Genomic DNA, 56,267 nt, shown 5'->3' on the forward strand with positions numbered 1-56,267 from the left:
TCAGTGCCGCCGATCGCCCCATGGTCGAGAGCTCAGCGTCATTCGAGTATTAAGGGCGTGAGCGTCGGCGCAGCACCCACACGTAGGTCAACAAAAAGTGCGCCTACTTACCTCGAATCAATCGATCAGGAATCGATCACGATTCTTACCAATCCATACCGGCGCGCGACCACGTCCGCGGTGATGCGCTCGTCCGAATAGCTGCCCCGTACGTTCGGTGCGATGCGCGCTCCCATGCGTTCAAAGTCGCCCTGGCTTGGATAGAGCATCTCGAACGATTGCCCGATGATGGCGCCGCATGGATGGCCGAAGATGCGCGCAGCCTCCTCGTTGACGTCGAGCACCACGCGCTCCCGGGACATCACCATGCCCACCGGGGCACGCCGGAAGCGGGTCTGATAGTCGAAGGCTGGCATCGGCGTCTGTGCGGTCCAACTCAAGCGTGGAATGGCGCCGGCCCCAATTCCATTCAGCCATGGCAGAACACACTTGGGACCGGTCTGCTTAGTGGCCGCTGCGGCCACGTCGGCGCTGGCTTACGGGCAGTTGCCGATGACGTAGTAGCCGGCTGCAGTCTGCGCAAGCGTGTTCGTATAGAACACGTTGTCCAGACCCATGCTTTGGTTGGAGCCGTTGGCGTAGGCGATGCCGCCGCTGTCGTGCGCTCGACCAGCCTGCACGTGGGCGTAGTTGCTGGCCGTGGTGGCCGTACAGGCAAAGCTCGATTGCGTCTTGGCTGACACCGCGGACGACTGTGCGCTTTCACCCGCCGTCGGGTCGATCTCGGTTACGGTGTAGCTGTAGGTGGTGCCGGCAATCAGGCCGGTGTCGGTATAGGTCGTGGATGTGGATGACCCAACCTTGCTGCCGTTGCGGTAGACGTTGTAGCTGGTCGCGTTGGTTACCGCATTCCACGACAGCGAAACGCTTGTGGTGGTTGTGCCCGTCACCGTCAGGCCGGTGGGCGCGCTGCCCGACTGCACCGGCCCGCTGCCCGCGCGCAGGTTGTTCTTCACCCAGTAGTCCATGACGAAGGCCGGGTAGTTGACATGCGTGGCATCAACGTAGTTGGTGTTGTCGCCACCGGTACCCGCCGGCCAAGCGTGCGCCATACCCGAGACCGAAATCTCATGCGTGCGAAGCTTGCCGTTGCTATCGGTGTAGGGCGTGTTGGTGCCACCAGCCGAGATCGACACCTGTGCGCCCTGCGTGAAGTTGCCGCCGTAGATCTGGCGGAAGGCTGCGGTGTCCATCGGGCCATACGCCTGCGCCACGGTGTAGTCCGACGTCCCCCACACGGCGCCGGCGATCTGCGTATTGAAGCTGCTCGCGTTCGAGCCTGCCCATGCCTTGCAGTTGTTCGCCGCCGTCGTGGCGGTATAGCCGGCAGGCACATAGCCGATCTGCGAGGTGGTGGTTCCGGGCGGCGGGCCAGCGTTGATGCCGATGCCCGCAAAAATATCCGGCGCGATACAGCCCAGCACCATCGTCATGCCGCCGCCGGAGGACAGGCCGGCCACGTACACCTGGTTCGGGTCGATCGCGTATTGCGCGTTGGTGACGAAGCGGTTGACCAGATCCAGCAGTACGCCCACATGCCCGCTCGTGCGGCTGGGCGACGTGTTGGCGTAGTCCCAGCAGTGGTTGCTGTAGACGTTGCCGGTCGCATTGGGCGCCAGGACGACTGCGCCATATTGCTCGGCAATGATCTTCCAGTTGAAGCCGGCACCGTTGGCGTTGTCGATCACGTCACCGGACGCCGTTTGCAGGCAACCATGCAGCACCAGCACCAAGGCGCGTTTGCCGTTGGGTGTGGTCGGCTGGCTGGCGGGCCAATAGAAATAGCCGGTCAGGTTGCCGCCGTTGACCGTGTCTGCAGCCCAGGTTTGCTGGCTGCTCCACGCGCCGGGCCCGGCGGTGACCGCCGCGTGGGCCGATAACGTTGCCAGCGCGGTCATCAATGTGACGACCAGCGCGTAAAGCCAATGCCATCGATATCCGTATGGGTGTTTCATGGTGTCTCTCTCCTATTGAGGTGGGATTGCTTTGCTGCCTTCACTGCAACGACAACCGACGTGCGGCGGGGTACCACTCAACCGCGTCGCGGTAGCACGCTTTTGATATGACACATGATTCATGTTTCAGCATATGAGCGTGCGGGATACCGCATGGATCAGAGTTGAAAAATCGGTGGGGAAGTGCCCTAAGCGCAGGTGTATCCAGCGCTCAGGGCAGCATCAGGGCGGCCTCCGCAATGGAGCGCCCTGCGTCGGATCGGGATCAGTTGGGCACAGACACAGTTGCTACCCCACCCGAGACACTGACTGAGATACGGTCGGCTGCTGCGGGCGTATTCGTGAAGTTCGGCACATTGGTGGCCGCAATGGCCGGTGCCGAGCCCGCCGTACCTCCACGCGGCGTCGTACGCACCACCTGGGAGGGCGGCAGCGGTGCACCGTTCTTCAGGTTGGCGTACACCGCATCCAGCGCGCGTTGTTCATACAGCACCAGCGGCACGAACAGGGTGTCGTAGCCAGGCACGAGGTCGATAAAGCCATCGAAGTGCTGCGCGTTAGTCACCTCGATATACGACAGCTTGCTGCTCGTATCAACCTGCGCATTGAGGCCGAGGTAAGGCCGCGCGCCGTGATTGACCGGTAGCAGCGCGTCGTTGCGGCCCTGCACGATCAGGGTTGGCCTGCCGCCCAGGTTGCCGGTGCGCAATGTCTGCGAAATGCCAAGCTGCAGCGCCTGCGAAGCAGCATCTGCACCGGTCAGCAGCTTGCGCAAGCACAGCGCGCCGTCCAGGTTGGCCGCCTGCGTACCTGAGGAATCGACTGATTGTTTGCTCTGCGTGGCACCGCCCTGTGCAAGGTTGTTGATCAACTGGACACCGGTGGTGGGCGGAATGCCGTTGCCGGTGGCAGCAAGTTGCGCAAGAGCCGTGGCGTTGACCGTAGTCGGGTGAAACGAGGTATCCACCGCGGCAAAACTGAAGTTGCACAGGTTATCGAGCACGCTGGCGCGCGCCAACGCGTTGCCGAAGGTGGTCGCGACCGACGGATCAATCTCGAAATACGCCATCGAAGCGTGCACGAGATCCGATTCGGGTTCCCAACCGTAGGTGCGCATCTTCTGCAACGCTTCGTCTGCTTGCGCAGCCGTGGTGGTGGACGTCAGCAGGCCATTGGCGTGCAGCGCTGCACAGCGGTTGGCTTGCACGCTGGCCGGCCAGCCAATATTGCCCGCAAAGAACAACTGCGTGGGTGCGCCCGACACGCTGGACGACAACGCGGCGCACAGACGGAACGCGTTAGCGTAGCTCACGTAGTCGAACAGCGGCTTGCCAGTGACGGGCAGCGTCACACCGCCGCGTTGCACCTGTACGTTGGCCGATGCCGGCAGGTTCAGCCCGGGCTCGCCCACGGCCACGCCGTCGATCAGGTGCGTGGTGTCCTGCTCAGTTGCCGCAATGGCCGCGCCGCCGCCATTGGACACACTTGAGGCAATGACGATGGTGTTGTCGGGGCGCACCGCCAGCGCACTGCCATTGGGCGCGCTGCCGCCGCCGAGCTTGTCATTGATCGCCCAGAACGCAAACTGCACGGCTTGCAGCGTGAAGCGGCCCCAATCCTTCTCAGGGTTGCGCTGTGAATGTGCGTGCTTGAATGCCAGCCGGTTTGGCGTCGCAAGGTTGAATGCGGCAAGCTGGGTGTCGGTCAGCGGCGCGGCAAATTGCGCCTTGCTGCCAGCAGCCGCGCGCGTGGTGCGCGTGCCGTCCTGCAGCGGCACGGTATCGGTCGCCAGGTCGTGCGGGCCGGCACCGGTGCCCTTGTCGGTATAGGCGACGGCGCATTTGTGCTTGAGGCCCCATTCGCCAGTGGAGATCGCGCCGTAAGTGCCCCGCGAGCCCGATGACGTGGCGGTGATGATGCACGGGTTGGCTGCGTCGAAAGCGTCTGGAATCTGCACCAGCAACACCACGTTCTGCTGGCCGGAGCCGTCGTCGGAATAGGCGACGTATTCCACGCCCGGCACCATGCCGCTGCCCGAGGTGACGTTGCCGCTGGCATCCACGTTCGGGCCGTAGAGCGTGCCGTAACCGCCCTTGGCGTTAGTATCGACCAGCGCTCGGTAGTTGTTGTAGATGGCCAGGCGGCGCAGCTCGGTTGCTGTCGGCGCGGTGGCGTTGGCCACAGTGGGTGCCGTGGCCGACGCCAACCCGGACGCACCCAGCCCGGCCGTCAGCAGATCGTCGCTCACACCGTCGAAATGCGTGACCGTTACGGTGCCGACAAACGACGGTTTGACGTTACTCGGCGTCGGGTTGTTGTCATTGCTACCGCCGCAACTTGCCAAGCCGATCGCGCCGGACGCGGCCATCGTCACCAGCAGTGCGCCGCGCAATCGGCGGCCACTGTCCTTCCCTTGCATCGCTTTCATCGTGCCTCCCTGTTGTTGATGTTTCGCTTGAAGCATCCTTCTGCAACGAGACTGCTCACGTCGAGCTATGCGGCGATTTCGGTACGCTTGTCTTCGAGGTTGCGCACCAGCACCAGCGACTCGCCTTGCACCACGATCCGGCCGTCGGCGCCATGCACGTCGGCAGCAAGATTGACCAGTTCCTTGTCGGCACGCAGCCGCACGATGCGCACCGACGCGGTGAGCGGCTCGCCAACATGCGCGGCAGAACACAGGCGCAGCGCCTGCTTCATCCAGCCGGTCCCGCGCCCGGGCAAGCGCGTGCCGAGCAAGTCGGAAAACATGCCGCCCAGCAGTGGCAGCGGCACGAGCGCGCCGTCGAAGCCGCGCGAGCGTGCAAATGCGGTGTCGGTAAAGAACGGATTGCCGTCACCCGACAGCGCGGCGTACTCGTCAATGTCTGCCGTCGTAAAAGCGCGGGTTGTCCGCGCGGACTGACCCACGCGTAAGCGGTACAGCGCAGCATCGCCCGGAGGCTGCACGGCATCTGCGGCAAACATCGAAGCGCTCGCATCCGCCAACCCAGCGGCGGTTGCGTCGAGCAGCACGTGTGCCTGGCCGTGCGCCGTGACCTGCGCAGCGGGGTCGCTCAGCGCATCACCGGTGCGCGGCAGGCAGCGGACTTCGGTGTCGAGCGCGACGGCTCCCGGGCCCGGCGAGGGCTGCAGCGCCAGTGCTGCCACCACGCTGTCGGCGACAAACGTGGGGCGCGGAAACATCAACGTCTGCGTGATTGGCAACACGGGCTGCGCAAAGCTGCGCGTGATCTGTGCACCCAACAGCGAGAACAGGAACATGCCGTGCGCAACGGTCGCACCAAAGTGGGTGGTCTTGGCGAACGCGGGATCGCAATGGATCGGATTGTCGTCGTGCGAGAGCGCGGCAAAGCGGTTGAAGTCCAACTGCGTGAGCACGCGCACACTGGAGGGTGGCATGGATGACATTCCCGGATACGTTGAAGGCTCGCCGCCTCAATGCGCCGCGAACTGCGCACGCAGCTTGTGCTTTTCCACCTTGCCGGACGGCGTGCGTGGCAGCGCGTCGATAAAGCGCACGTGGTGCGGGACCTTGTAGCCTGCCAGCTGCGTCTTGCAGTGGGTGATGACGCTGTCTGCATCGAGCGAGGCGCCGGCGCGCACCACCACCATCGCTACCCCAACCTCGCCCCAACGCGTGTCCGGCGCGCCAATGACTGCGGCCTCGGCAATCGCAGGAAGCTGGAACAGCACGTTCTCCACTTCGGCGGGGTACACGTTCTCGCCGCCAGAGATGAACATGTCCTTCGCGCGATCGACGATGTAGTAATCGCCATCGCTGTCGGTGTAGGCGATGTCGCCGGAGTGCAGCCAGCCATCCCGGATGGCTGCGGCGGTGGCTTCGGGCATGTTCCAGTAGCCGGGGGTGATGCCTGGGCCCTTGATCAGCAACTCGCCTCGCTCACCGGGGGCAACGTCATGGCCCAATGGGTCGACCACACGCGTAAGCATCGAGCCGACCGGCTTGCCGATGGTGCCGATCTTGCGGCGCGCCGTGGCTTCATCGCAAACGAACACGGTGGGGCCGGTTTCTGTCATGCCAAAGCCGAAGCAGATGGTCACGCCCTTATCCAGGTACGCCTGCAGCAGCGGTTGCGGCACCGGCGAGCCACCGGCAGCCATACTGCGGACGGTTGAAAAATCCGCCCCCGCAAAACCGGGATGCTGGCTCAGGAACAAGTACACCGATGGCACGGCGAAGAACATCGTGATGCCCTCGCCCGATCGGCGGTCGAGCTTGTCGAGCGATACCTGCGCATCGAATTGCCGAAGGATGTGCACCGTGCCGCCCGCGTGCAGCACGGGATTGGCGTACAGGTTCAGCCCGCCCGTATGAAAAAACGGCAGCACGTTGAGGAACACGTCATCGCGCGTGATCTTGTTGGCGAGCATGGCATTGACGGCGTTGAAGAACACCATGCCATAGGTCTGGATCACGCCCTTGGGGCGGCCGGTCGTGCCGGAGGTGTAGAGCAGGTGCCAGACGTCGTGCTCGTCGCGGCATGGCATGTCGATGACGTTGCCGGATGCGCCGGCCAGCGCAGTCTCGAATTCGATCCAACCCCTCGGGACGTCGATGGGCTGCCCATCTGTGAGATACAGCACACGCACGGGCAGCGCGCGCTGCAAGTCTGCGGCCACGTCGACGAAACCGTCGCCTGCTACAAGCACGTCCGGCGTGCAGTCCTGCAGGATCGGCAGCAGCTCCGGCACCGGCAGGCGCCAGTTCAGGCACACCATCACCATGCCGGCTTTCGCGCAGCCGTACAGCATCTCGAAATACGCGGCGCTGTTGTGTGCCAGCACAGCCACCCGCGCACCGGGCGCCAGCTTCAGCTGCTGTATCAGTACCTCGGCAAACCGGCTCGCCCGTTCGTCGAACTGTCGATAGGTCACGCAGCGGCCAGCGTCGACGTCCACCAACGCCACCTTGTCGGGCGTGTGCTGGGCGTTCTTGTGCAGCCAATCGACGACGACCATATCGGGGGCTCCGTTATGACGCGATCTCGAGTGTGTCGTGGCGGCTCGAGTGACCACGCAGCCGCCCCACCACGCCCTGCGGAAAGTAGTACACGCTCAGGATGAACAGCAGGCCGAGCCACAGCAGCCAGCGATCCGGATGCAGCAGGTTCGATAGCAGCGGCACGGCTGCGGTCGCATCGCTGGCCAGCTTCATCACGTCCTGCAGATAGGTCTGCGCGAGCAGAAACAGCGTCGTGCCGATGACCGCGCCGTACAGCGTGCCCATGCCGCCAATCACCACGATCAGCAGGATGTCGACCATGATCTCGAACGACAGCGAGGTATCGGGCCCGTTGTAGCGCAGCCAGAGCGCCATCAGCACACCAGCCAGCGTCGCAAATACGGCGGACAGTACGGTCGACACAGTGCGGTAGACCACGGTGCGATAGCCGATGGCCTCGGCGCGGAAGTCGTTCTCGCGAATGGCCTGCAGCACACGCCCGAACGGCGAATTCACCAGTCGCAGCAGCATCAGGAACAGCACCACCGCGCACACCAGCACGAAGTAGTACGACAGCAACTTGCCGTTGAGCGGCACGCCAAACCATTCGGCGTCGCCCAATGAGAAGCCCGGCGTGAACACTTCGGGCACCTTGAAGGTCAGACCGTCCTCACCCCCCGTCCAGTCGGAGAGTTGCGAGACCAGCGTGGCAAACGCCGTGGCCACCGCCAGCGTAATCATGGCAAAGAAGATTGCCCGCACACGCAGCGAGAACAGCCCGATCACAAAAGCCAGCACCGCCGACACCACCACCGCGCCCAGCGTGCCCACTGCCAGCGCGCTCCACCCCGGCGCCATGTTGGACATGGCAATCGCCACACCATACCCGCCGATGCCGAAGAACATCGTGTGTGCGAACGAGACCACCCCGGTATAGCCGAGCAGCAAGTCGTAGCTGGCAACCAGCACGACGAAGATGCAGATCTTGGCTGCCATGTTGAGCGCCCTCGCGCCCGGAAACACAAACGGCGCGCACAGCAGCGCCAGCAGGATGACAGCCAGCAACGCGGTCAGCACGCGGCTGCGGGGCAAATCACCAGAAAGTATTCGGATCATGGTGCCACCCTCCTCAACGCTTGGCCACCGGATACAGCCCCTGCGGCCGCCACAGCAGGATCAGCATCATCAGCAGGATGTTCGAGAACAGCGCCACCTTCGGGAACAGGAACCCCGTGTAGTTGGCCATCAGCCCCACCAGCACCGCGCCGATGAAACAACCGGTGGTCGACCCCAGCCCGCCGATGATGATGACGATGAAGATCAACACATTGACCTGCGCGCCAATCGCCGCCGTGATGTTCTGCTGATACAGCCCCCACAGCACACCGCCCAGGCCCGCCAGCGCCGCCCCCACCACAAACACGCCAATGAACAGCCGGCGGATACGGTAGCCGAGCGACTCCACCATCTCGCGGTTTTCCACCCCGGCGCGGATCAGCAAGCCGACACGCGTGCGGTTGAGCACCAGCAACATCGCCACGAAGATCACCAGCCCCAGCACCACTGCGATGAGACGGAACTTCTCAATGGCCGCATCGCCCAGCAGCACGGCACCACGGAAGGTTGCGGGCACCTGCAGGGCGATCGTCTCGGGGCCCCAGATGGCCTTGATGAGCTGCTCGGCGACGATCATGCCGCCCATGGTGATGAGGATCTGCTTGAGGTGCTGGCCATAGACTGGGCGCACCACTACGCGTTCGAAGAACAGGCCGACCGCGCCAGCAGCCACCACGGCCGCCGCAATGGCCAATGCAAACACACCCAGGTTGAGCAGGAGGCTGTCGGCCTCCACCCACGCCTGCATCGGCAACAGCACCGAGGCGGCCACATACGCGCCCAGCGCAATGAACGCGCCGTGCCCGAAATTGAGTACATCCATCAGGCCAAACACGAGCGTCAGGCCCGACGACACCACGAAGACGATCATGCCCATCGCCAGCCCGGCCACCGTGAGCGTGAGCCATGTCGACGTACTGCCCACCATCGGTAGCGCCGCTAACATCAGCAGTGGCACCAGTACCAGTGGCATCCAGTCGAGCCGGACCTTGGGCAGGTTGGCCGGCGCGGCGGCAGTGCTCGGCAAGGCAGTGGAAGTCGTCATCGGTGTCGGCTCCGCAGAGCGCTGTGGTTCCATGGCAAGGCCGCTCATTGATGCGCCGCCAGTGACAGGCCGAGCAGCCGCTGCTGCAGCGCCTCGTCTTCAGCCAGTGCGGCCATGCGGCCGGCGTGCACGATCTTGCCGTTGTCCATCACGGCCACCGTGTCACCCACTGACTTCGCCATGTGAAAGTTCTGTTCCACCAGCAGGATGGAAACATCGGTCTGCTTCAGCTCTCTGAACACGGCGATCATGTTCTGGATGATGGCCGGCGCCAGCCCCTTGGTGGGCTCGTCAACGATCAGCAGCTTGCGCGGCTCGATGATGGCGCGCGCCACCGACAGCATCTGCTTCTGCCCGCCGGACAGCACGCCCGCGCGCTGGTGCCAGAAAATCTTGAGCGCCGGAAACATGCGAAAAACCCACTCGAGCCGTTGTGCGTCGACAGGGCCGCCGCGCGCGGCCAGGCGCATGTTTTCAGCGACGGTCAGATCGGCAAACACGCCCATGTTCTCCGGCACATACGCAATGCCAAGCTGGGCAATGGCAGGCGTGTGCCGCTTCGTGATGTCCACCCCATCGAATTCAAGCTTGCCCGCGCTGGCCTGCCACAAACCCATGATGGTGCGCAGCGTGGTGGTCTTGCCCGCGCCGTTACGGCCGAGCAGCATCGTCACGCCGCCGCGCGGCACCTCAAGATTCACGCCGTGCAAGATGTGATACGGCCCGATATGGGTCTGCACGTCAGCCAGGTGCAAGACCGGTTGGCGCTGGGTATCAGCCATGGGCCACCTCCGTCATGGCTTCCGTTATCACTTCGGCCGTACCCAGATACGCCTGCTGCACGATGGGCGATGCAATCACCTCGGCCGGGTCGCCATCGGCCATCAGCGTACCGTTGTGCAGCACGATGATGCGGTCGGCCAATGAGCGCACCACATCCATCTTGTGTTCCACCAGCAGCACGGTCTTGCTCTTGTCCTGCTTGATCTCGTGGATCAGATCGAGAATCACCGGCACTTCGTCCACGCTCATCCCTGCAGTCGGCTCGTCGAACATGAAGATGCGCGGCTTGAGCGCGAGCAGGATGGCCACCTCCAGTTTGCGCTGGTCCCCATGCGACAGCGAGGCCACCGGCTGATTGCGCTTGTCGGTCAAGGCCACGCGCTCCAGGCAGGCCAGCGCTTCTTCGCGAATGGCGCGGTGGCTGCTCCACACCGAGAACAGATCCAGCCCGCGATGCTGATGCGCCTGGACGGCCAGCCGCACGTTCTCCAGCACCGGCAGGTTCGGGAACAGGCTCGTGAGCTGGAATGCGCGGCCGATACCGCGACACGTCTTGGCCGATACGGGCATGCGCGTCACGTCCTCACCATTGAGCAGGATCTGCCCTGCCGTGGGCGGCAACTGTCCGGAGATCAGGTTGAAGTACGTGGTCTTGCCCGCGCCGTTGGGGCCGACGATGCACGTCAGCTCGCCCGGCTGGAACGCGCACGACACCGCGCTGACGGCCACATGACCGCCAAAGCGGATCGTCAGCCCACGCGTCTCCAGCGCGGGCGTGGGGTTGGCATGTTCGCGCATCAGCGGCGATTGCGGATCGGCACGTTCATCTCTTCGGGCTTGATCTCCCGCACCAGCTCGGGCACGCCCCACGCAAATGCCGGGTCCACCTTGATCTTGAAGTGGTACATCGACTGCATGGCCTGATGGTCTTCCTTGCGGAAGGTCATCTTGCCCTTGGGCGTGTCGAACGACATGCCCTCCATGGTGGAGATCAGCTTTTCGGTATTGGTGTCACCGCCCGTCTTCTTGAGCGCCTCTACCAATGCAATGCCGGCTGCCATGCCACCCGCCGTAAAGAAGTCGGGCGGAGTCTTGAACTTGGCGTAGTGCGTCGACACCAGCCACTCGTTGACCTTGTTCTTGGGAATGCCGAAGTAGTAGTACGTCGCGCCTTCCATGCCCGGCAGGTTCTTGTAGGCCGTCATGGCGGGCAGGATATTGCCGCCGCTGGCGATCTCGATGCCGTAGCGCTTCGGGTCCAGGTCGGCAATCTTGAACGGGTTGCCCGCACCAGCCCAGATGATGAAGATGATCTTGCGGCCCGGCTTGTCCTTGAGCGAATCGAACAAGCGCTGTGCGCCGGCGGTGAAGTCGGTGGTGTTGGTCGGCAGGTATTCCTCATGTACGACCTTGGCGTTCTTGAGGGCGCCCTTGAACGCCTTCACGCCATCGCGGCCGAAGGCGTAATCCTGTGCCAGCGTGGCGATCTGCACGCCCGGCTTGTCCAGCGCCACCGCGTTGGCAATCGCGTCCTGCGACGAGTTGCGGCCCGTGCGGAAGATGTAGCGGTTCCACTTGTCGCCGGTAATCGAATCGGCCACGGCCGGCTCCACCAGCAAGACCTTCTTGTACTCCTCTGCGACCGGCAGCATGGCCAGCGCCGTACCGGAAGAGGTGGGGCCGACGGCAATGTCGGCGCGATCGTCACTGTACGCAGCCGCCAACTGGGCCTTGGCCACGTCGGGCTTGCCCTGGGTGTCCTTCTCTACCACGACCAGCTTGTTACCGTTCACGGTCATCGTGCCGCCGGTGGCGTACTCCAACCCCATCATCAGGCCGGTCTGCGTCTGCTTGGCGTAGGCCTCCAGCGCGCCGGTCTTGTCATAGACGTGGGCAATCTTGATGTCTTTAGCCAATGCGCCGGCAGCTGCCAGCAGGCCGACTGCGAGTGCCAGTACACGGATGGCCGTGCGATTGCGTTGCATCGTTGTCTCCTTCCTTGAGTGGTTCGGCCCCGCTGCATTCTGGGTGGCGGTGGCCGTCTTTCGTTTACGTCGTCATCGCGCCGCGAGCCCGTGCGTGATCAAGTCGTGCGCGGCTGCAACCACCTTGTCCATTGATGCAGGCTTTTCCCACAACGCGTATTGCATGCCGAGAAAATTGCTGATGCCGATCAGGCACCAGGCACGGACCTCGGAGTCACCCGGCGCAAGCTCGCCCTGCGCCACCGCGTCGTCAAGGCGATGCTTGTACAGATCAGCAAACACCTGGAAGTAGCCGCGATAAATGCTCTCATCCACCGAATACGAATCCAGCACGATGCGGTACAGATTCTTATGGCGAGAGACGAATGACAGAAACGCCTTCAGGCCCAGTTGTTCCGCTTCCATCTGTGACGTGGCCGCAGCAACATGCTTGCGCAGGTGCGTGCGCACCAGTTGCAGCATGTGCGCCACCAGCGCACGAAACACGTCTTCCTTGTCCTTGAAGTACAGGTAGAACGTGCCCATGGCGACATCGGCCTCCTGCGTGATCTCGGAGATCGATGCGGTGTAGTAGCCCTTCTCGCCAAACACCTTTTCGGACGCGCGCAGCAATGCCTCGCGCGTCTTTTGGCCGCGTGCGGTCTTGGGTTGCGTTACGTCGGCTTCTACTTGGGACATCCCTACCTCGCTGCACGGGCATCACCACGAAACTGCGCCCGCAAAACATGATGACTGATTCATGTTTCATGATATAAACGCCAGAATCCGGATGTCAATAGATGACTTTCCCGCACGGCAACGCCGAACCCTGTCCTTTTCGAGGAACTGCCGGTGAATGTTCTGCCCTCGGTGCTCGCTTGCGGCACTCCGCCTGCCTTCGTAGAACACGCCGCTTGCGCGGGACTCCCTGGCTGGCGTGAGGCTGGCAGCGGACGACCAGTGCTGTTGCTGCATGGCTGGTCCGTATCAGGCGAGACGTTTGACGGGCAGCGCGCGCTGACAACGCAGGGCTACCGCCTCATCGCGCCAGACCATGCGGGCCACGGCTTGTCTGCAGCACTACGGCCTTCTGGCGCAACCATCGCCGGGCTTGCGATGGATGTGGCGGCGTTGATACGCCATCTCTCACTCGACGACGTGATTGTGATCGGCTGGTCGATGGGAGCCATGGTTGCGTGGGAGTTGATGCGCAGCCAACCCGATTTGCCCATCACCATGATCGGCAGCATCGACATGACGCCAAAGCTCGTCACCAGCCCGGATTGGCCACATGGACTGCACGGCCGCTATGACATGCTGCAAGCCAAGCAGATGACCGACCGGATTCAGCAACGTTGGGAAGGTTTGCACGCGCCTGTGGCCGCGGGCCTATGGGCGAAGGGAGCGCAACCAACGCTAGAGCAGTCATGCAACGTGATACGCATGATGCGCCAGTGCGCGCCGCACACCCTCGCTGCACTCTGGGAAGATATGGCCAAACAGGACTTCCGCGTGGTGTTGCAAGAGGCACGCTGGCCCCTGTTTCACGTGTACGGCCAGCACAGCCGCCTCTATACATCGTCCGTATCACGCGCCACGCAGGCACTGCATCCCGCAGCGCGGTTGGCGACGATTTCCGGTGCTGGACACGCGCCCCATCTGGAACATCCGGATCGCACCAACGCAGCGCTGCTGCAAATGCTACTCGCCGTGGATCACAGGAACGGCTCGACAGTGATGTAGACAGAATGCGGCCATGCCTGAAAGAGGCCAGCACCCGCACACCCGCAGTGATACCAAAGGCTCAGCGCGCCAAGGCTTGTGACACCCAGCCTCAACAGACCATTGCTAGATTTTGCACGGTCCATGGAGCTAAATTGAGGGGGCCCGACGGACATGTTGCCCTTTTTATTGGCACCGCGACCCTTTATCAATCAAAGGGTTATAAGCCTCCTTTTCAACGGACTTCTTTTTTCCGGATCACTGCGCGCACAGAACGCTCAATGCCGCTCAGCAACGGAACGCCAGCGGCGCGGTATCGCCCCGGTCAATCTCGCGCATGAAGAGCAATCGTCACCCGCGTGGGAGCAGGTACTGGGTCTGGACAGCGGCAGGGCGTTGACACCACGTCAACGCTTGGCCCTCGCCTGCACCTTGTGGCCGCTCTCCGCCGTCATGTACTCGGCAGCATCCGCCAGACGGCGGCGCATGCCTTCGGGCGCAGCGGGGCCTGAGGCAATGACAAAGCGCTCGAAGTCCAGCGGCTTGCCACTTTTGGCGTCAACAAGCAGAGGCTCCGCGCGCTTTCGTGTTTCTCTGTCCACAAGCTGGGCACTGATACCTTCGGGCGCAAAATGCTTATTCCCCCACGCCAGCAAGGACAGCAGAACAGGCTGGAAATCGTGGCCGCATTCGGTCAATACGTATTCGAAACGCGGCGGTTTCTCCGAATACTGGCGACGCTCCAGCAGCCCCTCTTCGACCAGCCCATTGAGGCGACGTGTCAGCATGTTCGGTGCGATATCCAGATTCTTCTGGAACGTATCGAAGCGCGTCGCCCCATAAAACGCTTCGCGCAGGATCAGAATGCTCCACCACTCGCCTACCCGCTCCAGGCTGCGTGCGATCGGGCATGGCATGTCGCGGAAGGTCTTTCTCTGCATGGCGTACTCTCTGGGTAGGTAACTATCGTTATGCTAGCCGAATAGAGACAACTCAAGTCATCAAAGGGTTTCAATCGCCAGCGCGATGCCTTGCCCACCGCCAATGCAGAGGGTCACGATGCCGCGTTGAATCCCGTCTGCGCGCATCGAATACAGAAGCCGCGTTGTCAAAACGGCTCCGGTCGCGCCGATGGGGTGACCATGTGCGATGGCTCCGCCGTCCACATTGATGATGTCCTGCGGCAACCCGAGTTCGGCAGCCACCGCCAGCGGAACGGCCGCGAACGCCTCATTGATTTCGATGCGCTCGACGTCACCCAGCGTCCACTGCGCACGCTGCAATGCCTGGCGTACCGCGGGCACGGGCCCCAGGCCAAACAGGCCCGGCTCGACGGCGCCCACACCATAAGCCGTCAGCCGCGCCATCGGTACCAAGCCATGGCGCTCGGCAAATGCACGTTCTGCCACCAGCACGGCTGCCGCACCACTGTTGATGCCCGGCGCATTGCCAGCGGTGATGGTGCCGTCCTTGCGAAATGCCGGCTTCAAGCGAGCGAGCCCTTCAAGCGTGGTGTCGGGCCGATTCGCCTCATCGATCTTGAATGCAGCCGAACCATTCTTCACCTTCACCGGCACCTCAACGATCTGCTCTACAAACCGCCCTTGTTGCTGCGCGCGGGCAAAGCGGCTTTGCGATCGTTCTGCCCAACGATCCTGCTCTTCTCGGCTCAGCTTGTAGCGGGTGACCAGGTCTTCCGTATGCCAACCGGAATGCTCTGCGGAGAATGCATCCAGCAAGCCGTCCAGCAGCACGCTGTCGTGGAGTGCGGCGTCCCCCATCCGATTGCCCCAACGACCGGATGGCAACAGGTAGGGCGCACGGTCCATGTTCTCCATGCCCCCGGCGATGGCCGCATCAAGGTAGCCGAGCCTGATTTCATCAGCGGCTGTCGCGATGGCCTGAGCACCGGATCCGCACACCCGATTGACGGTCATGGCGGGTACCGATACCGGCAAGCCCGCTCCGATGGCGGCCTGGCGCGCCGGATTCATCTTGTTGCCGGCTTGGATGACGTTACCGAATACGACACTGCCGATCAGGCCGGCATCAACACCTGAACGCCGCAACGATTCAGCGATCACCACAGCGCCCAGGTCTACCGCCGCCGTGCCTTTCAGTGCGCCATTGAATGCGCCGATGGCCGTACGGACCGGATGGCACAACACAACTTCTCTCGTGTTCATGATTTCTGTCCTCCTAGCTGAAGCCGTAAGAATTGCGTTTGGATGAACCCAGGTTCGCCCCACCGTCGATACATGAACGGGTCATGGTGAAAGCACCTCGGATTTCGATGGAATGGCGTCGACTTCCAGCAAGGCAATCGCCCGCTCCATCAAGCCTCCGAGGACCATCATTCGTCGGCGCCCCAAAGCCGTGGTCAGCACCGGCGGCAGGCCAGCCGTTCTGGATTCGATCGTTTGGTAAAGCGCGAAGCCCGCATCGCTGAGTTGCAGCAGCGCGTTGCGTCGGTCTTGAGAAGCCCTGTCGGTCATGACCAGCTTTCGAAGCCTGAGTTGGTGGATGACACGCGACAGCGAACCCGCGTCATAACCGAGCAACCGCGAGAAATGCGTCAGCGTCCCACCCTCGTTCTGCGCCAGTCCCGACAGAACCAGCCATTGCGGCACGCTCAGGCTTTCTCTTTCCAGTTCAAGCTCCTGCGTGCGCCACAAGGCTTTCTTCAAGCGATTCGTCAAGAGCAATATCTCGCGGTCTGCATGCGACGGTGTCGTCTGCACCGACGGATTGCGCCATGTCGTCGATTCGATCGTCATCATGATCTCCAGTGCGCTTGCAGCGCCTTGCCGGCACGGTCATCGCAACCGGCGGCCTGCTGGATCAAGACCATCCGCCACCAAGTGAACGGAAGGCGGCCACCGCGGCGCGGGCATTGTCGGTACGCACACGTGCTTGCTGATCGCGAGCAGCCAGTAACTGGCGATCCTGTTCCAGCACTTCATATAGGCTGACCGCCCCGCCCTTGTATGCCTCTTCAGAGGCGTTGCGAGCGCGTGCATGTGCGTCGATCTCGGTAGCGAGCTCGCGGCTTTGTACATCCAGCTGGGCGAGTGAGATCAACGCGTCTTCGACATCCTGGGTAGCGCGCAGCATGGACTTGCGATAGTCGGCCAAAGCTTCTGCGTAGGCTCCCTTGGCGTGCGCCACTTCGGCATCCACGCGCCCGAAGTCAAATAGCCTCCAACGCAAACCAGCCAAGCCTGTCGGCTGGAAGGCCTGTGCGGTGAACAGCTTGCCGGCGGACAAACTTTCGAAGCCGAGCAACGCGGAGAGCGACCACTTCGGGTAGTACTCAGCGGTCGCGACGCCGATTCTGGCGTTAGACGCGGCGAGCTTGCGCTCCGCGGCAATCACGTCTGGGCGACGCTGCAGCAGATTGGCTGGCCCCTGCGCCAAAGCAATCTGCGGGACAACGATGGAATTGGCGGGTTGATCAAGCTCGGCAGCGTACGTCCCCGGCTGGGCCCCCATCAGTACGTCGAGCCGGTTGAGCTGGGTTTCCAATTCGATCTGGAGCGGCGGGATGGTTACGCGCGTCTGGGCCAGTTGGGCCTCCGCCTCCGCTCGTTCACGTTCCGCGCCAATGCCATCTGCAAGGCGCAGACGGACCAATTCAAGAAGTTGCCGGCTGGTGGTTTCCTGCTGGCGTGCAATCGCGATCCTGTCCTGAGCGCCACGCACACGGAAATAGGCATCCGCAGCCTCGGCGGCAACCAGGATCCGCACGCCAACGTGGCCGGCTTCCGCCGCCTCCAGTTCCGCATCGGCAGCTTCTGCACCGCGCCTCAGTCCGCCGGCAATGTCGATCTCCCAACTTGCACTGCCCCCTACCGAATACGACGTCTTATCTCGGTCGTATCCCGGCAGCGCGCTTGCAAGACGGCCCAGCGCGCTTTGCGTGGACTGGCGCTGCTTGCTTACGTTGGCACCCACGCTGCCTTCGGGCAGCAACTGTGCCCCCGCGTGCGCTGCGGCGGCGCGTGCCTGGTCGACCCGTGCAATCGAGGCGGCGAGGTCGAGGTTCTGATCCAGAGCACGCTGGATGATCCTCGTGAGCGCCGGATCCTTGAAGCCATCCCACCACGTATCGAGCGAAATCGGTTGCCGCGAAGCGTTCAACGTTTCCAGCGCCGCGGCATGTGGATAAGCAACCGGCATCGCACTCTCCGGCTTGCGGTAATCCGGCCCCGCCGCGCAGGCGGCAAGACCGCTCGCAATGAACACCAGCGCCGCGAAAGAAACGGCACGCCGAGCGATAACGCGCGTGCCCCAGGTTGGAAACGATTCCTGATCCATGACGAGTCCTTTCGATGAAAGTGGCATCGCGCTTATTTACTTGCATGATGATAGTTACTACTCTAGACTAACTTTCATCGTGATAGCAACTTGTTTTTGGCTGGGACCGCCATATGCACCGGACATCACACAAAGGAACGCTTTGCCCCATCGCACGAGGCATGGGACACGTTGGTGACAGTTGGACCGTGCTGATCCTGAGAGAGGCCTTCTACGGCACAACGCGCTTTGACGACTTCCAAAAGCGGCTGGGCATTGCGCCCAACATGCTGGCTCAGCGTTTGCATAGGCTCGTGCACGACGGCATGCTCGCCCGCCGCCAATACAACAATCACCCGCCGCGCTCCGAATACATCCTCACCGACCTCGGTCGTGAATTCCGGCCTGTCCTGCTGATGCTGATTGCGTGGGGCAACCAGCATTTCTCGCCGGAGGGCGCGATGGTCCAACTCGTGGAGCGCGCATCCGGACGCGTTGTTCAGCCCCTCGTCGTCGATGCGCTCACCCGCGAGCCCATCACCATTGACGACCACCGTCTCGCACCCGGACCAGCCGCCAGCGAAGCACTCCGCATTCAGCTTGAACGGCATTCGGAAGATGCCCACCCAACCGAACTCGCCCTAACCGAACTCGCCCTTTCGGCGACCGAAGACCTTTGACTCAGGAGAGATGTCATGACCAGCACCGCAACCGCCGAACGCGTCACGTCCGAGCCCCCGGCCGTCAAACCGAAGCGCGCCAGGAAACCACTGCTCATCCGCGGAGGCATTGCCCTAGCGGCGCTTGTCGCTCTGGGTTATGGCTATCACTGGTGGACCGATGCGCGATTCGTCCAGAGCACTGACGACGCCTATGTGGGCGGCGACGTGACGTTGATCGCAGCGAAAGTACCCGGCTATATCACCGAGGTTGCCGTGACCGACAACCAGCAAGTCCATGCCGGCGATGTGTTGGTACGCATCGACAACCGCGACTATCGCGCCGCACTGGCGAAGGCAGAGGGGGCCGTGGCGGCCCAGCAGGCACTGCTCGCCAATCTGGACGCGCGCCAGAATCTGCAGCTAGCAACGATTGCGGAAGCCAAGGCTGCCGCAGCGGCGGTCAACGCAGATACGGTGCGAGCCCGCGACGATCAAGTGCGTTACGCCAACCTGGTCGCCAAATCGGCCGTGTCGATCCAGAGTTCGCAGAAGGCCGATGCTGACTACAAGCAATCGGTGGCCAATGGTGAAAGGGCCAAGGCTGGTGTGCTGGCTGCCGAGCGCCAACTGGACGTCATTGCCACGCAAAAACAGCAAGCCCAGGCCGCGCTGGCCCAGGCCATTGCCGAGCGGGATCTCGCCAGCATCAACCTCGGCCACACGGAACTCGTCGCTCCGGTTGACGGCACCATTGGGAACCGGCGGGCACGCGTTGGCGCATTTGCCGCAGGTGGCGGTCAACTGCTGTCGATCGTGCCCTCCAAAGGCCTCTGGATCGACGCGAACTTCAAGGAAGGCCAACTGGCAAAAATGAAGCCCGGGATGCGGGCCACCATCGTCGCCGACGTATTGCCGGGCAAGATCTTCCATGGTCGCGTTGACAGTCTTTCCCCCGCCACCGGCGCGCAGTTCAGCGTGCTGCCGCCGGAAAACGCCACCGGCAACTTCACCAAGATTGTTCAGCGCGTGCCAGTCCGCATCGTCCTCGATGCGGAAGACGCCAAGCTCGGCGTTCTTCGCCCCGGCCTGTCCGTAGAAGCTGAAATCGATACGCATGCGGTTGAACAGGTGAAATCATGAGTGCCGCCGCAGCTACCGTCCCGGCCTCTACCGCCACGGGTGCGCCCCCGTCGGCCCTTGTGTTGCCCAGTGAATTGCCAATGTCGACCAAGGTCTTCGCGTTCGCGACGATGTGCGTGGGGATGTTCATTGCCCTGCTCGACATACAGATCGTTTCGGCATCGCTGCGTGACATTGGCGGCGGCCTCTCTGCCGGGGCCGACGAAACGGTTTGGGTGCAGACCGCCTATCTCATCGCAGAGATCATCGTCATCCCGCTGTCCGGCTGGCTGGCTCGGGTCATGTCAACGCGCTGGCTGTTTGCGGTGTCGGCGGCGGGCTTTACGGCTACGAGCCTGCTCTGCGGCATCGCGTGGAACATTCAGAGCATGATTGCGTTCCGGGCCGCGCAGGGCTTTCTGGGCGGCTCCATGATCCCGATGGTGTTCACCACGGCGTTCGCCTTTTTCGCAGGGCGCCAGCGTGTATTGGCTGCGGCAATCATCGGCGGACTCGCCTCCCTCGCTCCGACCCTTGGCCCCACCATCGGCGGCTGGATCACCGACAACTTCTCGTGGCACTGGTTGTTCTTCATCAACCTTGTGCCTGGAATCTTCATCACGATCGCGGTGCCGATGCTGGTGAAGGTGGATAAACCCGACTGGTCTCTGCTGCGTGGCGCTGACTATGTGGGCATGGTGCTCATGGCGCTATTTCTCGGCTGCCTGGAGTACACGCTGGAAGAAGGCCCACGCTGGGATTGGTTTGGCGACGACACCATCCTGGCGACGGCATGGATTTCAGGCCTCGCAGGGATCGCTTTCCTCTGGCGATCGCTCACCTATGCCAATCCGGTCGTCGATCTGCACGCGCTCAAAGACCGCAATTTCGCCCTGGGATGCTTCTTCTCCTTCGTTACCGGCATCGGCATCTTTGCAACGATCTACCTGACGCCCCTCTTTCTGGGCCAGGTGCGCGGCTTGAGCGCCTTGCAAATCGGGCTTGCGATCTTTTCGACGGGCCTGTTCCAGGTGGCATCCATTCCGCTCTATGCGTTCCTGGCAAACCGCGTGGATTTGCGTTGGCTGCTGATGATTGGGCTCAGCCTGTTTGCCGTTTCGATGTGGAATTTCGCGCCAATCACGCATGACTGGGGGGCCGCTGAGCTCATGCTGCCTCAAGCGTTGCGCGGCATGGCGCAGCAATTCGCCGTCGCCCCGACCGTCACGCTCACGTTGGGCAGCTTGCCGCCCGCCAAATTGAAGCTCGCCTCAGGGCTGTTCAATCTGATGCGCAACCTCGGTGGCGCCATCGGTATCGCGGCTTGCGCCACGATCCTCAATGACCGCACCAACCTGCACTTCCTGCGCCTGGCCGAGCACCTGAATATTCGCAACGAGTCGATGGCTTCGCTGCTGCAGACAATCAGCGCCAACGCGGTCGCACTTGGCAATGACATGAGTGGCGCCGATGCCGCAGCCCTCAAGCAATTGTCGGCATTGGTCATGCGAGAGGCGCACACGCTGACCTTCTCCGACGCATTCCTTGTGATTCTCGTCTGCTTCGCCATTGCCACCCCGATGGTATTGCTGATGCGCAAGGTAGCGCCGCCCGCCGCACCTTCGGCTGACGCTCACTGAAGCTGGACGACACCTGTTCTCGCACGACCACGCATTGGAGCCGCATAACATGGTCCGCCTTGCCGCAACGAACGCGTTTGTCCGGGTGGTCGAAGCCCGGACATGGGGCAATGGTGCGTCATCACGTGGCTACGTCATGCACGATGGTTCCGGCCGCGAGCGTATTCATAGCGCCGATCTCGAAATCCATGAGGATTCGGCTGCGCTCCGGCGACATCACGACGGCCAGGTACTGAACGGGCCGCTTCTGCTCGTCATAGATCAATCGGTTGATGCGCATGAGCGGCTGCCCCGGCGGCACCTGGAGCAATCGGGCCTGTAGCGGCGACGCGGCGATGGCTGTGTATTCCTGCACCACGCGGTCGAACCGAACACCGCGCTGCATTAGCAACTCAAAGAGCGGTTGCGCTTCCAGGTCAGCCTGATTGACTTCGCCTATATAGGCCTCCGGCACCCAGGCTTCCGTAATCATCACGGGCACCGCAGCCTTTCGCCGCAAACGCGTGACATGCAACAGGCGCGAATCGTCATCGACGTTCAGAAGTTGCGCGATGTCGCCGCCCGCCACGGGGTGCTCCAGGCTGAGCACTTCCACCTGGGTATCGCCAGAAATCTGACGCAGTGATTCGATGAACCCCAGCGTTGCCATCGGGCGCATTGCGGGTAGCTCAAGCCGGACGAACGTGCCTTTCCCCTGCCGCTTTTCCACCAGCCCTTCGGCTTCCAGATCGGCCAACGCGCGCCGCACTGTGATGCGCGATACGTCAAACAGCGCGCACAGCTCTTCTTCCTTCGGAAGCATCGTTCCCGAGCGGTACTGACCGCGGACGATCTGATCACGCAGCACGGTGAACATCTGGCGATGCAAAGACGTGCCCGGGCTACGTTTCAGTGCAGTTGAATTCACATTTGAGGTCATCTTTAGCGCATCTCCCTTGACGGCGGGAGCTTAGCCGAACTTTTCCTTGCGGTGTTATGTGTATCACATCATAATGACATGACAACATAAACTGTGGTGACGGCCCGACCCGGATAGCCACATCGATACACGGAGACACCATGACCCATCAGACGCTGTCGGCAATGCGGGAGACGCAGGTCTCCAGCGCCCGCCTCACTGCCGGCGAGTTGGCCGCACGCATCGACCGCCTTCCGGCGACGCGCAGCATCTGGAGCTTGGTGTTGTTGTTGTCGTTGGGTGCCTACTTTGAGTTCTACGAACTCTTCTCCACGGCCTATGTGCTGCCAGGGATCATCAAGAGCGGCGTGCTGAGCGCCACCACCGAGGGGTTCTTTGCCTTCAACGGCGCAGCGAGCTATATCGCGGCGACATTTCTTGGCTTGTTGATCGGCGTGCTGGCCTTCGGCTCCGTCGCTGACCGGCTCGGGCGACGTTCCGTGTTCACGGTCGCGCTGCTCTGGTACTCGGTGTCGGCCGTGTGCATGGCGTTCCAGCACGATGCGGTGGGGCTCAACTTCTGGCGACTGATGACCGGCATTGGTCTTGGCGTCGAACTCGTCACGATCGATGCCTACCTGAGTGAGCTGGTGCCCGCGCGCATCCGCGGCCGGGCATTTGCGGTGAGCACGGTGATCTCCTATCTCGCGGTGCCTTCCGTTGCACTGGTCGCCTGGTTGCTCGTGCCACGCTCGGTATTTGGCCTGGAAGGCTGGCGCGTTGTGATCCTGCTTGGCGGCGCAGGAGCATTGCTGGTTTGGCTGCTGCGCCTGGGGCTGCCGGAAAGCCCGCGCTGGTTGGCCAGTCATGGCCAATTGGAGCAAGCAACCGCCGTGGTGGAACGCATGGAAGCAAAAGCGCTTCAACAGAGCGGCCGCTCCTTGCCGATTCCTCAGCCACCCCGTGCGGTTGCGGTGGGCGAGCGAGCCTCCTTCCGCGAGATCTGGCAAACACCGTACCGACGCCGAACCGTGATGCTGGTCATCTTCCACGCCGCCCAGGCGATTGGCCTCTATGGCTTTTCCAACTGGATGCCGACCTTCCTGGTGCACCGCGGCGTGGGGCTGTCATCGAGTCTGGAATACGGGCTGATGGTCTCGTTTGTGGCGCCGCTCGGCCCGCTGCTGGCGGTGAGCTTTGCCGACCGTGTCGAGCGCAAGTGGCTGATTGTGGCCGCAGCGTTGGTGATGTCCGCCGCCGGCGTGATGTTCATCAATCTCGACAGCGGGCTCGCCATTCTCATCACGGGTGCTTTGCTGACGCTCTGCGGAACCTTGATCTCGCTGGGTTTCCATGCGTACCAGGCCGAGTTGTACCCGACACGCAGCCGGGCAATGGCGATCGGCTTTGTCTACTCGATCAGCCGTGTCTCTGGCGCGTTGAGCGGGTTTCTCATCGCCGCCTGTCTGAAGTACGCCGGTGTGCCCGGTGCGGTCGGACTGATCGTCGGCTGCATGCTGATCGTCGCCTTGAGCATTGGCTTGCTCGGCCCCCGTACCGCAGGACGCTCCCTCGAAGACATCAGCCGGTAATGCGACCCGGCCCGACCATCTGCGCGGGCTTCCAGTGCCCGCCTTTCAAGAACCACGCCAGGAGTTATCCATGAACGCTGCAAACCAATTACGCCAACTGCTCGCTCGACCAGAGATCGTGGTCGCCCCAGGGGCCTACGATGGACTGACCGCACGCCTGATCCAGCAGGCAGGATTCGCTGCCGTCTACATGACCGGCGCCGGTACCGCCGCCGCGCGCGGGTTCCCCGACTTCGGCCTGCTCGGCATGAGTGAGATGGTCGACAACGCCGCCGTGATCGCGCGCTCGGCGGACATTCCCCTCATCGCCGATGCGGACACCGGCTATGGCAATGAACTGAATGTCACGCGCACCGTACGCGAGTTCGAAGCGCGCAACGTTGCAGCCATCCATCTGGAAGACCAGGTTTTCTCCAAGCGCTGCGGCCATCTGGATGGCAAGGAGATCGTCGAGCGCGATGAATACATCGCCAAGATCCGAGCGGCTGTCGCCGCGCGGCGCAATCCGGATTTCACGATCATCGCCCGCACCGACGCACGCGCCGTCGTCAGCCTCGACGAGGCCATCGAGCGCGCCAATCTGGCCATTGAAGCGGGCGCGGATATGGCGTTTGTCGAAGCGCCTCGCACGCTGGAGGAAGTCGCGGCCATTCCGCGCGAGGTGAAGGGTCCCTGCCTGCTCAACCTGGTGCCCGCGGGGCGCACGCCGCTGCTGCCGTTTGCCCAGGCGCAGGACTTGGGCTACCGCATGGTCATCCTTCCTGGCCTGCTGTTGAAGGCAACCATGGAAGCGGGTGATGCCGTTCTGCGAGATGTCCGGCAAACCGGCCAGATGCCACCGCTCAAGATCGACGCGAGCGTCGCTGAGTTCTTCCGCCGCTTTGGCTCGGACGAATGGAGCGCACTGCGGCAACGCTTCCAACAAAACCATCAAGGGTGAGCCATGGGACGTACGCTTTTCGACAAAGTATGGGATGCCCATGTCATCAAGGACCTGGGCGACGGATGGGCTCTGCTGCATATCGATCGGCACCTGCTGCACGATCTTTCGGGGGCACCCGCACTCGGCGAGCTGGCCAAGCGAACGCTGCCGCCGCATAGCCCGGAGCTGTGCTTTGCAACGCCGGACCACGTGGTCTCCAGCGCGCCGGGCCGCACCGAGAAGACCTACCCCCTCGGCGGCATGCTCTGGGCCGGCCTGAAGCAGGGAAGTCAGAACGGACACATTCGCCTGTTCGATCTGGGGCAGCCCGGCCAGGGCATCGTTCACGTTATGGCGCCCGAACTGGGGATCGCGCTGCCCGGCACCACGCTGGTGTGCGGTGATAGCCATACCTGCACCAACGGCGGCCTGGGTGCGCTGGCATTCGGTATCGGCTCGTCCGAGATCGTGCACGTGCTCGCTACCCAGACGTTGCGCCAGCAGAAGCCGCTACGCATGCGCGTGCGCGTGGAAGGAACTCTGCCGGTAGGCGTGACGCCCAAAGACCTTGCACTGCACCTCATCGCCAAGCTCGGCGCATCCGCAGGCGTCGGGTATGCCGTGGAGTTCGCGGGGCAGACCATTGAGGACATGTCTATCGAAGGCCGTCTGACGCTGTGCAATCTGGCCGTCGAGCTGGGTGCCAAATACGCGCAGATCGCGCCGGACGACACGACGTTCACCTACTTGCGCGATCGGCCCTTCGCACCGCAAGGCGAGTTGTTCGAGCGTGCCGTGGAGGACTGGCGCGCGTTGTCCAGCGATGCCGATGCCGTGTTCGATTGCGAAGTGCAGTGCGATGCAAAGGAGGTGCCCCCAACCGTGACGTGGGGCACAAGCCCAGATCAAGCCATGTCGATCGATGGCCGCATCCCAGACCCGGAAACGGCTGGGGATGCAGCGCGCGCAGAAGCGTGGCGCACCGCGCTGGAGTACATGGGGTTGGATGCAGGCCAGCCATTGGCGGGCACGCCGGTGGATTGGGTCTTCATCGGGTCCTGCGCCAATTCGCGCCTATCGGATCTGCGTGATGCGGCCAGTGTGGTCCGGGGCAAGAAGGTGGCGCCCGGCGTGACGGCCTGGGTGGTCCCGGGCTCCGAGCTGGTCAAGCGCGCTGCCGAGGCCGAAGGGCTCGACGTGGTGTTCAAGAACGCCGGGTTCGAATGGCGTGAACCGGGCTGCAGCATGTGCGTTGCCGCCAATGGCGAACGCGTTCCATCCAGTGCCCGGGCCGTCTCTACGTCCAACCGCAATTTCGTTGGCCGCCAAGGGCCGGGCGCGCGCACCCACCTGGCAAGCCCTGCGATGGCCGCCGCCGCTGCCATCGCCGGCACCCTGATCGATATCCGGAGCCTCTGACCATGCAACCCTTCAAAACGCTCGTCGGTTTGGCGGCGCCATTGCCACGCGCCAACCTGGACACCGACGTCATCATCCGCATCGAACGGTTGACCACGGTGCCCCAAAACGAGCTGGGCCAGTATGCCTTTGAGGCAATCCGGTACCTCGCCGACGGCACCCCTGATCCGGAGTTTCTTCCAGCGCGGCCCGAATTCAACGGCGCATCCATTCTTGTCAGCGGCGCCAATTTCGGTTGCGGCTCCTCGCGCGAAAGCGCCGTCTGGGCCCTGCTCTCCATGGGGTATCGCTGCGTGATCGCCCCGAGCTTCGGGAGCATCTTCTACAACAACTGCTTTCAGAACGGCGTCCTGCCGCTCACGCTGGACGAAGCACAAGTCAACGAGCTGACAACGCTTGCGCGTCAAGCCAAATCATTCACAGTCGACCTTGAACGCCAGGTCATCGAGGTCGACGGCCGGAGTTGGAACTTCGAGATCGACGCGTTGCGCAGAGACATGCTCCTGCAAGGCCTGGACGAAGTGGGCGGCACCCTGCTGGAAGACGACTTGATTCGCGCATGGCAGGCAGCCGATCGGGAGCGTCGGCCGTGGGTGTGGAATCTCTCGGGTGTCCAGTTCGACGGGCGAGGCAAGTCATGCTAGGCCGCGTCTTGGGGCGTTTGCTCAAAGGGCAGCGGGCCGGTGAAGACCGCCTGGCCTGGTATCACCCAGCCGTCTCATCGGCACCAGCGCTGCTGGAATTGCGCAGCGAGAGCTTCAGCGAAGGGCAGTCGATTCCCATCGCGCATGCCGGCCACGGTGTGGGCGCAAACCGATCGCCCGGCCTTTCATGGCACAACGTCCCGCCCGGCACCCAGGAGCTGATCCTGATTGTCGAGGATGCCGACGCGCCTCTGCCCCGGCCGTTTGTGCACCTGGTCGCCACTGGCATCCGGCCGACATCGGTTGGGCTGCCTGAGAGCGCACTGAATGCCGCAACGAACACCTACGCATCGCTGGGGCGCAACAGCTTTGGCAAGGCGATCTACGCGGGCCCGCGAGCCCTGCCCGGACACGGCCCACATCGATACAGCTTTCAATTGCTGGCCCTGAACCGGGCACTGCTGTTCTCCGAGCCGCCGAGGCTACGGGACGTGCTCGACCGCCTGGATGGGGCGGTGCTGGCACGAGGCCGCCTGAATGGTGTCTTCGAACGGTTTTGAACCACATGGAAAACAAGATGAACGTACATGCTCCACGCCAGGCCAGCGACCCGACAGGGCCGACCGGGCAACTCGCCACATGGCTGGCCAACTTCACACTGAGCACGGTGCCCGAGGCCGTGCTCGAACGCGCACGGTTGCTGCTGCTGGACGGCGTCGGCTGCGCGCTGGTCGGCGCACAGTTACCCTGGTCGCGCATTGCCGTCGAGTCCGTCCTTGGGCTGGAAGCCGAAGGGCCATGCAATGTCATCGGCTGGGGCCGCAAGACCACTGCGCCTGTCGCAGCGTTGCTGAATGGCACCTTCATCCAGGGTTTCGAGCTGGATGATTTCCACCCGCTCGCGCCGTTGCACAGCGCATCTCTGGTGTTGCCCTCGTTGCTGGCCACGGCGGAAAAGCTGGGCGGTGTGAGTGGCGAGCGCTTGCTGGCCGCCGCGATTGCCGGATTCGAGGTGGGACCCCGTGTGGGCCTGGCGCTGCATGGCGGCCAGATGCTCTCGCGCGGCTGGCATTCGGGGGCTGTCTTTGGCACGCATGCGTCCGCGGCCGCCAGCGGTGTGTTGCTCCAACTGGACACCGCAGCATTTGAGGATGCGCTTGGACTGGCTGCAACGCAGTCTGCGGGGTTGATGGCGGCGCAATACGAGGCGATGTCCAAGCGCATGCATCACGGCTTTGCCGCACGCAACGGGCTCTACGCAGCGCACCTGGCGGCGAGCGGGTACACCGGCATCCAGCGCGTGTTCGAGCGTGATTACGGCGGCTTCCTCTCAACCTTTGGTGAGGGGCACGCGCCCGATGCCACGCAGATCGCCCATGGCCTTGGCGAACACTGGGAAACGCCGACCATCGTGCTCAAGGCCCACGCCGCCATGGGCGGATTGCACTCGGGGCTCGATGCGCTGTTTGATCTCATCGCCAAGCATCAGCTACGTCCAGATCAGATCGACAGCATCGATGTCGATCTGTCTCACGCCGTCTACCACCACGGCTGGTGGGAGCTCGAGCGGCCGATTACGCCCATTGCGGCGCAGATGAACATTGCCTATGCGCTTGCGGTTGCCCTCCTCGATGGCGAAGCCATGGTCCGGCAGTTCGCTCCGGAGCGCATTGATCGTGACGATGTCTGGGCGCTCATTCCACGGATTCGCGCCCACCACGACAGCGCGTTCGACAGTGCCGGCCCGCTGGGTCGCGGCCGAACCCGCCTGCGTATCCGTCTGCGTGACGGCACCGCGCTGCAGGCCGAGCAACCGGCACCGAAGTCTGCGTTGCAGCCAATGCGCCGTGACCAGGTGGTAACGAAATACCGCCGGCTCACGGACGGCCTGCTGCCAGCACCGCGTCAGCGCGCCATCGAGACTTGTCTGCTGGAGCTGGAGAGCCTTGAGGACTCCGCCACGCTCAGTGAGCTCCTGGCCGGGCCAGTGGCATCGGCATTTTCTTGATGTCACCGGAAGGCAAACCCAGTAGTTGCTTTAGAACGGCCACCTAAAAAAACGAGGAGACAACACAGCATGAAATTGAAAACCATCGCCGCCGTGTCGCTGGCGACCTGCGCAGGTGCCGCGCTCGCGCAATCCAGTGTCACGCTCTACGGCGTGCTCGACACCAACATTGAGTATGTCAACAAGATGTCGTCAATTGCACCGGGGAGCGCGGGGTATCCTGGGCCAGCTGCCAGCCGAGTGGCGTTGAGTTCGGGGGCACTCTCCGGATCGCGCTGGGGGTTGCGCGGAGAAGACGATCTCAGCGGCGGAAACAAAGCCCTCTTTGTGCTGGAGAGTGGTTTCGGCGTCGATGACGGCAAGCTCCAGCAGGGCGGTCGGCTCTTCGGCCGGCAAGCGTTTGTCGGCCTGGACACCGGGTTCGGCAAGTTCACCTTCGGTCGGCAGTACACCGCGATCTTCGATACGCTGGCCAACTTTTCGCCAACCGCCTATGCCACCCAGTACGAGCCCGTCGTGGCCATGACTGGGCTGAACTTCCGGTCAGACAACACAGCCAAGTACACCGGCACGTTTGGTGGCGTCACCGCGATTGCCCACTGGTCTTTCGGCAACGGCGTCTTTGGTGCGGGTGAGGTGCCAGGGCAGTTCAAGCGCGACAGCGGTTACGGTGCGGGGCTGAACTACGCAGGCAATGCGTTCGGTGCTGCGCTGGCCTACGACGCCTACAACCCATCGCTCGCACCGTTCGGGGACACCGGCTACGGCAGCTCGAAGAAGCTCGCCGCCGCTGCGAGCTACCTCGTGGGTCCAGCCAAGTTGATTGCCGGGTACCGCTGGGGACGGACCGATTTCTCCAATAGCGCCACGCTCATTCGGGACGATTTGTGGTGGGCCGGCATCAACTACCAGGTGACGTCTGCGCTCATGCTCACGGTGGAGTACGACTACGACCAGGTCAAGAGCCTGCAATTGTCGAAGGCAGGAAAACCATTGAGTCAATCCAACCCTTGGCAAATCAGTTTCATCGCTGATTACAACCTCTCGAAGCGCACCGATGTCTACCTGACGACCGCCTATGTCAGAAATGCCGGGTTGAATTTCGATACTTCAGCGGTGGGCTTCGTCAACGGCTACTACCCGGGTGCTGGCCAGACCAGCATGGTGGGTGTGGCTGTCGGCATGCGCCACAAGTTCTGAGGACCGCGTCAACGAAAGTCTGCCGAGGTGCTCTACGTGGCACCCGAACACCGTAAAGCGCGCGTACGCCAGTCAATTCTGCAGACGAAGGCCACCAGGCAGGGCAGCGGTGCTTGTGGCCTCTTGCCGCAAAGCCGCTGCATCTCGAACGCCAGGCCCTGCTCTGCACGGCAGGACGGCTCAACTGGATCAAGGGCAGCCGGCAATCCCCCCAACATGTGCCCCGCCCAACTGAAGCTTCTGACCTCGACGATCATACGAAAGAACCGCAAGCTCTCGAAAGGATCCATAAGCGCCTCATGACCGATGCACATGTCTCACGCGTATTGGCTTTGCGTTAGAAAATCTGCAACAGAGAACGCTTTGGCGATTGTTGGCACGGTAACCTAGAAAAGGTGGCACCCTACCGGGAACGTCGTTGTTGCGACGCCGACGTCGCTGTCCTGTTTCAGCTGGCGCCATGCGTTGGTGCATTCATTAAGAACGCGCGCCGACCGGTTCCATAGAACCGCGCCTGCTCCACTGCGCAGGGCAATCGCAGAAGATTCATCTCTCACTGGGCCATCACATTGCGGCGCAAATGCACCCGTCAGATTTGATCATCTCAACATCTAAAGGTTTGTACTGTCCGCAAGGTGATGTCTTTATCGACCCATGGAGACCGGTAGATCGCGCGATCATCACGCACGCGCATAGCGACCACGCTCGCATCGGCCATCAGCACTATCTTGCCGCTGCACCCGGCGCGGGTGTATTGCGCGCTCGCCTGGGCGACGATCTCCCTCTGCAAACCCTGCCGTATGGCGAGTCCATCGTCCACAACGGTGTCCGGGTGAGCTTTCATCCGGCGGGGCATGTTCTTGGGTCAGCACAGGTCCGGCTGGAATATGGCAATGCGGTCTGGGTGGTTTCCGGTGACTACAAAGTCGAGGCAGATCGCACCTGCGCACCGTTCGAACCGGTGCGCTGCGACACCTTTATCACTGAATCCACCTTCGGACTGCCGATCTATCACTGGCGGCCTCAGGCCGAAATCTTTGCGCAACTCAATGCCTGGTGGCACAGCAATGCTGAGGCGGGCCGCACCAGCGTCGTGTTTTGCTACGCGTTTGGCAAGGCACAACGCATTCTTGCTGGACTCGATGCCGGTATCGGGCCGATTGTTTCGCACGGTGCCATGCTGCAAATCGATGCGGCGTATCGGGAAGCCGGCGTTGCGCTACCCCAGACGCAGCTTGCGACCGAGGTGGATCGTGCTGATCTGCGTCGAGCCCTGGTGCTGGCGCCACCATCCGCGCAGCGCACGCCGTGGATGCGCAGGTTTGGCGACTACGCAGATGCCTTTGCCAGTGGTTGGATGCAGCTTCGCGGCGCACGGCGGCGTCGCGGTGTCGACCGAGGCATTGTGCTGTCGGACCATGCTGACTGGCCTGGCTTGCTGCAGGCCATTGAAGCCACGGGGGCCGGACGTGTCTACGTTACGCATGGGCAGGTTGCACCGATGGTGCGCTGGTTGTGTGAAGGCGGACGGGACGCCCGCGCCTTCGCCACCGAATATGGCGACGAGGACGATGCAGCTGAAGCGCGCGACGCTACCGCGTCATCAGAACCGCTGGAACACCCTCGGCCATGAAAGCGTTTGCCGATCTCTATGCGCAGCTCGATGCAACCACATCGAGCAACGCCAAACTCGCCGCACTGGTGAAGTATCTGCGCGCTGCCCCGGACGCTGACGCCGCATGGGCGGTGTACTTCTTGGCAGGAGGCAAACCTCGACAGCTTGTGCCCGTGCGTGTGCTGGCCAGCTTCGCCCAAACTGCGTCGGGCTTGCCAGCATGGTTGTTCGACGAGTGCTATCAAGCGGTGGGCGATCTGGCTGAAACCATCGCCCTGGTGCTTCCGGAGCCCAACCATGAAGACGACGCCAGCCTGGCCGAATGGGTAGAAACCAGACTGCTGCCACTGCGCGGCCAGGCGCCCGAACTGGTGCTCCCACGCCTGGCCGCATTGTGCCGGGGCCTGCCATTGCATGCCCGACTGGTGCTCATGAAGCTCATCACCGGTGCATTCCGGGTGGGCGTATCGAAACTGCTGGTGACACGGGCGTTGGCGGAAGTTGGCGACACCGACCCGAAGCATGTGGCGCAGCGGTTGATGGGCTATACCGACATCGGCCAGCCGCCCACTGCCGAGCGTTACCGCGCCTTGTTGGCCGATGCAAGCGTCGACGGCCATACGCTCGACGCCGGGCATCCGTACCCGTTTTTTCTTGCGCACCCGTTGCAGGCGGCGTTGGAGGCGTTCGACGCGCTGCTCGGTCCGCCCAGCGAATGGCAGGTCGAATGGAAATGGGATGGCATCCGCGCGCAACTCGTGCGTCGCGCCAACAACACCTGGGTATGGTCGCGTGGCGAAGAGCTCATCACGGACCGCTTTCCGGAACTGGCGACCATGGCGGACATCCTGTCTGCGGGTACGGTACTCGACGGCGAGATCGTGGTCTGGCGCGAAGGCCGCGTGCAGCCGTTTGCACTGCTCCAGCAACGCATCGGCCGAAAAACGCTGAACGCGCGGGTGTTGCGCGATGCGCCTGCCGTGCTGCTGGCCTATGACCTCCTTGAATGGCAGGGGCAGGATTGGCGTGAGCGGACGCAAGGCGAGCGGCGCGCGCAACTTGAACGCGTGATCGCCGCGTTTGCCCACCCGGCGCTGAAACTCTCGCCACTGCTGCAGGGAGACGATTGGTTGCACCTTGCGCGCCAGCGTGAAGCCTCGCGTGAGCTCGGTGTAGAGGGGCTGATGCTCAAACGGCGCGACGCACGCTACGGCGTAGGCCGCACCAAAGACGTGGGCGTGTGGTGGAAGTGGAAGATCGACCCGCTCTCGGTCGATGCGGTGCTGATCTACGCGCAGCGCGGCCACGGGCGCCGTGCCAGTCTGTTCACCGACTACACCTTCGCCGTATGGGATGCCCCGCCTGACGCCCCCGCGCGAAAACTGGTGCCCTTTGCCAAGGCGTACTCGGGCTTGAGCGATGCGGAGATCCGCCAGGTCGACGCCCTCATCCGCAAAACCACCGTGGAGAGCTTCGGCCCCGTGCGCAGCGTGACCCCGACGCTGGTATTCGAACTTGGCTTTGAAGGCATTGCCCGCAGCGCCCGCCACAAGAGCGGCATTGCGGTGCGGTTTCCGCGCATGCTGCGCTGGCGGCAGGACAAGCCGGTCGCAGAAGCGGATACGCTGCAGACGCTGGAAAGCCTGCTGCCCCCGCCATGAGCGAGCCCGCCCTGCCCGACCTCGATGCGTGGTTTGCCGCGCGCGGCTGGACGCCGATGCCGTTCCAGCGCCAGGTATGGTCTGCCATGGCGCGCGGTGAATCGGGTCTGCTGCACGCCACCACCGGCGCGGGCAAGACCTACGCCGTCTGGTTGGGGGCGCTGCAGCGGCTGGCACAGGTGCGCGGGCGTGGCGGGGCACCGCCGCTGTCGGTGCTATGGCTCACGCCCATGCGCGCGCTGGCCGCTGACACCACGCGCGCACTGACGGATGCGGCACAGGCACTGGCACCCCACTGGACATTGGGCCTGCGCACCGGCGACACCAGCAGCGCCGAGCGTGCCGCCCAGTCGCGTCGCTTGCCCACCGCGCTGGTCACCACGCCAGAAAGCCTCTCATTGCTGCTCACGCGTGCCGATGCGCGTGATGCGTTGGGCTCGGTACGCGTGGTGGTCGTCGATGAATGGCACGAACTGGTGGGCAACAAGCGCGGCGTGCAGGTGCAGCTTGCACTGGCCCGCCTACGAACGTGGTCGCCCGAGCTGGTGGTGTGGGGCCTGTCGGCCACGCTCGGCAATCTGGCACAAGCCATGGATGCACTGAGCGATGCCGGCACGCCCTCCACCGGCACGCTGGTTCAGGGCCACCTGCCCAAGCGCATGGAAATCGACACGTTGCTGCCTGCCGGCGTGGGACGGTTTCCTTGGGCGGGCCACCTGGGCATGGCAATGCTGCCGCATGTGGTCCAAGAGTTGGAAAGCGCTCGCACCGCATTGGTGTTTCTCAACACGCGGTCGCAAGCAGAGCTTTGGTATCAGGCGGTCATCAATGCCCGACCGGAATGGGCAGGGTTGATCGCGCTGCATCATGGCTCATTGGATCGTGCGACGCGGGACTGGGTCGAGACCGGGCTCAAGCAGGGTTTGCTCAAGGCCGTGTTCTGCACATCGAGCCTGGACTTGGGCGTGGATTTCCTCCCCGTTGAACGCGTGCTGCAGATCGGCTCCCCCAAGGGCGTAGCGCGGCTGCTGCAGCGGGCAGGACGATCGGGCCATGCGCCGGGCAGGCATTCGCGCGTGACCGTGGTACCCACGCATAGCCTGGAACTCGTGGAGGGAGCTGCCGCGCGCGCGGCGGCCATGTCCGGCCATGTCGAAGCCCGCACGTCGCCTCACAAGCCACTGGACGTGCTCGTCCAGCACCTGGTGACAGTGGCGCTGGGCGGCGGCTTCGTGCCCGATGCGTTGCTTCAGGAAGTGCGCCGCGCATGGGCTTACCGCGATCTGCGCGATGACGAATGGCAATGGACGCTCGACTTCGTACGCCAGGGCGGCCACTCGCTCACGGCGTATCCGGACTACCACCGCGTCACCCCCGATGAGCACGGTGTCTGGCGCGTGCCCGATGCGCGGCTCGCACGGCGTCATCGCATGAGCATCGGCACCATTGTCAGCGATGCCACCATGAACGTGCGCTGGTGGCGCGCTGCCGGTGGCAGTGCGTTGGGGTCGATCGAGGAAGGGTTCATCGCGCGACTGCGCCCGGGCGACAACTTCCTGTTCGCCGGCCGGCTGCTGGAACTGGTGCGCGTGCAGGACATGGCTGCCTATGTGCGCCGTGCCAGCGGCAAACGCGCAGCGGTGCCGCGCTGGAACGGCGGCCGCATGCCGCTGTCCACCGAGCTGGCGCACGCCGTGGTCGCACAATTGGATGCCGCGGCGCACGGGCGCTTCGAGAGCCCCGAGATGGAAGCCGCGCGCCCGCTGCTCGAACTGCAGGCGCGCTGGTCTGCGCTGCCCAGCACAGCCACGCTCGTGGCCGAAACCCTGCATTCGCGCGAAGGCTGGCACCTCTTCCTGTATTCATTTGCCGGGCGACATGCACATCTGGGGCTGGCGAGCTTGCTTGCCTGGCGGGCAGCCAACCGCGCGCCCAGCACGTTCTCGGTAGCGTTCAATGACTACGGTCTCGAGCTCCTGTCGGCCACGCGCATTGACTGGCCCGCGCTGCTCGCCAACGGTGACCTGTTTGCTACGCACACGCTCATGCAGGACGTGTTCGCCAGCCTCAATGCCGGTGAGCTTGTCCAACGTCGCTTTCGCGAGATTGCGCGTGTGTCGGGCCTGGTGTTTCAGGGGTACCCTGGCGCGCACAAGAGCACTCGCCAGTTGCAGGCGTCTTCCGGCCTGTTCTATGAGGTATTCCGGCGCCATGACCCAGGCAACCTCCTGCTCACGCAGGCGGAAACCGAGGTGCTGCGCCAGGAGCTGGATCTCGATCGCATCGAAGCCGCCCTCGTGCGTATGCATGGCCTGCGCCTGCAGGTGTGCGAGCTGAAGCACCCTTCCCCATTTGCCTTTCCATTGATGGTGGAGCGCTTTCGGGAGCAGCTATCCACCGAGAAACTGGCCGATCGCCTCGCCCGCATGCTGGCCGATGCCGAACATGCCGCCGGACCCGAGCCGACCGATCCGGACGCGGCAGAGCGTCCGGTGATCGACACCGACGTGCAGGCCGCGCTACGAATGACCGCGTCTGCGGATGATGCCGGCAAGCGCAGCCGGCGACATACCCGCCGACCGCGCAAGGCGTCAAAACCGCTTCCGTTGCTATGACCGGGCGCCAGGATCTCGTCATTCAGTGTGGAGGTGACACCGTGTGGCTCCTGCCGGAGCGTGCGCTGTGGTGGCCTGCGCAGCGCATGCTGATGGTGGCGGATGCGCATTTCGGCAAAGCGGCGACGTTTCGCGCACGCGGTGTGCCTGTTCCCGCCGGCACTACGGCGCAGGCCATTGCGCGGCTGGACGCCATATTGGAACGACTGCCAGTGGTGCATATAGCGTGGCTGGGCGATCTGCTGCACGCGCGCGAAGCGCATGCTGCAGTGGGTTCTCTGGCCGACTGGCGTGAGCGGCATGCCGACGTTGTCTGCACGCTGGTCCGCGGCAATCACGATAGGCATGCGGGCGACCCACCAGCCAGCCTTCGCATCGACGTGGTGGAAGAACCCTGGATAGTCGGGCCGTTCGCGCTGTGCCACGAACCGCAAGCGGTGCCTGGCCACTACGTGATCGCCGGACACGTGCATCCGGGCGTTGTCATCAGTGGCCGCGGGCGGGATCGGCTGCGACTGCCGTGCTTTCGCTTTGGGTTGGGCTGCGCACTACTGCCAGCGTTCGGTGAATTCACGGGCTTGTGGACAGCGCCTCCCACACCGGATGAAACGCTATATGTCACTGCCGAGGGACGTGTCTGGCGCCTATCGAGCTAAAGGCACACACAGCCAATGGCATTGGCTCGCCACGCAATATCAATGACAATATCGGCTGCGCCGGCGTGACACGTCCTCGATGGTCATGTCGGCATCTCACCACCAAACTCGGAGAACGCCATGCGTGACATTATTGACGGTTTCCTGCGCTTTCAGCGCGACGTTTTTCCGCAGCGCATCGAACTTTTTAAGCAACTGGCGACATCACAAAGCCCCAAGGCGCTGTTCGTGACATGCTCCGACAGCCGCGTCGTCCCTGAGCTGCTTACGCAGCGCGAACCGGGCGAGCTTTTCGTGATCCGAAATGCCGGCAACATCGTGCCATCGTACGGTCCGGAGCCAGGGGGTGTTTCGGCTACGGTCGAGTATGCGGTCGCTGTACTCGGTGTGCGCGACATCGTCATTTGCGGCCATTCGGATTGCGGTGCGATGGGGGCCATCTCGCGCTGCACCTGCCTCGATCATCTGCCAGCAGTGGCCAACTGGCTAAGGCATTCCGATGCTGCAAAAGCGATCAACGCCGCGCATGAATTCGACTCGCCTCGCGCCAAACTTGACGGACTCGTACGCGAGAACGTCATCGCACAGCTAGCAAACCTGCGCACGCATCCTTCGGTTGCATTGGCGCTCGCGCAAGGCCGAATGAATCTGCACGGCTGGGTATATGACATCGAGACTGGCAGCATCGATGCGCTCGACGGCACAACACGCCGCTTTGTGCCACTCGCAGATTCGCCGACCACGGTTGCCGTCACGTCCCGGAACGAGAGCTCGGTGGGGTGAGGTAGGCGCGGGCCCGTGTACTGCGGCCGCGAGCCACCGGCTGCACGAGTACACGGCCCCACGCGAACAGGGTTACCACCGCGTAAACGCAACCTGCGGTGTGCGGTAGCGATTGCGGCGCACGCGCTATTGAGAAGCGTCGTCTGACACGCCGACACCGCCGGTTTTCATGACCGTAAACAGGTCAGTCAGTGCACCTTCAAGGTAAGGAAAGCGGAATCGGTAGCCCGCTTCCATCGCTCGCCGGGGCTTAACGTGCTGACTCCCAAGAAAGAGGATCGACATGTCCCCCATCAGGATTCGCAACGCCCATGCGGGAACGGACAAGAGCATCGGGCGGTTGAGTGCCCGCGCCAAGGTCTGAGCGAATTCCGTATTGCAGACAAGGTGCGGCGCACACGCGTTGAATGCGCCCCGGCAGTCTTCCTGCTGCAATAGGAAGTCGATCAGGCCAACCTCGTCGTCGAGATGAATCCACGGCATCCATTGCCGGCCGCTACCAAGGCGGCCGCCAAGCCCCATGCTGAACGGCAGACGTAGCCTCGGCAGCATGCCGCCATGACGGGCAAGCACCGGGGCTGTGCGCAGTAGGACGACTCGCATGCCGAGCTGCCCGGCGCGCTGGGCTTCTTGCTCCCACGCCACGCAAAGCTGACTGCCAAAGTCACCTTCGCCCGGGCGGCTGTCCTCATCCAGGGGCGCGTTCCCGCGGTCTCCATACCAGCCGATGGCGGAAGCCGAGAGCAACACGCGAGGCCGCCGCACACGCTGGCCAAGCCAATCCACGAGTTCACGTGTGAGGTCGATACGGCTGCGCCATAGGACCCTGCGTCTCTGCGCGGTCCACGGGCGGTCGGCAATGGGTGAGCCGGCCAGGTTGACTACCGCATCGAACGGCTCGGCGCCATCCAGTTCGCGCAGCGCGGCAACACCCTTTGCGCCGGCGCACAGCGCTGGCACGCGTTGCGGAGTGCGGCTCCAGACAACGAGCTCATGGCCCTGCATCTTCCAATCATGGCAAAGCGCTTGCCCAATCAAGCCGGTGCCGCCGGTCAGCAATATACGCACGGTTGTTCAGGGGTCATGTTGAGGGGAGGATCGGGTCAGCCGGCTTGGCACGTTGCTCTATAACGTTTCCAGCCGCGCACGCACGCTAGCGGCATGCGTTCGCAGTGCATCGAGCGCCTCTGCCGGCATGTTGGCGAGTTGGCGATACACCATCGCAAGACGCGGGTTGCGACCGAATACCGCTGCGTGACGCATGAAGAAATCCCAGTACAAAGCGTTGTACGGGCAGGCTCGCTCACCAACGCGCTGCTTGCTGTCGTAGTGGCACCCCTTGCAGTAATCGCTCATGCGCGAGAGATAGGCCGCACTGCTCACATACGGCTTGGTGGCGATGCGTCCACCGTCGGCCCATTGGCTCATGCCAACCGTGTTCGGCAGTTCCACCCACTCAAAGGCATCAATGTAGACACCGAGGTACCAGCGGTGTACCTCGGCAGGCGCGATGCCTGCCAGCAACGCGAAGTTGCCAATCACCATGAGGCGCTGAATGTGATGCGCATGCGCCGTTTGCAAAGACTGGCCGATTGCCAGCTGCAGGCAACGCATCCGCGTGTTGCCGCTCCAAAACCACGATGGCAGCGGCGCCTGATGATCAAGCGCGTTGCAGGAATCATATCCGGGCATGTGCGCCCAATAGATGCCGCGCACGTATTCGCGCCAGCCAAGGATCTGGCGTATGAAACCCTCGGCAGCAGACAGTGGTGCCCCACCCTCCCGATATGCGGCTTCCACCCGAACGATCACCTCGCGCGGACTGAGCATCTTCACGTTCAAGGCGAACGACAGGAGCGAATGGAACAGCCTCGGGCTGGTGCTGCTCATCGCGTCTTCAAAATCGCCAAAGTACGGTAGCGTCTGCACGACAAACGCCTCCAGGCATGCCAGCGCCTCCGCGCGATTCAAGGGCCAGCGAAACTGCGCGGCCTGTGGGTCGCCAAAGCTCTTCACGCCACTGCGCTCCAGCGTGGCCCACAAATCGCGATGGTCGTGGCTAGGACGCGCGTCAACGGGTTCGCTCGGCGTGCCGCGCCACGGCTTGCGATTGTCGTGATCGAAGTTCCACTGTCCCCCTTCCGGATTGCCGTTGTCGTCCAGCAAGACATGATGGCGCCGGCGCATATCCCGATAAAACCGTTCCATGAGCCACTGTTTGCGGCCCGCAAACATCGTTGCCAAATCATGCCGCCCCGTCATGAAGTGTTCTGTGTCCGCTTCATGCGTGGTCAGGCTCTGATTGGCCGCCCAGGCGCGCAGTTGGGCATCGAGCCGCCATTCGTCGGCGGACTGCCATTCCACGCGTATGGCTTCATACCGCTGGGCTAACGCAGCGAGGTTGCCCGTCACCGACTGTGTGTTGCTCGCGTCGTCGATGGACAGGTAGTGCACCCGATGGCCTTGCGCCAGAAGGTGCCGAGCGAAGTCGCGCATGGCCGCGAATATGGCGAGGATTTTTTGCGCATGGTGCAGCACGTAGTCCGTTTCCTGACGCACCTCCATGAGCACATAGACCACATCGCGGTCCACCTCAGCGAACCACGAGTGCTGTGGGTTGAGCTGATCGCCGAGCACCAGCCTCACAGTCTTGGCGCCATCCATCACGGTGTCCCCCAGAGGCGAAGGTACTGCCCCTCTGCATCGTATTGCGACAACTGCTTCTGAATATTGAAGCGCCGCCCTCCCTGCGGATCAGTCCCCCGACCCGCGATGTACAGCCAGTTGCCCTGGTTGTTGTAGACGTCATAGTCCACCAGTTGCGCTTCGAACCAGGCCGCGCCCGCACGCCAGTCGCACCCGAGTTCGTGGATCAGGTAGCTGGCCACAACTTGCCGCAGCCGGTTGCTGAGGTATCCCGTCGTCTGTAGCTCACGCATTGCAGCATCCACCAGTGGTTCGCCCGTGCACGCCTGGCACCAACGCTCGAACGCCTTGGCGTTATGTCGCACCTTAGGGTGCTCCACCAGCCCGCGTGCCCGGTACAGCCGACGCCCGTGCTGCAGATGCAGGAAGCGAAAGTAGTCCCGCCACAGCAGCTCGAACCACAACCAGTAGCTGCCCTCGTTGGCGCCATGCGTTGCCTCGAACTGCCGGAGCTCGGCCATGATCCTGCGCGCGGACAACGCGCCGGTGGCAAGCCACGGTGACCATTTGCTCGAGTAGTCGACACCAGTCAGCGCGTTTCTGGTGCGCTTGTAGCTGTGCGGCAGTTTGCGCGCCAAATACTGCGTCAGATGGGCCAAGCCGGCAGTTTCTCCACCGTCAAACGCAGGGGTGCCGTAAGGGAATGACGAACGCATATCCTGGGGGCGGCGCTTGACGCTGTCCGCGGCCAAACTGCAACACAGGCTGGGTGGGACGTCGACGCCCGGAGGCCATGGCGGGATTCGTGCTGGCAGCTTGAGGGGCACAGGCGGTTTAACCCCTAAGCGCTCCACCTCCTGGCGAAAGGGTGTGAAGGTACCGGGCAAGGCGTGCACGGCCCACGGCAAGTCACCGGGCTCAAGCAGGCTGCTCTGCCACAGGGTATGGACCCGCAAACCGGCGTTGCGCAGCGCCTCGACCTCGGCCTGCTCTTGCGGGGCGGCGATCTCCTCGCACACCACGGCGGTGGCACCTACAGCGCGTGCCAGCGCAGGAAGCGTGGTGCAGGCCGCCCCCCTGCATTGAAGCAAGCGGCTCCCCAGGCGGGCAAGCTGACCATCCACGTCGCGCAGGGCCGCCGCCAGCACTGCACGGCGATGATGACCGACGCGAGTGAACCCCCACGGGGTCGGCTCATCGTAGTCCGCATGGCAGTACACCGGCACGACGTACCGGGCGCCACTCGTGCATGCGGCACGCAGTGCAGGCTGATCGTGCAGACGCAGATCGCTGCGAAACCAGAACAGCACCGTACTCAAGCCGCCCCCTCTTCCCCGGTAACCCGTTTGCGCGCCTGACGGCACCGTGCTGAACAGTACTTGACCCCGTCCCAGGTCTTCGCCCACTTCTTGCGCCAGACAAAGGGCAAACCACATTGAGGGCACTGCTTGCTCGGCAGGTTCTGCTTCTTGTGCATGCGTGAGGTCAGACATCAAGACTTTGCTGCTGGTGCATAGAGCAACGCGGCATGGTCATGCCCCCGCAGATCACGCTTGAACCAGACCACGGTGAACGTCATCGCAGCACACCCACTTATCTGGCTGGGACTGGGTCCTGACGTTCGTGCGACACCCAGATCAGCGCCGCGGTGTCGATGCCGAGCCCGCGCGCCCGCGCAACGACCGACTCGCGCTGCACCGGGTCAAGATGCTTGTCGCGCGCCAGGATCCAGCAGTAGCTGCGATCCGGCCCCACGACGAGCGCCCAACGGTAGTCGGGATCGAGTGCCGCCACGTGATAGCCGCCGTAGAAGGGCCCAAAGAACGAGACCTTCAAAGAGCCGGTGCTGTGATCCCCCGTGAACAAGGCCCTGCCGATCGCTTGCCGCCACATTCCGGTGGTGGGATCAAAGCCGCGGTTCACCACGCGCACGCTACCGTCAGGCTGCGACTCGTACGTTGCCGAAACATCCGTCAAGCCGCGCTCGAACGCGTGATCCAGCCGCGCCTGCTCGTACCACCGGCCCTCATAGCGCTGGAGATCGAACGGTGCGACTGGGTAGATGCCCTGCGGAGGACTGATCGGAGCGCAGGCCGTCACCAAGACTCCGCAAGCCATCATCACGCCCAGCAGTTGCAAGCGCCCTCGGCGCCCTCGCGTTACCCCTGTCGACGGCGGCAGGTGTTTCCACAGACACCACCGGCACCACATGCGTTTGAACAGATGGATGATCCAAGAAGCGGTGCGATCGTCGTGCATGTATCTCACCTTTTGCCTTGTCTGCTGGACGGCTCTGCCACCTGCGCCTCGGCACCAGGAGGGCACGCGTGGCCGCGCCAGCCGCCTTGAATTGCGACACCCAGATTCATGAAACGAACTCGGCCGATGGCATCAACGCTCGGCATTGCTGTGACGATGCCGTGGAGTATAGGGAAGCAAGGGGTTTGCTGCGCCCTGCTGGTTGCGAATTCGGCCACCAATATCAACGCATTCTCGACTCACGTGCCAGCCACACATTTCATCGCGCCAAAAGATTTTGTCTTCTGATGCATTCAGCCACTAGCCTCATGCTGTGATCAGGAGAGATCGTGGGAAAGCACAACACCTCAATGGAGCCACGTCGCTATCGAAGCGGTGAAGCCGCCCGTCTGGCACGGATGCCCGCCGCCACGTTGCGGATCTGGGAACGCCGATACGCAGTGGTCTCCCCCCCAAAGACCCCTTCAGGTCAACGTCTCTACTCAGACGACGACTTGCAGCGGCTGCGGTTGATCAAGACCCTCGTGGATCAAGGGCACCCCATCAGCGCAATCGCCGGCCTCGACTGGGAGGCACTGAAAGCACTCATGCTGTCACGGGAAAGCACACCGCCGGAGTTGCCCGAGACGCTCTCTCTCCTGGTCGTTGGCCCCGCAGACATGCCGAGCGCAGGATCGGCGTTTGGCAGCATGCGCATCTGCATGCGTGCCGGTTCCATCGAGGAAGCGTCCCAATACGCCGATACCGGGAAGACAGCGGATGCGCTGTTTGCCTCCGTCACTTCCCTGCATGTCGAGACGGTCGCACGCATCGTGGCACTGGCAGAAGGCTTACATGCAAAAGCGGTTAGCGTGGTCTACGCATTCGGCACCCGTCGCGCAATTGAACTGGCGGGTCTTGCGGGAGTGCGCGCCATCGGCCAAGCCGACACGCAGGCCAGGCCCGCACAACTGATCGCCGAACTCGCTGACTGGGCGACGGCTCATCGACAGGCAGACATGCTGAATGCCGGCACCGGGCCGCGCGCGATGCGCCGGTTCGACGACAAAGCCCTTGCCACTCTCGCAGATATTTCGTCAGCCATTCAGTGCGAATGCCCACGGCATCTTGCCGAGCTTGTACTGCAACTCAGCGCGTTTCAACGCTACAGCGATGAGTGCAGATCGCAGTCGCCTGCTGATGCCCTGCTACACCACCGCCTTGGCACCGTCGCGAATCGCGCGGTGCAACTGCTCGAGACCGCCCTGGCAGAAATTGTGCGTCAGGAACGGTTGGTGAACCGCGCGCTGTCGCAGGCGGTTTGAGGGAATCGAGGTCGGAACGCGTGAGGAAGCATCCATGGGATTTGTGTGGATTACAGGCGCCAGCGGCGCTGTCGGCAATGCCCTCGCGAGACGATTGAACCACGCAGGAACACCACTGGTCCTGACGGCGCGAAATCGGGAGAGACTGGAGACGCTTGCCGCTTCGCTTGCGTCGCCGGAGGTATTGGTTTGCCCCGCTGACACAATCGACCGGAATAGCGCACAGCTTGCCCTCGAGGCCGGTATTGCACGGTTCGGTGCGCCCGAGGGACTGGCGCACTGTGTCGGGTCTATTGTCATCAGGCCGCTCCACCTGACGTCGGATGACGAACTCCAGCACGCACTCGATACCAACTTCGTCTCGGCGTGGAATGTGCTGCGCCTGTTCGTGCAGCAGGCCATCGCTCACAAGACGTGGGCGAGCGCGGTGTTGATTGGTTCCGTCGCCGCGACGGCCGGTTTCCCGAACCATGAAGCCATTGCCAGTGCAAAGGCAGCGGTCGGTGCGCTTGCGCAGTCTGCGGCTGCGACGTACGCGGACCGTGGTATCCGCGTCAACTGCATTCATCCGGGGCTGACCACGTCAGCCATGTCAGCTCGCCTGACCGGTTCCCCAACAGTTGCAGAGCGACTTGCAAATGCCAACCCGCTGGGCCGACTCGGGCAAGGCGACGACACTGCGGCGCTTGCGGAATTCCTGCTCAGCGCCGCCGCCTCCTGGATCACTGGCCAGCAGATCGGCGTGGATGGCGGCCAGGGAAGGTTGCTCGTGCCGCCGAAATCATGAGCGCGCTGGGCCGCCCGTACCAAGCGCTACGCCTTGGAGATGAAGTCCGCCACGTCGGACAGCACCGGCCCAAGAAATTGCAGAGGCGGTGCGAGGGCTGCCACCAGCGTCTTGTGATCCAGGCGCGGGTAGACCTTGAGCGCAACCGGATGCCGATACTTCATCAATCGTTCGGCCAGGGAGAGCGTGTTGCGTCGCACGTCAACATAGGCATCATGCTCTCCGGTAAGTAAAAGCGCGGGTGGCTGCCAACGCTGATCCACATGAAACAACGGCTGGCTGTCTTGCGTTTCGTGCGGATGATTGAACACGGGCAGTATGTCAGCCGTCTGGATCGGTAAGAAGTTATACGGGCCTGCCATTCCGATCCAGCCAGAAAGCGAATCGGTACGGATCCCCTGCGCCCCCAGCCAGCGCGAATCCGTAGCCAGCATGGCCGCGTTGTAGGCACCCGCGCTATGGCCTGCGACGAACAGGCGTGCATCTGCGTAGCCCTGCTGCGCGAGCCAGCGCCGCGCGAAGGCCGTAGCAGCAGCACAGTCCTCCAGGAAGCCTGGATAGCTGACTTCCGGATACAGCCGATAGTCGGCCACCATGGAAATCGCACCGATCGCCGCCAGCGCCTCGCCGACAAAGGCGTAGTCCGTGCGTGCACCATCTCGCCAAGACCCGCCGTAAAAAAACACGATCGCGCGCGCGGGCCCCGCCACAGGTTGAACAGGTCGGTAGACATCCAGCTTCTGTCGTGGGTTATCGCCGTACGCCAACCCCAGCGTCGGAAGACTGGCGCCTGACTTGGATACCGCATTCAGAACATCCAAGCCGGAGCAGCCGGTCAGGCTTGATAGTGCCGCAGCCAGCCATGCTCGACGAGTCAGGCGGGTCATCGACATGCGCGCTCCAATGCCAGGGCATGACAGCGCGTATTGCGCCCATTCAAACGTGCGCCGGTGTCAGGCCGTGGCCAATCAGCACGGCGGAAATTGAGCAGGATCACCATGAAAGTACGCGTGGAATCGTTGTGTCGTCTGGCATATACGGTCCGCTTGCGTGGTTGGATGCAACCGCGCCTGCGCGTGCACCGTCGTCCACCCAGCACTTCTCAGGTGCGCGATTTATTTTGCATCCAGTCTCGCATGGCAGACGTATATGGAATCAGCGCTGTGTAGCGATGGAAGGAAGCCGCGCAGTGCGCAATCGATACCCGACCAAAGGAGATTGATCCATGAAGCGAGCACTGCTATTGGTTCTAACGTTGACGACCGCAACACTGAGTGCATGCGGAGGTGGCGACGACACACCCACGCCGATGGCATCGATGGCATCGACGGCGTCAACAGCACAATTCCCCCAGAACGCCGACATGTGGTCGGGACTTGGCGGAGACGCCAGCGCACCGGCCGCCATTGCCAAGGTGGTCGACGACGCGGTGTCCGGGTTGCTTGCAGACCCCAAAGAAGCACCGTATTTCGCCAACCTCGGTCAGCCCGGACACGATACGGTGGGGCGTCTCAAGGCTTGCCTCAACCTCCAGTTCAAGGCGCTCTTTGGTGGCCCCTTCAGCTATCCAGGACAAGTCGCCGCGGACGGTGCCACGGTCATGTGTGACGACATGGCCACGGCGCATTCTGATGTCGGCGTTCCCGGCTGCGTGTTCGACCAGTTCATCACCGATGCTGCCGCTGTCATGAAGACCGATGGCGTCCCGGATGGCTACATCTCCCGTGTGGCCCCCGTCCTCACGGGTCTCAAATCGGCCATCGTGTCGTCCATGCCTAAGTACCTGGGCCCGAATACCGCCCAGAACTGCCAATGAATCCGCGACGCCCGCTGCAACGGTACACCTTGCTCAGCGTTGCAGCGCTTACGGTCGCGATCGGTCTCGTTGGGGCAATGCACTTGAAGGCAGCTCGCCCTGTGCTCGCCATGCTTGGTGTCCCCTGCCCCGTCAACGACACCACGGCCGAGCAAGTCAGCGCGCTGCGTGCCAGCGGATTGGCGCATCTGCGGGCAGACCAGTTGGCGCCTGCACGACCGCTCCCAGGCGGGTTCGTGCTGGATGGCACGACTGCGGATGAGGCCGCTCGCTGGGCACACGAAAAGGGCGTCGCCTGCGATGCGGTCACGCACGGCTATCAGTATCTTCGCTGCCGCGGCGTTGACGCCTCTAAGCTCGGTCTTGCCGGCCCGCCCGTCAGCGAGTTGTGGCTCAGCTTCGGTCCAAGTGGCCATCTCATCGGTGTAGACGTCTACCGGCGGGGGATGAGCGCCAACGACACCGCCGCTGCCTGGGACGGCGCGACTCATGCGCTGCGCAACGCGCTCGGTGCACCAACCTCGACAGTGGGTAATGCATCACCGGCGGTATTGAGCGCATCACCTCTGCAAACGGCACGTTTGCAGTATCGATTCGCCGATTACCTGGCGATCGTCACAGCCAGCAACCTTCCATACGCGGGGCTGGCAGTCAGGGAGCAGTACATGTCGTCTCGTCTTTGATTTCCATTGAACGCGCCGGGGCTTCGCGTTACACCTCCGTCCTAAGGGTCGGAGGTTTTTTTTGCCGCCAATAACGCAAAGGCCGGCAAATTTGCCGGCCTTCACTTTCGCTGACTTCATCCGATCGCTGCTGGGACAATGCCAGTCAACGTTATGTGTCATGCATTGCGCCCTTGCCCACGATGGGACCGGTAGCCTGCCCTGTCGGAGACCCGCCTTTCGGCTCCAGCGAGACGGCGAGAATCGCACGCGCATTGAGCTTTGCAGCGTTTTCCCTCGACAGCGGAATCGACGTCGATCGGTCAGACGCGAACACGCCCAACGATATCGGCTTGCTATTCTCAGGAATCAACCAGAGTTCCGTCGAGGCGCTCTCGGCAACCCGCAATGCAACGGCCGGCACTACGACAATCTCCCGCTTTGCCGTGTCGATCGTCATTGTCCAATGTGGCAAGCCATTCTCGTCGGTGATGGCCGCTGCAATGTAGGCCGGCTTCGCGTCAGGCGCTGTCGCGGTCGATGAAAACAGAGAAAGGTTCAGCGCAACAGCCGTGACCGTCGCCAAGCTCGTTGCGAGCGCCACAGTGCGCCAGAGCCCAATACTGTTCCAGATCCGCCGCACCAGCGGCTCAGGTGCGGGCGCTGGTGCGTGATCAACGTGGCCCAGATCGGCCTGGATCCGCTTCCATACGCGCGCAGGCGGCACCATGTCTACGGCGTCTTCTCCGAGGGGAGACAGGCGCGCCTCCCAGGCACTGACAGAGTCCCGCAAGGCAGCATCCTGATCCAGCGCACGCTCAAGCGCCTTGCGCTCCTGGCTGTCCAACAGCCCAAGAACGTACTCGGCGCAATCCAGATCGCGATCGAGCGTCATGGCTGTTGCTCCAGGCACGTCTTCAACTGCAGCAGACTGCGCCGCACCCAACTCTTCATCGTACCGATGGGCACGCTCAGTCGCGCTGCGAGATCTGGGTAGCTCGCGCCCGTATAAAACGCTTCGACGATCACGCCTCGCTGCCGCGCTTCAAGCTTTTGAATACACCCCTCCAGACGCCGGCGCTCCTGAGTCATGCCCGCCGCCTCCGGCGGCGTCGCTTGCTCGTCGATGATGTGCGTCCAGTCAGTCTCTTCTCCTGCTGTCTCGCGAGCCTGACGAAGGCGATCGATCGCCTTGTTTCTCGCCAGCGAAATCAGCCACGTCATAGCCGTACCTCGGCCAGGATCAAATTGATCGGCGCGTTGCCAGATGGCGACATAGATTTCCTGGAGCACGTCCTCCGCTTCCCCCGAGCTGCGAAGAATGCCGTACGCGAGCGAATAGAGTTTGGGCGACGTGAGGGTGTAAAGCTCGGCAAAGGCTGAGCGGCTGCCTTCTGCGGTCTGCTTGAGGAGTTGAACTAAATGTTCCCGACCACCATTCTGGCGCGCAGATATTGAGTCCTCGGACTCGAGCAGAGATGCTCCGACAACGTGCATAAGATTTCGCGTGCCTCGGTTGCCCGCAACAGGATGCGACAAAGGTATACCAACCGCATCGCTCGCGCAACGAACGCCCTGAGCATAGCGAAGTGTGGATGGCATGCCGTTCCTCTCATCACCGTTCGAACACGCGCGGGGGCACACGCCCCCGCGTTGTACGAGACCGATTACGGCAGGAGCACCTTGTCCACAACGTGAATCACGCCGTTCGATTGGTACACATTGCCGATCGTCACGGTGGCGACACCGCCCTTGTCGTCAGTGACAAACAGGTTATTACCCTTCTGCATGACGGTGAGTGCATCCCCCTCAACGGTCTTGAGAGTGGCTTTGCCACCGCCATCCGAGACTGCCTTCATGAGGTCCTGCGCAGAGAGCCGGCCGGGTACGACGTGATAGGTCAGCACTTTGACCAAGGTCGACTTGCTCTCGGGCTTCAGCAGGTTGTCGACCGTGCCTGCAGGCAGCGCCGCGAACGCTTCGTTCGTTGGTGCAAACACGGTAAACGGCCCCGGCCCAGACAGCGTATCGACCAGCCCGCCCGCCTTCACGGCGGCCACGAGCGTCGTGTGATCCTTCGAATTCACAGCGTTCTGAACGATGTTCTTGGACGGATACATCGGCGCCCCGCCCACCATCACGGTCGCTTCGCCGTCACCCATGGCGGCCGCTGCTACGGCAGCATAGCCGCCAGACAAGATTGCGAGAGAAAGCAGAACACCAGACAACCCAGTCAATTGATGCTTTTTCATTGTTGACCTCAATCGTGGCGCTTCGCAACGTGGAAGCAACCTATATACGTGAGGAACTCGCCGGTGGATGCATTGCTTGATCGCGCAGCAACGCAAACGCTGGTTGTGCTGGATTGAAATGGCTTTGCGTCAGAAAAATTGCGCGGCAGATGTCTCGCGCGCGTTGAGTACTGAATAGAGTACGAAGTCATCGCTCAGCATCGGATTCATCGGCAACTGCGTCCGCAAGCCCGGAAAAATGCCTGGATGCAAGTAGAAGGTTTGACCTTTGAACGATGCAAACGTGATGTCAGACGTTGATCGCGCCAACACGCTCGAGAATGCAGCAGCTTGACGCTCCACCCACTCCATTGCATGCACCTTTGCGATATGTTTGCCAAACGCCATCTGACCATCAGAACCGTGGTCGCCGCGCTCTGCGCAGCCACAAGCTTTCATGCCTTTGCGGCTTGCCGTGACACCCTGGCGCCAGCCGAACTTTCGGGCAAGGGCGAACTCTGCATCTTCGGATTCTGCTTCTACGACGCACAGCTCTGGAGTGCAAAAATTCCGGCTGGCTATGATGCTGCTTTCGCGTTGGAAGTCACGTACCGACGCCCCGTCACCAGGACCCGCCTCATCAAAACAGCCATTGATGAGATTCGGCGGATTCAGGTGCCTCCGCCATCCGATGCCACTTTGGCGCGATGGCAGGAGGCGATGATGCCCGCGTTCGTGGACGTGAAGCCCGGCGACACACTGTGCGGCATCTACCTGCCGGACCGCGGTGCACGCTTCTATGCCAATGGGCAGCTGACAACCGAGGTTGATGACCCCGCCTTTGCCCGCGCCTTCTTCGATATCTGGCTCGCACCCGGCACACGGGCACCTGCCCTGCGCCACCATCTGCTGGGCGAGTCACAGTGATGCGCATACGGCTAGTTGTCGTCCCCCGGCGACTGAAAGCCTGGTTGCCCAATCTGGCTCGGGAATTGCGGCACGCGCCGGAAGCGCGACGTGTCGTAGCCCATCGCCTCGAAGCGGTTGAGTGCCGCGCGATAGTCGGCATCGCTCATGTCGGGGTCACGCGAGAACACCCAGCCGAGGCTCTTGTCCGGATAGCCCAAGAGCGTCACCCGGTATTCCGGGTCGACATACAGCGTCTGCTGCGAAACGTAGATCGGCCAGAACAAGCGCACGCGCCACTCGCCACCGCCGCTGCCCGCTACCACCGAATCTACAAACTGCATGCGCTTGAAGGGCGCATCGAAACCGCCGGGGCGGTAGACATAGGCATCGTCGATACGGCCGTCGGGCCGCAGTGCCCACTCGGCGTAGCTGCCGACGTTGCCGCGCTCGCCAAAGTACGGGATATTCGCGATGACATACCAGCGGCCCATGTAGCGCTGGAGATCAACCGGCACCGTCTGCAGCGGCACCGCGGCTCGCGGATTGGGATTCGGCGGAGGCCCCGAGCACGCCGCACAGGCAATCAGCAGCGCGGCCACCGAAAAGTGGCCCGCCCAACGTAACAGGACGCGCGAACCCTGACTTTGACCATGCGTTCCCATCGTGCCCTCCTTTATGCAATTGCCGGACAAGCCGGCTGGTTTGTCTGCGTGCTCAGCGCCGCGCGCGATGCCGCGTGGGTTGGCGTCGCCTTCGTCGCAATACTGCTGGGGCTTCATCTGTGGTTAGCCCGCGAGCCGAATAGAGAGTTACGGTTGGTGCTATGGGTGGTCGTGGCTGCGGCGCCTTGGGAGACGTTGCTGATACGCGCCGGACTGATCGACTATCCCCACGGCACACTGTGGGCCGGGTTCGCGCCACCATGGCTGCTTTCGCTCTGGGTGTTGTTCGCGATCCAATTGAATGTCCTCTTTCGTTGGTTGCGTGGCCGGTGGTGGCTGGCAACAGTGTTGGGCGCCGTTGCCGGCCCGTTGTCGTTTCGCGCTGGCACTGCCCTCGGGGCGGCACAGATGCCGGATGTGGCGCTCACCATGGCAGTGCTGGCCGCCGGCTGGGCGCTGTGGATGCCTGTGCTGGTATGGGTAGGCCAGCGCAGCGACGGAACCGGCCAGTTGCCATGAACGCCTAACGCTTGGCGAACCGGTAATGCGCGACACCCCACTCGTTGCCGCCGGCATAGCCAAACAGCGTCGACACCGCCAGGTAGAACATGCGCCACCGCTGGAACCACACCGCCGCTTCACGCTCGCCATAGGTCTGTGCGAACACCGGCATCAAACGGCTGCGGGCAGCATCGAGGTTGGCCAGCCAATGGTTGGCCGTGCGCGCATAGTGCGTGCCGCTGACCCACCATTGCCTCGTGACACGCAGGTCATCCTGAAAGTGCAGCAGCAGCGCCTCCGACGGCATGGTCCCGCCGGTGAAGAAATACTTCGACATCCAGTCGGTGCCGTCCTGCACCTGGAAGTGATAGGCCAGCGTGCGGTGCGCAAAGATGTGCACGAACAGCACGGCATCCGGGCGCATCCAGCGCGCAATCTTGCCAAGCAACAGCCCGTAGTTCTTCATATGCTCGAACATCTCGATCGACACGACGCGGTCAAATCGGCCACCTTTTGGCATGTCCGCAAACTCGAAATCGACGATGTTTCCGGTGTGCACGCTCAGGTTGGTCAGGCCACGCTCCGCAGCGCGCGCTTCGATCCAATTGCGCTGGCCCTGCGAGTTGGACAGCGCCACGATGCGCGCATTGGGATAGCACTTGGCCATCCACAGCGACAGCGAGCCCCAGCCGCAACCCAGATCGAGAATGCACTGGCCATCTGCCAAGCCCGCCCGTTTGGCATAGCACGCGAACATGGCCTCTTCTGCCTCGGCCAGCGTTTCACCGCCGGTTGGGTACAGCGCGCACGAGTACTTCAGTTGCGGCCCGAGATGCGCCTCGAAGAATGCCGGCGGCAGTTCATAGTGCTGCGTGTTTGCTGCATCAGTCTCGATTGCGATAGGGCTGCTTTGCAGTTCGTCGAGCAGGGCGTTGAAGCGCCGTGATCGAAGCTCGCCGTCATGAATACCCTCGTCCCGCAGGCGCTGGCGCATGAGCGCACGCATGCCCGCGCACACCAGCCCATCGGGCAGCCAGCCGCGCTCGCAGCATTGGATGAGCCAGCCGTCACTCGGCTCGGCCGCGGCCCGCGGGGGGATGGTGGGTGTCGACAGCGCAGTCATGTGGGGTCTCCTTGGGTCTGCACATCAATGGCGTGGCGGCCAGGGGATCAGAACGCTCGTGGTACGCGCGTACTCGGCGTAGTCGTCGCGCGTGGCGCGCATGTGGGCTTCCAGCATGGGGACGCCCGAGACCTTCACGAGCAGCCACGCCATCGCCACCGGTGGCAGCAGCGTCAGCCACGCTCCCGGCGCGCCAATCGCCAACGGCACATAGGCGAGCCAATGCACGCATTCAAAGAAGTAGTTCGGATGCCGCGAGTAGCGCCACAGCCCCACCCGGCACGTCTTGCCACGGTGGGCCGGATCGGCGGCAAACCTGCGCAGTTGCCTGTCGGCCAATGCTTCCCCGACCACCGCGATCCCCCACAGCATGACCGCAGCTGCCATGGCGAACATGCTTGGCGATTCGGGCCGGTAGCTCGGCACGGCAAACGCAATCGAGAGGAACATCGACACCGCGGCCTGCAACTGGAAGAAGCCAAACATCTTCCTCGGTGCCGCTGCGCCCCATTCCTCACGTAGCTTGCGATAGCGCGCGTCTTCCGGCTTACCGAAATTGCGGCGCCACAAGTGCCAACCGAGTCGGCACCCCCATACCGCACCACCCACGCCGACCAGCACGCGCGCCTGTTCAGCGCCCGTACCGAGCCATGCATAGAGCAATGCCACCACGCCGAGCGAAAATGCCCACACCGGGTCGATCATGCCGGCGTTCTCGTTGGGCAACTGCCACGCCCACACGGCACTGAACACGGCCATCAGAAACAACAGCGCAATGATGGCAACACCAAATACCGACATGCTCACCCCCGTTCGAGCAGGAACTGCGACACGCCGATCCGCCCCTCTTCGAAGCCGGCCTCGCAATAGGCAAAGTACAGCCGCCAGATGCGGATGAAGGCGTCGTCAAAACCGAGCGAGCGCACCGCATCAAGACGCGCTTCGAAACGTTGGCTCCAGCGGCGCAGCGTCTCGGCGTAGTCGCCGCCAAAGTCGAGTCGGTCAATCACACGCATGCGGTGCTGCTCCGCCAGGCGGATGAAGCGCTCGCGACTGGGCAACATGCCACCCGGGAAGATGAACTGCTGAATGAAATCGGTACCGTAGCGGTAGCGCTCGAAATGCGCCGCATCAATGGTGATGCTCTGTACCAGGGCCCGACCGCCATGGCGTAGACAGCGCACCAGCGTTTGAAAATAGGTTGCCCAGTAGGACTCGCCCACCGCCTCGAACATCTCGATCGAGGCGATGGCGTCGTACGCGGCATCAAGATCACGGTAATCACGCAGCTCGACGCGGGCCTGCGGCTCACCAGCAAGGCGCGCTGCCGTGTAGCGGCGCTGCTCTTCTGACAGCGTGATGCCATGCACACGCGCGCCACGCCCACAGGCCATCTCCATGAGACCACCCCAGCCGCAACCGATCTCAAGCACATCCATACCCCGCCCGACCCTCAGCAGATCGCATGCGCGCTGATACTTGGCAGTCTGCGCATCGGCCAGACTGCCGTGCACGTTGCCGTTGAACCACGCCGACGAGTACGCCATGCCCTCGTCCAGCCAGAGCCGATAGAAATCGTTACCCAGGTCGTAATGCAAGTGGATATTGCGGCGACTGCCACGGCGGCTGTTCCTGCGCAGGAGGTGGCGCAGGCGCAGGAGCGAGCGCGCAAGCGCATTCCCGAAGATTGCCTGGTCTAGCGTGGCGGCGTTGACGATCGCTAGACGCAGCAGGCTCGTCAGGTTGCCCGAATCGATCCATCCGTCGCGATAGGCCTCGGCAAAGCCCACATCGCCGCTTCGCAAGATGCGTGCACAGGCACGCCAGTCCAGGATGCGCAGATCGGCGAACAGCGGCGAGCCGGCGTTACCGATGTGCATCTCGCCGTCGGGCGTGACAAGGTGGAAGAAGCCGTGCCGCAACCGACCGGCCAGCGCCACGAAAAGACGCCCTGCGGCGGGAACATGGGATGGTACCCAGGCGAGGGACTGCGTGGCGGTCATCGGAAGTTCTCCAGAGACGACTTGTCGCGAGCATCGCGGCGCAAGAACGGCACGCCCTTGTTCCACGGGCGACGGGCCCGCAAACGGATGCGGCCAATGACCGCAAGGGGCTGCGCAGGAAAAGGGCGAATCTTCAAGGGAGCCTCTTTGCGTCGTTGAATACTCACCCCTGGCTACGGCCGGGCAGCAGCGCAAGAAATTCGCGCCGCAGGTTCGGGTCTGTCAGAAACACGCCGCGCATCACGCTGCTGACCATGCGCGATTGGTCGTCTTTCGTGCCGCGCCAGTGCATGCAGTAGTGTTCGGCCTCCAGAACCACAGCCAGACCATCGGGCGCCATCCGCTCTTCCAGCAAATCGGCAATCTGTTTGATGGCCTCCTCCTGGATCTGCGGGCGGCTCATGACCCAGTCAATCAGCCGTGCGTACTTGGACAGCCCGATCAGCTGCGAATCTTGACTGGGCATGACGCCGACCCACGCGCGCCCCATCACCGGACACAGATGGTGCGAGCATGCGCTGCGCACCCGCAGCGGCCCCACAACCATCAGTTCATTGAGCCGCTCCACATTCGGAAACGCCGTCACCTCAGGTGCCGCGACATAGCGCCCCGCAAAAACCTCCCGCACGAACATCTTGGCCACACGGCGAGCGGTTTCCCGGGTGTTGTGGTCCTGCTCCACGTCGATGACGAGCGCGCGCAGCACTGCTTGCAGACGCTCCTCGACTTCTGCCTGGAGAAGATCGAGCTCGCCATCGCGCAGGTAATCGGCGATGTTGTCGTTTGCATGAAAGCGATGGCCGGCGCTCATCAATCGCTCCCGAATCCGGACAGAGAGCGGCACGCTACCCACCGCCCCGGCAAGTCCGGGCGGGTCTAAAGTGAGCTTCATTGAATTGCCTCCGAAAGTGGGCGGCGCACTCACCACCCATGCCGGCTCAGGTGGGCTCCTGAGCAACGTATACGTAGCTAACTCGCAGGTGGATGCATCGTTTCCGCACGAATGGCGAACTCCATCGCGTCTTCAAGCATCAGCCGGGCGCGGTTGGCGACATCGCCGAGGTGCCGATGGAGTTGTTCGTCGAGCGAAGACCGCACCGCGCAGCCATCGCTGAAGCGCTCGAATGCATCGAGCTGGCGGATCAGCGCGACAAGGTGGCGGGGGCATTCGCAAGCGATCGTCTGCGACGCGTTGGCAAAAATCTCTAGCTGGCGGTCCGTAAAGCGGCGCGCGTTCCGCCGCAAGGGCTGCAGCTTTGCGTAGACCGCGTCCACACGCACCAGTTGCGACAGTTCCTGCAGGATCTGATCGAGTTCGCTATGTGCGTTTGGCTCTCGATACAGCCGCACGCCTGCGGCACGAAGCATGTCGGTGGAGCGCACCGTGCCGAAGCTATAGATCACGCCAACGGCGCTGGCGCCCGAGCTGCGCGCCGCAGCCAGGATGGCTTCGGCCGTTTCGGGCTGCAACGACGCGGCTTCCACAATCAATGCGTCTGTGTGCGGCGGTGGCTCCAGCGGCGTCTGTCCGTCGATGGCTGGCAGCTCGGTAATCGGATCGAGACCCAGCGACGCAAGGGTGCCTTTCCTGCGCCGCACGCGCTCCGCCAATAGTGAGCCGCAGACGGCAAGCGAAATGACTGCGTGGGCTTGGGGTGGCTGAGGCGCTTCAGCCGCGCTGGATGTTTCGAGCAGTTGCTCAAGCTCGGCGCTGGCAGCATGCGCGATCGCACCGATGGCGTGCCCCTGATTCACAAGAGACCTCAGAAGCGTGAGCCGTTTGACGTCCTCCCCGGAATACAACCGCTGTCCGGACTCCGACTTAGCCGGCGAGATCACGCCGTAGCGCTGTTCCCACACGCGGAGCGTGGATACAGGCATCTTGGCCATGCGGGCGGCGGTTCCGCTGCGATACCGGGGCGTTGCGTTGTCTTCGTGCTGCACACTCGTCTCCTAGCAGTGCCGTGTACTCACTATGAAACGCTGTACAACCGATATCGTCAACGAAATGAAGCGCAAAACG

General features: G+C 62.9%; 53 protein-coding genes and 1 pseudogene. 23 read left to right on the forward strand and 31 right to left on the reverse strand.

The window, feature by feature from the left end:
• Window positions 1-182: 182 nt before the first annotated feature.
• The 11 genes and pseudogenes from V6657_RS25780 to V6657_RS25830 all read right to left on the reverse strand — a co-directional run.
• Window positions 183-416, reverse strand: a pseudogene (locus tag V6657_RS25780) (PAS domain-containing protein); the annotation flags it as partial.
• Between the two features lie 120 nt (window positions 417-536).
• Window positions 537-1,958, reverse strand: coding sequence for a PHB depolymerase family esterase (locus V6657_RS25785; protein ID WP_248694756.1), 1,422 nt, complete (start codon window positions 1,956-1,958; stop codon window positions 537-539).
• A gap of 322 nt (window positions 1,959-2,280) precedes the next feature.
• Window positions 2,281-4,443, reverse strand: a complete 2,163-nt coding sequence (locus tag V6657_RS25790; RefSeq protein ID WP_048931410.1) for a 3-hydroxybutyrate oligomer hydrolase family protein — start codon at window positions 4,441-4,443, stop codon at window positions 2,281-2,283.
• Between the two features lie 65 nt (window positions 4,444-4,508).
• The gene (locus V6657_RS25795) at window positions 4,509-5,417 is read right to left on the reverse strand and encodes a MaoC/PaaZ C-terminal domain-containing protein (RefSeq protein WP_048931411.1); all 909 of its coding nucleotides are present in this window, start codon (window positions 5,415-5,417) and stop codon (window positions 4,509-4,511) included.
• A gap of 36 nt (window positions 5,418-5,453) precedes the next feature.
• The gene (locus V6657_RS25800; protein ID WP_048931412.1) at window positions 5,454-6,998 is read right to left on the reverse strand and encodes a long-chain fatty acid--CoA ligase; all 1,545 of its coding nucleotides are present in this window, start codon (window positions 6,996-6,998) and stop codon (window positions 5,454-5,456) included.
• 13 nt (window positions 6,999-7,011) lie between these two features.
• A complete protein-coding gene (locus V6657_RS25805) occupies window positions 7,012-8,097 on the reverse strand; it encodes a branched-chain amino acid ABC transporter permease (protein WP_048931413.1) in 1,086 nt (361 codons plus the stop codon).
• A gap of 13 nt (window positions 8,098-8,110) precedes the next feature.
• Entirely contained in the window at window positions 8,111-9,142 is a 1,032-nt protein-coding gene (locus tag V6657_RS25810) for a branched-chain amino acid ABC transporter permease (RefSeq protein ID WP_048931616.1), read from the reverse strand.
• A 44-nt stretch (window positions 9,143-9,186) separates the two neighbouring features.
• Window positions 9,187-9,924: an ABC transporter ATP-binding protein gene (locus V6657_RS25815; RefSeq protein WP_048931414.1), complete on the reverse strand. Its 738-nt coding sequence runs from the start codon at window positions 9,922-9,924 to the stop codon at window positions 9,187-9,189.
• Entirely contained in the window at window positions 9,917-10,723 is an 807-nt protein-coding gene (locus V6657_RS25820; RefSeq protein ID WP_048931415.1) for an ABC transporter ATP-binding protein, read from the reverse strand. Before V6657_RS25820 ends, V6657_RS25815 begins: the two co-directional genes overlap by 8 nt.
• Window positions 10,723-11,910, reverse strand: coding sequence for a substrate-binding domain-containing protein (locus tag V6657_RS25825; protein WP_048931416.1), 1,188 nt, complete (start codon window positions 11,908-11,910; stop codon window positions 10,723-10,725). Before V6657_RS25825 ends, V6657_RS25820 begins: the two co-directional genes overlap by 1 nt.
• Window positions 11,911-11,982: 72 nt before the next feature.
• Window positions 11,983-12,588, reverse strand: a complete 606-nt coding sequence (locus tag V6657_RS25830; RefSeq protein WP_048931417.1) for a TetR/AcrR family transcriptional regulator — start codon at window positions 12,586-12,588, stop codon at window positions 11,983-11,985.
• Between the two features lie 153 nt (window positions 12,589-12,741).
• Here V6657_RS25830 and V6657_RS25835 point away from each other — a divergent pair, with 153 nt between their 5' ends.
• Window positions 12,742-13,632, forward strand: a complete 891-nt coding sequence (locus tag V6657_RS25835) for an alpha/beta hydrolase (RefSeq protein WP_248694742.1) — start codon at window positions 12,742-12,744, stop codon at window positions 13,630-13,632.
• Window positions 13,633-14,018: 386 nt separating this feature from the next.
• Here V6657_RS25835 and V6657_RS25840 read toward each other — a convergent pair whose 3' ends face one another.
• The 4 genes from V6657_RS25840 to V6657_RS25855 all read right to left on the reverse strand — a co-directional run bounded on the left by V6657_RS25840 (window position 14,019) and on the right by V6657_RS25855 (window position 17,790).
• Entirely contained in the window at window positions 14,019-14,552 is a 534-nt protein-coding gene (locus V6657_RS25840) for a helix-turn-helix domain-containing protein (RefSeq protein ID WP_031329014.1), read from the reverse strand.
• 60 nt (window positions 14,553-14,612) lie between these two features.
• A complete protein-coding gene (locus V6657_RS25845; RefSeq protein WP_048931418.1) occupies window positions 14,613-15,797 on the reverse strand; it encodes a thiolase family protein in 1,185 nt (394 codons plus the stop codon).
• Between the two features lie 81 nt (window positions 15,798-15,878).
• On the reverse strand, window positions 15,879-16,391 hold the full coding sequence (locus V6657_RS25850; protein WP_137884614.1) for a MarR family transcriptional regulator: 513 nt from the start codon (window positions 16,389-16,391) through the stop codon (window positions 15,879-15,881).
• Between the two features lie 61 nt (window positions 16,392-16,452).
• Complete coding sequence (locus tag V6657_RS25855; RefSeq protein ID WP_248694757.1) at window positions 16,453-17,790, reverse strand: efflux transporter outer membrane subunit; 1,338 nt, start codon at window positions 17,788-17,790, stop codon at window positions 16,453-16,455.
• Window positions 17,791-18,089: 299 nt separating this feature from the next.
• Here V6657_RS25855 and V6657_RS25860 point away from each other — a divergent pair, with 299 nt between their 5' ends.
• From V6657_RS25860 to V6657_RS25870, 3 genes are read left to right on the forward strand one after another with little or no spacing between them, the layout of a single operon-like run.
• Window positions 18,090-18,587 carry a helix-turn-helix domain-containing protein gene (locus V6657_RS25860; protein ID WP_248694743.1) on the forward strand — a complete coding sequence of 166 codons (498 nt, stop codon included), beginning with the start codon at window positions 18,090-18,092 and terminating at the stop codon, window positions 18,585-18,587.
• A gap of 15 nt (window positions 18,588-18,602) precedes the next feature.
• Window positions 18,603-19,709, forward strand: coding sequence for an HlyD family secretion protein (locus V6657_RS25865; protein ID WP_048931421.1), 1,107 nt, complete (start codon window positions 18,603-18,605; stop codon window positions 19,707-19,709).
• Window positions 19,706-21,328, forward strand: a complete 1,623-nt coding sequence (locus V6657_RS25870) for a DHA2 family efflux MFS transporter permease subunit (RefSeq protein ID WP_048931422.1) — start codon at window positions 19,706-19,708, stop codon at window positions 21,326-21,328. The genes V6657_RS25865 and V6657_RS25870 overlap by 4 nt, the downstream gene beginning before the upstream one ends.
• A 121-nt stretch (window positions 21,329-21,449) precedes the next feature.
• On the opposite strand, the gene V6657_RS25875 is transcribed toward V6657_RS25870, so the two are convergent.
• Window positions 21,450-22,184: a GntR family transcriptional regulator gene (locus V6657_RS25875; RefSeq protein ID WP_021193780.1), complete on the reverse strand. Its 735-nt coding sequence runs from the start codon at window positions 22,182-22,184 to the stop codon at window positions 21,450-21,452.
• A 203-nt stretch (window positions 22,185-22,387) separates the two neighbouring features.
• Here V6657_RS25875 and V6657_RS25880 point away from each other — a divergent pair, with 203 nt between their 5' ends.
• The 12 genes from V6657_RS25880 (at window position 22,388) to V6657_RS25935 (ending at window position 37,341) form a co-directional block, all read left to right on the forward strand.
• Complete coding sequence (locus V6657_RS25880) at window positions 22,388-23,818, forward strand: MFS transporter (protein ID WP_048931423.1); 1,431 nt, start codon at window positions 22,388-22,390, stop codon at window positions 23,816-23,818.
• 70 nt (window positions 23,819-23,888) lie between these two features.
• Entirely contained in the window at window positions 23,889-24,758 is an 870-nt protein-coding gene (locus V6657_RS25885) for an isocitrate lyase/PEP mutase family protein (RefSeq protein ID WP_048931424.1), read from the forward strand.
• Window positions 24,759-24,761: 3 nt separating this feature from the next.
• Window positions 24,762-26,159, forward strand: coding sequence for a 3-isopropylmalate dehydratase large subunit (gene leuC / locus V6657_RS25890; protein ID WP_048931425.1), 1,398 nt, complete (start codon window positions 24,762-24,764; stop codon window positions 26,157-26,159).
• Between the two features lie 2 nt (window positions 26,160-26,161).
• Window positions 26,162-26,803, forward strand: a complete 642-nt coding sequence (gene leuD / locus V6657_RS25895) for a 3-isopropylmalate dehydratase small subunit (protein WP_048931426.1) — start codon at window positions 26,162-26,164, stop codon at window positions 26,801-26,803.
• Window positions 26,797-27,363, forward strand: a complete 567-nt coding sequence (locus V6657_RS25900) for a YbhB/YbcL family Raf kinase inhibitor-like protein (RefSeq protein WP_048931427.1) — start codon at window positions 26,797-26,799, stop codon at window positions 27,361-27,363. The genes leuD and V6657_RS25900 overlap by 7 nt, the downstream gene beginning before the upstream one ends.
• 17 nt (window positions 27,364-27,380) lie before the next feature.
• Window positions 27,381-28,811, forward strand: coding sequence for an MmgE/PrpD family protein (locus V6657_RS25905; protein WP_048931619.1), 1,431 nt, complete (start codon window positions 27,381-27,383; stop codon window positions 28,809-28,811).
• Between the two features lie 69 nt (window positions 28,812-28,880).
• The gene (locus V6657_RS25910; RefSeq protein ID WP_048931428.1) at window positions 28,881-30,011 is read left to right on the forward strand and encodes a porin; all 1,131 of its coding nucleotides are present in this window, start codon (window positions 28,881-28,883) and stop codon (window positions 30,009-30,011) included.
• Window positions 30,012-30,591: 580 nt separating this feature from the next.
• The gene (locus tag V6657_RS25915) at window positions 30,592-31,644 is read left to right on the forward strand and encodes a ligase-associated DNA damage response exonuclease (protein WP_048931430.1); all 1,053 of its coding nucleotides are present in this window, start codon (window positions 30,592-30,594) and stop codon (window positions 31,642-31,644) included.
• Window positions 31,641-33,287, forward strand: coding sequence for an ATP-dependent DNA ligase (locus V6657_RS25920; RefSeq protein WP_048931431.1), 1,647 nt, complete (start codon window positions 31,641-31,643; stop codon window positions 33,285-33,287). The genes V6657_RS25915 and V6657_RS25920 overlap by 4 nt, the downstream gene beginning before the upstream one ends.
• The gene (locus V6657_RS25925; RefSeq protein WP_048931432.1) at window positions 33,284-35,902 is read left to right on the forward strand and encodes a ligase-associated DNA damage response DEXH box helicase; all 2,619 of its coding nucleotides are present in this window, start codon (window positions 33,284-33,286) and stop codon (window positions 35,900-35,902) included. Before V6657_RS25920 ends, V6657_RS25925 begins: the two co-directional genes overlap by 4 nt.
• Entirely contained in the window at window positions 35,899-36,558 is a 660-nt protein-coding gene (pdeM, locus tag V6657_RS25930; protein WP_048931433.1) for a ligase-associated DNA damage response endonuclease PdeM, read from the forward strand. The genes V6657_RS25925 and pdeM overlap by 4 nt, the downstream gene beginning before the upstream one ends.
• A gap of 120 nt (window positions 36,559-36,678) precedes the next feature.
• Entirely contained in the window at window positions 36,679-37,341 is a 663-nt protein-coding gene (locus V6657_RS25935; protein ID WP_021193767.1) for a carbonic anhydrase, read from the forward strand.
• Between the two features lie 126 nt (window positions 37,342-37,467).
• Here V6657_RS25935 and V6657_RS25940 read toward each other — a convergent pair whose 3' ends face one another.
• The 4 genes from V6657_RS25940 to V6657_RS25955 form a co-directional block, all read right to left on the reverse strand.
• A complete protein-coding gene (locus tag V6657_RS25940; RefSeq protein WP_048931434.1) occupies window positions 37,468-38,409 on the reverse strand; it encodes a TIGR01777 family oxidoreductase in 942 nt (313 codons plus the stop codon).
• Window positions 38,410-38,466: 57 nt separating this feature from the next.
• On the reverse strand, window positions 38,467-40,005 hold the full coding sequence (locus V6657_RS25945) for a cryptochrome/photolyase family protein (RefSeq protein WP_048931435.1): 1,539 nt from the start codon (window positions 40,003-40,005) through the stop codon (window positions 38,467-38,469).
• Entirely contained in the window at window positions 40,005-41,480 is a 1,476-nt protein-coding gene (locus tag V6657_RS25950; RefSeq protein WP_248694744.1) for a DASH family cryptochrome, read from the reverse strand. The genes V6657_RS25945 and V6657_RS25950 overlap by 1 nt, the downstream gene beginning before the upstream one ends.
• Window positions 41,481-41,580: 100 nt before the next feature.
• A complete protein-coding gene (locus tag V6657_RS25955; protein ID WP_248694758.1) occupies window positions 41,581-42,108 on the reverse strand; it encodes a lipocalin family protein in 528 nt (175 codons plus the stop codon).
• 264 nt (window positions 42,109-42,372) lie between these two features.
• Here V6657_RS25955 and V6657_RS25960 point away from each other — a divergent pair, with 264 nt between their 5' ends.
• From V6657_RS25960 to V6657_RS25970, 3 genes are read left to right on the forward strand one after another with little or no spacing between them, the layout of a single operon-like run.
• Window positions 42,373-42,534, forward strand: a complete 162-nt coding sequence (locus tag V6657_RS25960) for a hypothetical protein (RefSeq protein WP_160315266.1) — start codon at window positions 42,373-42,375, stop codon at window positions 42,532-42,534.
• A 41-nt stretch (window positions 42,535-42,575) separates the two neighbouring features.
• A complete protein-coding gene (locus V6657_RS25965) occupies window positions 42,576-43,550 on the forward strand; it encodes a MerR family transcriptional regulator (RefSeq protein ID WP_248694745.1) in 975 nt (324 codons plus the stop codon).
• A 34-nt stretch (window positions 43,551-43,584) separates the two neighbouring features.
• Window positions 43,585-44,337, forward strand: coding sequence for an SDR family oxidoreductase (locus V6657_RS25970; RefSeq protein ID WP_048931437.1), 753 nt, complete (start codon window positions 43,585-43,587; stop codon window positions 44,335-44,337).
• A 26-nt stretch (window positions 44,338-44,363) separates the two neighbouring features.
• Here the strand turns inward: V6657_RS25970 and V6657_RS25975 are convergent, their stop codons facing one another.
• A complete protein-coding gene (locus V6657_RS25975) occupies window positions 44,364-45,224 on the reverse strand; it encodes an alpha/beta hydrolase (RefSeq protein ID WP_048931622.1) in 861 nt (286 codons plus the stop codon).
• Between the two features lie 338 nt (window positions 45,225-45,562).
• Between V6657_RS25975 and V6657_RS25980 the strand changes: the two genes are divergently transcribed.
• Window positions 45,563-46,153 carry a hypothetical protein gene (locus tag V6657_RS25980; protein ID WP_031329001.1) on the forward strand — a complete coding sequence of 197 codons (591 nt, stop codon included), beginning with the start codon at window positions 45,563-45,565 and terminating at the stop codon, window positions 46,151-46,153.
• Window positions 46,150-46,836 carry a hypothetical protein gene (locus V6657_RS25985; protein WP_048931438.1) on the forward strand — a complete coding sequence of 229 codons (687 nt, stop codon included), beginning with the start codon at window positions 46,150-46,152 and terminating at the stop codon, window positions 46,834-46,836. Before V6657_RS25980 ends, V6657_RS25985 begins: the two co-directional genes overlap by 4 nt.
• Before the next feature lie 151 nt (window positions 46,837-46,987).
• On the opposite strand, the gene V6657_RS25990 is transcribed toward V6657_RS25985, so the two are convergent.
• The 4 genes from V6657_RS25990 to V6657_RS26005 all read right to left on the reverse strand — a co-directional run bounded on the left by V6657_RS25990 (window position 46,988) and on the right by V6657_RS26005 (window position 49,454).
• A complete protein-coding gene (locus V6657_RS25990; protein ID WP_048931439.1) occupies window positions 46,988-47,710 on the reverse strand; it encodes an anti-sigma factor in 723 nt (240 codons plus the stop codon).
• Entirely contained in the window at window positions 47,707-48,417 is a 711-nt protein-coding gene (locus tag V6657_RS25995) for a sigma-70 family RNA polymerase sigma factor (protein WP_048931440.1), read from the reverse strand. The genes V6657_RS25990 and V6657_RS25995 overlap by 4 nt, the downstream gene beginning before the upstream one ends.
• Before the next feature lie 65 nt (window positions 48,418-48,482).
• The gene (locus tag V6657_RS26000; protein ID WP_031328996.1) at window positions 48,483-49,067 is read right to left on the reverse strand and encodes a fasciclin domain-containing protein; all 585 of its coding nucleotides are present in this window, start codon (window positions 49,065-49,067) and stop codon (window positions 48,483-48,485) included.
• 129 nt (window positions 49,068-49,196) lie between these two features.
• Window positions 49,197-49,454 (reverse strand): hypothetical protein, encoded by a 258-nt coding sequence (locus V6657_RS26005; RefSeq protein ID WP_137884615.1) that lies wholly within the window; start codon window positions 49,452-49,454, stop codon window positions 49,197-49,199.
• On the opposite strand from V6657_RS26005, the gene V6657_RS26010 reads away from it, so the two are divergent.
• Complete coding sequence (locus V6657_RS26010; protein ID WP_082170069.1) at window positions 49,437-49,973, forward strand: chalcone isomerase family protein; 537 nt, start codon at window positions 49,437-49,439, stop codon at window positions 49,971-49,973. The two genes, V6657_RS26005 and V6657_RS26010, sit on opposite strands and share 18 nt — an antisense overlap.
• Window positions 49,974-49,984: 11 nt before the next feature.
• Here V6657_RS26010 and V6657_RS26015 read toward each other — a convergent pair whose 3' ends face one another.
• Entirely contained in the window at window positions 49,985-50,617 is a 633-nt protein-coding gene (locus V6657_RS26015; protein WP_021193752.1) for a lipocalin family protein, read from the reverse strand.
• Here V6657_RS26015 and V6657_RS26020 point away from each other — a divergent pair.
• Window positions 50,606-51,136 (forward strand): DUF2878 domain-containing protein, encoded by a 531-nt coding sequence (locus V6657_RS26020; RefSeq protein WP_048931442.1) that lies wholly within the window; start codon window positions 50,606-50,608, stop codon window positions 51,134-51,136. The genes V6657_RS26015 and V6657_RS26020 overlap by 12 nt on opposite strands.
• Before the next feature lie 4 nt (window positions 51,137-51,140).
• Here the strand turns inward: V6657_RS26020 and V6657_RS26025 are convergent, their stop codons facing one another.
• The 5 genes from V6657_RS26025 to V6657_RS26045 form a co-directional block, all read right to left on the reverse strand.
• Window positions 51,141-52,241 carry a cyclopropane-fatty-acyl-phospholipid synthase family protein gene (locus V6657_RS26025; RefSeq protein WP_048931443.1) on the reverse strand — a complete coding sequence of 367 codons (1,101 nt, stop codon included), beginning with the start codon at window positions 52,239-52,241 and terminating at the stop codon, window positions 51,141-51,143.
• Window positions 52,242-52,265: 24 nt separating this feature from the next.
• On the reverse strand, window positions 52,266-53,042 hold the full coding sequence (locus tag V6657_RS26030) for a DUF1295 domain-containing protein (RefSeq protein ID WP_048931444.1): 777 nt from the start codon (window positions 53,040-53,042) through the stop codon (window positions 52,266-52,268).
• Window positions 53,043-53,044: 2 nt separating this feature from the next.
• A complete protein-coding gene (locus V6657_RS26035) occupies window positions 53,045-54,244 on the reverse strand; it encodes a cyclopropane-fatty-acyl-phospholipid synthase family protein (protein ID WP_048931445.1) in 1,200 nt (399 codons plus the stop codon).
• 163 nt (window positions 54,245-54,407) lie between these two features.
• Complete coding sequence (folE, locus tag V6657_RS26040) at window positions 54,408-55,136, reverse strand: GTP cyclohydrolase I (RefSeq protein ID WP_048931446.1); 729 nt, start codon at window positions 55,134-55,136, stop codon at window positions 54,408-54,410.
• A gap of 77 nt (window positions 55,137-55,213) precedes the next feature.
• Complete coding sequence (locus V6657_RS26045) at window positions 55,214-56,188, reverse strand: MerR family transcriptional regulator (RefSeq protein ID WP_021193746.1); 975 nt, start codon at window positions 56,186-56,188, stop codon at window positions 55,214-55,216.
• Window positions 56,189-56,267: the final 79 nt, after the last annotated feature.

Source organism: Ralstonia sp. RRA (assembly GCF_037023145.1).
In the GTDB taxonomy this organism is placed as follows: domain Bacteria; phylum Pseudomonadota; class Gammaproteobacteria; order Burkholderiales; family Burkholderiaceae; genus Ralstonia.

Bases quoted from the DNA above. Each gene is read 5' to 3' on its own strand.
- V6657_RS25785 (WP_248694756.1), bottom strand. From the start codon at position 1,958: ATGACCGCGCTGGCAACGTTATCGGCCCACGCGGCGGTCACCGCCGGG.
- V6657_RS25790 (WP_048931410.1), bottom strand. From the start codon at position 4,443: ATGAAAGCGATGCAAGGGAAGGACAGTGGCCGCCGATTGCGCGGCGCA.
- V6657_RS25795 (WP_048931411.1), bottom strand. From the start codon at position 5,417: ATGCCACCCTCCAGTGTGCGCGTGCTCACGCAGTTGGACTTCAACCGC.
- V6657_RS25800 (WP_048931412.1), bottom strand. From the start codon at position 6,998: ATGGTCGTCGTCGATTGGCTGCACAAGAACGCCCAGCACACGCCCGAC.
- V6657_RS25805 (WP_048931413.1), bottom strand. From the start codon at position 8,097: ATGATCCGAATACTTTCTGGTGATTTGCCCCGCAGCCGCGTGCTGACC.
- V6657_RS25810 (WP_048931616.1), bottom strand. From the start codon at position 9,142: ATGACGACTTCCACTGCCTTGCCGAGCACTGCCGCCGCGCCGGCCAAC.
- V6657_RS25815 (WP_048931414.1), bottom strand. From the start codon at position 9,924: ATGGCTGATACCCAGCGCCAACCGGTCTTGCACCTGGCTGACGTGCAG.
- V6657_RS25820 (WP_048931415.1), bottom strand. From the start codon at position 10,723: ATGCGCGAACATGCCAACCCCACGCCCGCGCTGGAGACGCGTGGGCTG.
- V6657_RS25825 (WP_048931416.1), bottom strand. From the start codon at position 11,910: ATGCAACGCAATCGCACGGCCATCCGTGTACTGGCACTCGCAGTCGGC.
- V6657_RS25830 (WP_048931417.1), bottom strand. From the start codon at position 12,588: ATGTCCCAAGTAGAAGCCGACGTAACGCAACCCAAGACCGCACGCGGC.
- V6657_RS25840 (WP_031329014.1), bottom strand. From the start codon at position 14,552: ATGCAGAGAAAGACCTTCCGCGACATGCCATGCCCGATCGCACGCAGC.
- V6657_RS25845 (WP_048931418.1), bottom strand. From the start codon at position 15,797: ATGAACACGAGAGAAGTTGTGTTGTGCCATCCGGTCCGTACGGCCATC.
- V6657_RS25850 (WP_137884614.1), bottom strand. From the start codon at position 16,391: ATGATGACGATCGAATCGACGACATGGCGCAATCCGTCGGTGCAGACG.
- V6657_RS25855 (WP_248694757.1), bottom strand. From the start codon at position 17,790: ATGCCGGTTGCTTATCCACATGCCGCGGCGCTGGAAACGTTGAACGCT.
- V6657_RS25860 (WP_248694743.1), top strand. From the start codon at position 18,090: ATGGGACACGTTGGTGACAGTTGGACCGTGCTGATCCTGAGAGAGGCC.
- V6657_RS25865 (WP_048931421.1), top strand. From the start codon at position 18,603: ATGACCAGCACCGCAACCGCCGAACGCGTCACGTCCGAGCCCCCGGCC.
- V6657_RS25870 (WP_048931422.1), top strand. From the start codon at position 19,706: ATGAGTGCCGCCGCAGCTACCGTCCCGGCCTCTACCGCCACGGGTGCG.
- V6657_RS25875 (WP_021193780.1), bottom strand. From the start codon at position 22,184: ATGTTCACCGTGCTGCGTGATCAGATCGTCCGCGGTCAGTACCGCTCG.
- V6657_RS25880 (WP_048931423.1), top strand. From the start codon at position 22,388: ATGACCCATCAGACGCTGTCGGCAATGCGGGAGACGCAGGTCTCCAGC.
- V6657_RS25885 (WP_048931424.1), top strand. From the start codon at position 23,889: ATGAACGCTGCAAACCAATTACGCCAACTGCTCGCTCGACCAGAGATC.
- leuC (WP_048931425.1), top strand. From the start codon at position 24,762: ATGGGACGTACGCTTTTCGACAAAGTATGGGATGCCCATGTCATCAAG.
- leuD (WP_048931426.1), top strand. From the start codon at position 26,162: ATGCAACCCTTCAAAACGCTCGTCGGTTTGGCGGCGCCATTGCCACGC.
- V6657_RS25900 (WP_048931427.1), top strand. From the start codon at position 26,797: ATGCTAGGCCGCGTCTTGGGGCGTTTGCTCAAAGGGCAGCGGGCCGGT.
- V6657_RS25905 (WP_048931619.1), top strand. From the start codon at position 27,381: ATGAACGTACATGCTCCACGCCAGGCCAGCGACCCGACAGGGCCGACC.
- V6657_RS25910 (WP_048931428.1), top strand. From the start codon at position 28,881: ATGAAATTGAAAACCATCGCCGCCGTGTCGCTGGCGACCTGCGCAGGT.
- V6657_RS25915 (WP_048931430.1), top strand. From the start codon at position 30,592: ATGCACCCGTCAGATTTGATCATCTCAACATCTAAAGGTTTGTACTGT.
- V6657_RS25920 (WP_048931431.1), top strand. From the start codon at position 31,641: ATGAAAGCGTTTGCCGATCTCTATGCGCAGCTCGATGCAACCACATCG.
- V6657_RS25925 (WP_048931432.1), top strand. From the start codon at position 33,284: ATGAGCGAGCCCGCCCTGCCCGACCTCGATGCGTGGTTTGCCGCGCGC.
- pdeM (WP_048931433.1), top strand. From the start codon at position 35,899: ATGACCGGGCGCCAGGATCTCGTCATTCAGTGTGGAGGTGACACCGTG.
- V6657_RS25935 (WP_021193767.1), top strand. From the start codon at position 36,679: ATGCGTGACATTATTGACGGTTTCCTGCGCTTTCAGCGCGACGTTTTT.
- V6657_RS25945 (WP_048931435.1), bottom strand. From the start codon at position 40,005: ATGGATGGCGCCAAGACTGTGAGGCTGGTGCTCGGCGATCAGCTCAAC.
- V6657_RS25950 (WP_248694744.1), bottom strand. From the start codon at position 41,480: ATGTCTGACCTCACGCATGCACAAGAAGCAGAACCTGCCGAGCAAGCA.
- V6657_RS25955 (WP_248694758.1), bottom strand. From the start codon at position 42,108: ATGATGGCTTGCGGAGTCTTGGTGACGGCCTGCGCTCCGATCAGTCCT.
- V6657_RS25960 (WP_160315266.1), top strand. From the start codon at position 42,373: ATGGCATCAACGCTCGGCATTGCTGTGACGATGCCGTGGAGTATAGGG.
- V6657_RS25970 (WP_048931437.1), top strand. From the start codon at position 43,585: ATGGGATTTGTGTGGATTACAGGCGCCAGCGGCGCTGTCGGCAATGCC.
- V6657_RS25975 (WP_048931622.1), bottom strand. From the start codon at position 45,224: ATGACCCGCCTGACTCGTCGAGCATGGCTGGCTGCGGCACTATCAAGC.
- V6657_RS25980 (WP_031329001.1), top strand. From the start codon at position 45,563: ATGAAGCGAGCACTGCTATTGGTTCTAACGTTGACGACCGCAACACTG.
- V6657_RS25985 (WP_048931438.1), top strand. From the start codon at position 46,150: ATGAATCCGCGACGCCCGCTGCAACGGTACACCTTGCTCAGCGTTGCA.
- V6657_RS25990 (WP_048931439.1), bottom strand. From the start codon at position 47,710: ATGACGCTCGATCGCGATCTGGATTGCGCCGAGTACGTTCTTGGGCTG.
- V6657_RS25995 (WP_048931440.1), bottom strand. From the start codon at position 48,417: ATGCCATCCACACTTCGCTATGCTCAGGGCGTTCGTTGCGCGAGCGAT.
- V6657_RS26000 (WP_031328996.1), bottom strand. From the start codon at position 49,067: ATGAAAAAGCATCAATTGACTGGGTTGTCTGGTGTTCTGCTTTCTCTC.
- V6657_RS26010 (WP_082170069.1), top strand. From the start codon at position 49,437: ATGTTTGCCAAACGCCATCTGACCATCAGAACCGTGGTCGCCGCGCTC.
- V6657_RS26005 (WP_137884615.1), bottom strand. From the start codon at position 49,454: ATGGCGTTTGGCAAACATATCGCAAAGGTGCATGCAATGGAGTGGGTG.
- V6657_RS26020 (WP_048931442.1), top strand. From the start codon at position 50,606: ATGCGTTCCCATCGTGCCCTCCTTTATGCAATTGCCGGACAAGCCGGC.
- V6657_RS26015 (WP_021193752.1), bottom strand. From the start codon at position 50,617: ATGGGAACGCATGGTCAAAGTCAGGGTTCGCGCGTCCTGTTACGTTGG.
- V6657_RS26025 (WP_048931443.1), bottom strand. From the start codon at position 52,241: ATGACTGCGCTGTCGACACCCACCATCCCCCCGCGGGCCGCGGCCGAG.
- V6657_RS26030 (WP_048931444.1), bottom strand. From the start codon at position 53,042: ATGTCGGTATTTGGTGTTGCCATCATTGCGCTGTTGTTTCTGATGGCC.
- V6657_RS26035 (WP_048931445.1), bottom strand. From the start codon at position 54,244: ATGACCGCCACGCAGTCCCTCGCCTGGGTACCATCCCATGTTCCCGCC.
- folE (WP_048931446.1), bottom strand. From the start codon at position 55,136: ATGAAGCTCACTTTAGACCCGCCCGGACTTGCCGGGGCGGTGGGTAGC.